Here is a 54269-nt window from a genome sequence, read left to right as displayed (position 1 = left end):
GCCGCGTCACTCGAGCGGCAGACGCACGCGGAAGGTCGAGCCGCGCCGCAGCTCGCTGGTGACGCTGATCGTGCCGCCGAGCAGGTCGCACAGGCGCCGGCTGATGGCGAGGCCGAGGCCGGTGCCGCCGAAGCGGCGGGTCGCGGTGTCGTCGACCTGCGTGAAGGCGTCGAAGATCGTCTCGAGCTTGTCGGGGGGGATGCCGATGCCGGTGTCGGCGACGACGATGTCGACGAACAGGCGCCCGCGCTCGCGGTGCTCGCCGGCCGACAGGGTGATCCGGCCGTCGACGGTGAACTTGTTGGCGTTGCCGAGGATGTTGAGGAGGATCTGCTGCAGCCGCAGCGGGTCGGTGTGGAGCAGCGGGCGCGGCAGGTCGACGTGCATGTCGAGCACGTTGCCCGCCTCCTTGACCGAGGGCGCCATGGTGGTCTGCAGCTCGTGCAGGAGCACGTGCAGGTCGACCGGCTCGGGCCGCACGTCGACGCGGCCGGCCTCGATGCGCGCGAGGTCGAGGACGTCCTGGATGAGGTTGAGCAGGTGGCGCGAGGCGACCTGCAGGCGGTCGACGTCGATGGTCAGCGCGTCCTGGCCGGCGTCGACCAGGTCCTCGCGGATGATCTCGGCGTAGCCGATGATCGCGTTGAGCGGCGTGCGCAGCTCGTGGCTGATGTTGGCCAAAAAGGCGCTCTTGGCCCGGCTGGCCGCCAGCGCCTCGTCGCGGGCGGCGACCAGGGCCTTCATCGTGTGCGACAGCTCCTCGCCCATCATGTTGAGGCCGATCGCCATCGCGTTGATGATCTCGTCGTTGTCGTCGTGGACCGGGACGCGCCGGTCGTAGTCGAGCGCGGCGTACGAGATCACGGTGTTGAACAGCTCCTCCATCTGCCGCTCGGTCCGCTCGCGGTAGGCGCGGAGGGCCGCCAGCTCGGCCGCGACCACCTGCAGCGCCGTCTCGGCGGCGGCCCGGGGATCGCTGGCGAACGCGCCGGCGTCGGGCGCCAGCGCGGCGACGTCGCGCAGCAGGGCGGCGATCCGCGGGTCGCTCGGGTCCCTGGCCGCGTCGCGGGCGGGCCGATTGCCTGACGAGTTCGCCGTCACACGACCTGCTCTTTGAGCCAGACGACCGCGTCGCTCTCGCGGTCGAACAGGCGCAGCGGGAAGGGGGGCCGGTGCACGTTGGTGTAGAAGTTGCCGAAGATCCGCCCGACCTGCGAGTCGATCAGCATGGCCAGCGCGCTCAGCCGGTTGGCGGCCTCGGGGCGGACGTAGTAGAGCCGGGCGTCGCGGTCGATGCCGCGGGAGTCGCGGGTGTCGAGCAGCATCGGCAACCTGCGCCCGCCGGCCAGCACGTCGACGGCGCGGGAGTTCTCGTGGGCGTCGTTCAGCGTGTGCGTCGCGGTCGGCAGCACGACGCAGCGCACGATCCCGTCTTCGAGCCAGATCCGCTCGGTGCGGGTCACGATCTCTCGCAGCTCCATGGTGGGCTCGTCGTCTCGGTTACTTCGGGGCGGCGACGATGAAGCTGCGCAGCCAGGCGATCGCCTCGTCGACGTCGGCGAACATGCGGAACGGGAAGCGGGTCTTGTTGAGGCCGATGAAGAAGTTGCCGATCACGCGGCTGACGTTGGAGCGCACCAGCATCGCCACCGCGAGGTTGACGCGCTGGGCGTCGGAGCCGGCGTAGTAGTCGCGGCACTCGCGGGTGGCCGAGCTCGCGTGCGCCCGCATGTCGAGCAGCAGCGGCCGCGGCTTGCCGGCGGCCAGCTCGGCGACGGCGGCGACGTTGGCGATCGCGTCATCGAGGTCGGCGACGAGGCCCGGCCGCACCTCGGCGATGACGTAGCCGTCAGGGTGGAGCCACAAGCGTTCGGTGCGGGTGTCGATGACGCCACGCGCGTCCTTGGGGATGAACGACTCGCTCATGCGCGGCCCCAGGATAGCGGACGCGTCGCGCGCTGGGTGCACGACGCGAGCGCGCGCGGGCGAGGCCGCGCGCGGCGCCGAGTTCGCACTCACCACGGGAAGATGCCCTGGCCGGGAGTCAGGGTGTTCGTGGGATCGAAGATCAGCTTGCGAGCGAGGAACTGCGGCCAGCGAGCGCCGTAGTGGAGGAGCCAGTCGCCGAAGTCGAGCTCGACGCTGCCGATCGAGTAGCGCTTGCCGCCGATCTCACGCACGCCCTCGTACACGGCGCGGTTCTTGGCCACGAGGTCCGCGGCGACCGCCGGGTCGGCCGACGGGGCCCAGCGCAGCAGGGAGAACAGCACGGTCACCGGCTCGCTCGGCAGCGGGATGAACGGCGCGGTCACCTTGGCCCGCGGGAACGGGTAGATGAGCACCGGGCCGTAGCCGATGTCGACGGCGGGGGTCTCGGCGAGGGTCGACTCGATGAAGTCGGCGGCCTCGGACAGCGGCAGGAAGAAGTCGGTGAGCGGGTGGGGCAGGTACCACTCGCCGGTGATCTTGGTGAAGGCGACGATCGGCGCCAGGCGGTCGAAGAAGTCGTAGAGCGGCAGGGTGTCGACCGCCTCGGTGCCGGGGATGAAGTTGAGGCCGGCGAGCATCGCCGCGTCGTCGGGCGGCGCGCCGGCGTCGAAGTACTTGACGGCCTCGATCGTGAGCACGTAGCTGTTGTCGGGCTGCGGGAAGCCGAGGCCCTCCACGTAGTCGAAGCGGCCCTCGTTCATCAGCGCGACCTGGTCGGCGAGCAGCGTGGCCGCGTCGGTGTAGACGGCGGTGTAGTGGCGCGCGAGCGGCTTGACGGCGATCAGCTTGACGCGGGCCTTGACGATGACGCCGAACTGACCGAGGCCGCCGCGCACGCTGTTGAACAGGGTCGCCTTGTGCGTGGGCGAACAGACCTCGAGGTCGCCGTCGCCGGTGACGACCCACAGCTCGAGCGCGTTGTCGGCCTGCAGCCCGTGCTGCGGGGTCTGACCGCCGATGCCGCCGACCGACAGCGTGCCGCCGATGCTGAGGTCGATGTGGTCGGTGAGCACCGGCGGGCTCTTGCCGAGCGGCAAGGTCTGCTGCAGCAGCTCGAACCACCGCACGCCGGCGTCGACGACCGCGTCGCCGGCGTTGATCGCGTGGATCTCCGACAGGCCCGACATGTCGATCACGAGCCCGCATTTGGCCTGCGACTGGCCCTGCGTGCTGTGGCTGTTGCCGACCATGCTCATCGGCCCGACCTTGATGCAGTGCTTGCGGCAGAACTTGACGGCCTTGCGGATGTCGTCGACCGAGGCCGGCACGAGCACCGCGAGCGGCATCTCGCTGACGATGTGGCCCCAGTCGTCGGCCGCGGCGGCGCGGTCGGCCGGGGCGGTGAGGAGCTCGCCGTCGAGGTCGGGGATCTCGATCGCGTCGGCGGCCGCGTCGGAGCACGACAGCCAGGCGTGGGCCGAAGGGCTGAAGGCCAGGACTGGGACCGCGGCGGCGCCGCTGCGCAGGAAGGCTCGACGGGTGTTACGAATCGTCATATCAAAGGCTCCTCGATCGCTGATGAGTACAATGCGGCGCGTACGTCGCAGCCGCTCAGAACACGGTAACAGAGCCGCCACGGCCGTCCCAGCGCGCTGTCCGCGGCATTCGTGTGTGCCGCTGTCTCATGCGAACGCCGCGGGTGAGCGCCGCGCTGACAGGCGTGCCCGCGGGGACATGGCTCAAAGGACATGTCTCAAAATCCACGGTCATCTGTCCGCACCCGGGTGCGCCCGGCCCCGTCGACGACCGCGGACGCGGGCGTCGGTGCACATGCACGAGCGCTCGTGCGCGTCGGCGTGCGATTGCCGGCAGGTCGTCGACTCTGGTACCTCCAGGGGCGATGACCGACGACGCCCGCCCGACCCAGTCGCCCGATCCCGCGGAGGCCGAGCGCCTCGCCGTCGGCGGGCTGTTTCAGCCGTTCTCGCCCGTGTATCAGGAGGACCCCGCGCGCAGCTTCTACGTCGAGGCCCACGCGCGCGCGCCGGTGGCCTACAGCCCGCAGTTCTTCGCCTACCTGGTGACGAGTCACGCCGACGTGATGCACGTGCTGCGCGACCCGGCGCTGTTCTCGTCGGCGCGCCTGCTCGAGCCGATGGTGCCGTTCGCGCCCGAGCTGCTGGCGCGCCTGCAGCAGGGCACGTTTCCGCTGCCGCCGGGGCTGTTCAACAACGACCCGCCGTCGCACACGCGCGCGCGCCTGTTGTTCTCGAAGGCGTTCACGCCGACGCGCGTGGCCGCGATGGAGCCGCAGATCCGCCGCTTCGCCGGCGAGCTGGCGGCCGAGCTCGCCGCCGGCCCGCCCGAGCTCGAGCTGATGCGCGACTTCACGTTCAAGCTGCCGATGAAGGTGATCGCGGCGCTGGTCGGCGTGCCCTACGAGGACATGCCGCAGCTCAAGGCCTGGCAGGACGACTGGTTCCGGCTCTACGACCCGACGGTCGACGCGGCGGGCAAGCTGGCCGCGGCCGACGGGTTCGTCGCCTACCAGCGCTACTACGCCGAGCTGATCGGCAAGCGCCGGGCTCAGCCGGCCGACGATCTGATCTCGGCGCTGCTGCGCGCGCGCGAGGGCGAGGACTCGCTCACGACCGAAGAGATGATCTCGCACCTGGTGGTGCTGCTGTTCGCCGGCTACGAGACGTCGGCCAGCCTGATGGGCTCGCTGCTGTTCGCGCTGCTCGGCGAGCCCGAGCTGTGGCGCCGCGTCGGCGAGGACGCGGCCCTGCTGCAGGCCGCCACCGAGGAGACGCTGCGCATGCACGCGTCGGTGCAGATGGAGCCGCGCCACACGACCCGCGCGACGGCGATCGGCGGCGTCGAGATCCCCGCCGGCGCGACCGTGATGACGTTCTTCGGCGCGGCCAACTACGACGCCCGCGTGTTCCCCGACCCGCTGCGCTTCGACCTCGACCGGCCGAACGGCGCCCGCCACCTCGGGTTCGGCTGGGGCATCCACAGCTGCCTGGGGGCGAGCCTGGCCCGCCTCGAGGTGCGCGTCGGCATGCAGGCGCTGCGCGCCGCGCTGCCCGACCTGCGCCTCGCCGAGGGCGCCCGCCGCAGCTACCTGCCGAGCCTGTTCTTCCGCACGCCGGCGGCGGTGCCGGCGGTGCGCGGGTGAATGCGAGGACATGCTCGAAGGGGCATGTCCTTGGCGACATTTCCGTTCAGGCAGGCTCCTGCGCGGTGAGGTGGCTGAAGGAGTGTGTTCGGAGAGACACGCCCGATCGATGCCTTGAAGGACATGTCCTGAAGGATGTTCGCTGAGGCGACGCCCGCCGCGCTGGCGCGCGGCGCGGCGACGCTGCACCCGCCGGGGCGAGGTCGAGGCGGGGCGGTCGAAGCCGCGGCCGCGACGGCCGAGGCCACGGCGGGCCGCGGCGTTGCCGGGGTGGTGACGGCTCGTACCTTCGGGCGATGGACCACGACATCGATCTGTCGACGGCGCTGTTCTCGCCGGAGGTGGCGAACAATCCGCACCCGCTGCTCCGGCGCCTGCGCGAGGCAGGGCCGGTGCACCGCCTGGAGCGCTACGGCTGGTGGGCCGTCACGCGCCACGCCGACGTGACGCAGATCCTCCGGCGACCCGACGTGTTCTCCTCGGACACGGGCCTCGACCGGCTCCGGCCGCCGTACGTCGAGGACCGGGCGTGGCAGGAGATCGAGCGCAGCCGCGGCCCCAGCATGGTGAACTCGGACCCGCCGGCGCACACGCGGTTGCGCCGGCTGATCGCCGGGGCGTTCGCGCCGCGGGCGATGGCGCGGATCGAGGCGCGAGTCCACGAGATCACGGCCGACCTGCTCGACCGGATCGTCGGCTGCGAGCGCTTCGACGTGGTCGACGACCTGGCGATCCCGCTGCCCGTGACGGTGATCGCGGAGATGCTCGGGGTCGACACCAGGGACAAGGCCGACTTCAAGCGCTGGAGCGACGAGCTGCTGGAGTTCGGCCAGCTGACGCGCGAGCAGCGGATGTCGCCGGCCGCGTCGGCGCGGCTGGTGAAGAGCCGATGCGAGCTGATCGCGTACCTCGAGGCGTGCGTCGAGGCGCGCCGCGAGGCGCCGCGGGACGACCTGATCAGCGAGCTCGTGCGCGCCGAGAGCGAGGAGGGGAAGCTGACGGCGAACGAGGTGCTCGGGATGCTGGTGCTGCTGCTCATCGCCGGCAACGAGACGACGACCAACCTGATCGCCACGGGGACGCACCTGCTGCTCGAGCACCCGGAGGCGCTGGCCGAGCTGCGCGCGGACCCGTCGCTGGTGCCCAACTTCCTCGAGGAGGTGCTGCGCTACGACGGGCCGGTGACGATGCTGTTCCGCCGGACCACCGAGGCGGTCGAGGTCGCCGGGACGACGATCCCGCGCGGGGCGCTGGTGCTGCCGCTGGTGGCCGCGGCCAACCGCGACCCGGACCAGTTCTCCGCCCCGGATCGCTTCGACATCCGCCGCGACACCCGCGGGCACCTCGGCTTCGGCCACGGCATTCACTTCTGCGTCGGCGCGCCGCTGTCGCGCCTCGAGGGGCGGATCGCGTTCACCGAGCTGCTGCGGCGGCTGCCTCCGTTCGCCCGCGTGGACACGCGGCCGAGCTGGCGCGACAACTCGACGTTCCGCGCGCTGCAGTCGCTGCGGCTCCGCTTCGAGCGCCGCGCGGCGTGAGCGGGCGCCTGGGACGCGCCCGCGGATGGCTCTGAGAGCATGTCCATCGGGACATGCTCTCTGCGACATGTCCGAAGATCAGCCGCCGGGGCGCGGCGCGCGGAGGGCGTCGATCCGCCAGGTGAACTCCTCGACGAGCTGCTCGGTCGCCGCGTCCTTGGTGAAGACGACGGCGCCGCCGCGGTCGACGAACAGGGTCGTCGGCAGGGTGTTGTAGCCGTTGTCCATGGCGTAGCGTTCGCCGAGCGCGACCTCGAGGCGGAGGTCGCGCTCGCGGAGCCACGCGGGCAGGTGGTCGGCCGCGTCGTCGAGGTTGATGGTGGTGACGACGACGTCGCGGCTGCCGGCGAACGCGTCGGCGAGCTGCTGCAGGTCCGGCATCTCGGCGACGCACGGGCGGCAGGTGGTCGCCCACAGGTTGATGACGGCGACGCGGCCGAGCAGGGCGTCGCTGCGCAGCTCGCCGCCGCCGAGCTTCGGCAAGGCGAACGGGGGCAGGGGCTTGGGCTCGGCGATCGCGGTGGCGAGCACCTGCTGGCGACGCACCTCGCGGATGCCGGCCTCGAGCTGTTCGCGGTGGCGGTCGTAGCCGCGCTCGCTGCCGTGCCGGCGCACGTAGAGCGCGCGCAGGGCCGTGTCGCAGACCTCGCGGCCGCGCCACGCCGCGGAGCCCTCGATCAGGAACTTTTCGGCGTCGGCGATGCGCCCCTCGGCCTCGGCGAGCGCGGCCAGCCTGACGAACAGCTCCGGCCGCTCGCGCGTCAGCGAGTAGGCCTTCTCGAGCGCCTCGCGGGCCTCGGGGTGCCGGCGCTGCGCGAGCAGGGCGACGCCGAGCGCCTCGTAGGCCGGCGCGAGGTAGAAGGCCGAGCTGCGCGCGAACTCGGCGGCGTCGCTCACCCGCGGGCGGATGCGCGCCACCAGGGCCTCGGCCCGCTCGATGCAGGTGCGGGCGATCGCCTCGGCCTCGGCAGTGTACGGCGTGCGCTCGGCGAGTTCGGCGGCGGCGGCGGCCACGGCGAACAGGTACACCTCGTCGTGCGGGGCCCACTCCTGCAACGCGGCCAGCACCGCCGCGGGCGTGGCGTCGGGGTCGTCGCGCACGAGGGTGTAGCGGAACCGGTAGGCGTCGGCGAGCTGGCGCGCGCTGGGCGGCGGACCGGCGAGGAACTCGTCCAGCGCCTGGCGGAGCCGCGCGTCCTTGGCCGGATCGGGGGCGTGCTGCCGCTGGCGCTCGTCGTGGGCGTAGGCCAGCCCCGCGAGCCGGGCGTGGCGCATCGAGCTGGCCGCCGGGCTGGCAGGGAAGCGGGCCAGGAGGTCGGCGGCCAATCGTTTGTGTGTCTCTGGGGACATGTCCCTGTAGACATTCGCGGCGGCTTCGAGGGCGCTCGGGTCGTCGCCGCGGCTCTGGAGGAGCAGCGCCACGTCGGCGTCGATCGCCGCGCGCAGCTCGCTCGCGGCGAGGCCGGGGGTGAGCTTGAGAGCGCGCCACAGCTCGGCGTGCAGCGCGGGCGCGTGGGGCGACAGCTCGAGCGCGCGGGCCAGGAGCGGCGCGGCCTCGGCGGGGCGGCGGCGCTCCAGCAGCCACTGCGCCGGCAGGAGCTCGGCGTCGACGCAGCGCGGGTCGGCGGCGCGAGCCCGGGCCGCGAGCTCGAACACCTGCTGCTCGTCGCTGTCCCTGGCCGAGCTCGCGCGCGCGAGCTCGAGCGCGAGCACGTCGGCCAGCGCCGGTTGCGGCTGTTCGGCGAAGAAGGCGGTGGTTTCGGCGTGGCCGCCGTGGCGCACGAGCCCGCGCCCGAGCTGCCACACCGCGTCGGGGTGGCCGGGCATGGCCGCGAGCGCCTCGCGGGCCGCCGGGACGCCCTCCGCGCCGCGCTCGGGGTGATCGATGAGCGCGCCGGCGCGGGCGAACAGGGCCCACGGATCGCCTGGCCGTTCGGACAGCATGGCGTCGGCCTGCGCGAGGGCGTCGCCGCCGGAGCGGGAGACGCACTGGATCGTCCAGGCCTGCAGCGGCGCGCTGTCGGGGTGGAGCAGGCGGAGGGCGGCACCGTCGCGGGCGCAGCCCCACCAGTCGTGCCCGAGGTAGCCGCGTCGCACCAACTCGGTAGCCCCGACGGCGGCCTCGTCGGGCGTGGCGGCGAGGTGCAATCGTGTGAGTTCAGGCGCCGCCTCGGAGCGGCAGGCCGCCAGGAGCAGCGAGAGGGTCAGCCCGTGACAGGAGACGAACGGGGAGAGGACGCGACGCGTGCTGGACATGTCTGCTCCGGCGGCTCAACGCTCGAGCCGCGGCCCGGGTCCATCGAGTGCAGGTCGAGCCCGCATGTCGTCGAGCGAAAGGTGACACGCCGGTCCGGCATCTTGCGCATCGTGAGCGAGCTGCGCGTCCATCCTTGCGAAGAGCCGCTCGGTGTTCATGGGGGCGACGATCGCAGGTGCGGCGGCGACTGTCGAGTCGGCGAGGGTCGACGCGGCGGGAATGCAGCCCCGGAGAGCAGGGTCCTTCACGCGATGTCGTGGACGCGGCGCCTGATGATCTTCGCGACGATCGCCGCGGCAAGTTGCGTCCGGCGTCCTGCATCCTCCGAGGTCACGACGGCCGCATCCTTCTCGCTGGCCGAGCTGCGCGCGGAGGTCGACAGGTACGTGTGCGCCGTCTGGACGCCCGAGGTCCAGCAGTGGGGCGTCGACATGCTCAGCGAGGCGTGTGGGGCGGAGCGAGATCCCACGCTCGGAGAATTGGTGCGCGCGGCGGTCTTGCGGAGCAAGACGATCGTGCCGCTGGCGACGGCCGCGTACGACGCCTTCGACGCCGGGGCCTCCGGGCTCGACCAGGCCTCGGCGGACGCGCTCGCGCGGCGATCGATGTGGAGCGACCCGCTCCTGAGTCGTGCGATCCTGCTGCAGCTCCGGGGCGCGATCGATGCGATGCACGCGCGCTGCGATGATTGTCCGCGGCTCGCGGTCGCGCCGGTCGAGGTCGAGTGGGAGGACTTCTCGCCGTACCTGCAGGCCTATTTCTGGCCCGTGCAGGCGACTCCGGGCGGGCCAGTGGAGATCTTCGTCTGCTCGGGGACCCACGGGGCGGGCGAGCTGCCGGCGAACGAGCCGCTGCGGCAGGCCGGGTTTCTGGTGGCGGTGCAGTTCGTCGACGATGCCGAGACGGAAGCGCAGATCGAGCAGCTCCATGCCCGGCACAACGGCGACGCGTCTCGCTCGGCGCACGGGATGGCGCGAGAGATCGACGCGTTGATTCAGTCGCCCACGGGACGGGCGCGCACGTGTCGAGCGCTCCGCGAGGTCGAGTGGTTCACGGGCGTCGTCGTCCGCGCGTGCGAGGCTTCGCCGCGCGGCTGAAGTTCAGCCGCGCGGCGGCGAGGCGAGCTGGCGCAGGCGGGCGATCCGGCGCTCGACGCGGCCGTAGACGGTGCGCTCGGGGTAGCGGAAGGCGGCGGCCTCGTCTTCGGGCTCGGTCGGCGTGCCGGCGGGCTCGCCGAGGATGAGCTCGACGCCCTCCTCGACGGTGCTGATCGGCCAGATGAAGAAGCGGCCCTGGGCGATCGCCTCGAGCACGTCCTCGCCGAGCACGAGGTTGCGGACGTTGCTCTCGGGGATGACGACGCCCTGCGTGCCGGTCAGCGCGTGGGCGCGGCAGACCTCGAAGAAGCCCTCGATCTTCTCGTTGATCCCGCCGACCGGGAGGACGCGGCCGCGCTGGTCGACGCTGCCGGTGATGCCGATGTCCTGGCGCGCGGGCACGCCCGACAGGCTCGAGAGGATCGCGAACAGCTCGGCGGTGGAGGCCGAGTCGCCCTCGATCGGGGTGTAGGTCTGCTCGAACACCACCGAGGCGCCGAAGCTGAGCGGGAAGTCGCGGGCGAAGCGGTCGTGCAGGTAGCCGCTCAGGATCAGCACGCCCTTGCTGTGGATCGGGCCCGACATCTCGACCTCGCGCTCGATGTTGAGCGGGCCGTGGCTGCCGGCGTAGGTGACGGCGGTGACGCGGCTGGGGCGGCCGACCGACTGGAAGCCGTCGGACACGACGGCGAGGCCGTTGATCTGGCCGACGCTCTGGCCCGAGACCTCGACGCGGATCAGGCCGTAGCGGTGGAGGTCGAGCAGGCGGTCGCGCATCTGACCCTGACGGTCGCGGATCAGGCGCAGCGCGGCGCGCAGGTGCTCCTCGGTCATCTCGTCGGCGTCGCGCGCCAGCGAGGTCGCCTCGGTGATGAGGTCGCTGAGCAGGCCGAGGTTGGTGGTGAGGCGGTGCTGGTCCTCGGCCAGGCGCGCGCCGTACTGCATCAGGAAGGCGACGGCGCTGCGCGAGCAGCGGGACAGGCCGCGGTTCGAGGCCAGCCAGGCGGCCACGCCGGGGTACACGCGCAGACCTTCCTCGAAGGACATGTCGTCCTCGAAGTCGGCCCTGATCTTGAAGAGGCGGCTGAACTCGGGGTCGAGCTCCTGCAGCTGATGGATGAGGTCGGGGTCGGCGACGAGCACGACCTTGACGTCGAGCTCGACCGGCTGGATCCGCAAGCTCGGGCCCTCGTCCTCCTCGTGCGGCTGGATCGCCCGCGCGAGCAGGCAGGCCTTGAGGTGCTCGTAGACGGCCTCGCGCTTGACCAGCGCCTCGGCGTCGATGATGAGAAAGCCGCCGTTGGCGCGGTGCAGGTCGCCGGCGAGGATCGTGCCGGGCTCGGGGTAGCGGCTGTCGTTCGAGCCGGCGACGACGCGGCCGAACAGGCCCGAGAGGGTGACGTTCTGCGCGTGGATGATCGGCGCGACGTCGTCGGGGCGGCTGGTGACGAGCAGGGTCGGCACGACCAGACCGGCCGGCAGCGGCACGCTGGTCAGCGGCAGGTGGTGGCCCTCCTCGAGGTGGTAGACCTGCTGCAGGTGCTCGTGCAGCCGCTGGCTGTACTTTCGCACCTGTTCCGTGGGCAAGGCGCGCTCGGGCACCTGGGCGAAGCAGCCGGCGATGTTGTTGCGCAGGGCGGCGCGCTGGCGCTGCAGCAGCGAGGCCAGGATCTCGGCCTCGAGCAGGGCGAGCTGGCGCTGGGTCTCCTCGACGTGCGGCCGCACGGCCTCGATCGCGTCGAGGACCTGGCGGTTGAGCCGGGCCTCGGCCTCGCCGGCCTCGGCGGGATCGGCCGCGGGGTCGCTCGCCGCGGGAGCAGCGGCGTCCGCGGCGGCGTCGTCGTCGTCGTCGTCGAGCGGGACGAAGTCGAAGCCGTCGTCGCCGGCGACCAGGCCGAGGCCGTGCTCGGCGGCTGGTCGTGGATCTTGCGCTCGGCGGCGCTCTGCTCGCGGTGGATCTCGACCTGCAGCCGGTGGCGGACGCGGCCCTCGAACACCTCGTGGACGGCGGCCTCGAGGCGGGCGTGCAGCTCCTCCATGGCGCGGACGAAGGCCGGACCTGCCCCTGCGGGCAGGAACGCCGGGACAGGTTCCAAAGGCCAGCGAGGATTGACGAGCAGGACCAGGTCGCGCGGCGCCGGGCGGCGGGCGGCCTCCTCGCGGGCGAGGGCGACCGCGGTGAAGGTGCGGCCGGTGCCGCGGCGGCCGACCACGGCGACGTTGAAGCCGGGGGCGCGCTCGGCCAGGCCGCGGCGCAGGGCCATGGCGGCGCGGTGCTGCGGGGCGATCCGCAGGTCGAGCACGAGCTCGGAGGGGCCCTCGGGCAGGGCGTCCTCGCGGACGCTGACGGTGCACTGCTCGGGGCCGAGCGGCGAGACCTGGCCGGGGCGCCGGCCGGCGGCCTCGACGGCGACGGGAGGCGCCTCGGCCTCCGCGTCGGCGGCCAGGCGAGTGGTGACCGACGGCGACGCGACCGGCTCCGGGGCGCCCCGGGGGGCGCGGCCGGAGCCGGTGCGGGGCGATTTGGGGCTCGGACGGGAGCGCGAGGGCATCTCAGCTCGCCGGCGCCGGCTCGGGCACCTCGTCAGCGACGGGCGTGTCGCCGCCGATCGCGGTGATCGTGCGGGCGATGTTCTGCCGCTGGTCGGCGTCGGTCTCGGGGTGCTCGCTGAGCTCGCGGAGGATCTGCAGCATCAGGGTGCGGGTGTCGGCCGGCCCGGCGTTGATGAGCTGCTCGAACGTGGCGGTGCAGTCGTCCTCGTCGCCGCGGGTGCGCAGGATGCGGATCACGCAGGTGTAGGCCCACTCCGGCGCGCGGTGGTAGAGCGACGGGAGGCCCCCGAGGAGCACGCCGAGGTAGGCGTCGAACTTCTCGAGGACATAGAGGATGTTCCAGTAGACGCCGTGCGGGTCGTTGTCCTCGAGCAGGTCGAGCAGGCGCGGCAGCACGGCCGGGTCCTCGATCTGCTCGAGCAGCTCGACCAGCGGCGGCAGCTCCTCGCGGATCTCCGTCTCGCTGCCGAACTGCGCCAGGTGGTGGATCCGCTGCAGCAGCCCGCTCAGGTTGTCCAGGCTCGGCGGCGGCGGCTCGTCGTCGAACTCGTCGTCCTCCTCGGCGATCTCCAGGACGCTCTTCTTGCGCTCGGCGGGCGGCGGCGGGGCGACGGGCTGGAGCACCAGCGGGGACAGCGGCGGCGCAGCAGGCGCGGCGCGCGGCGGCAGCTCGAGCTCGCTGTCCTCGTCGCCCTCGTCGGCCGTCACCTCGTCGAGCTCGCCGGCGTCATCGACGTCGTCGATCGCCTCGACCTCGTCGAGCTCCTCGGTGTCGTCCTCGAACTCGGGCTCGGGGGCCTTGGCCGGCTTGCGCGCGGGCTTGGCGGCCTCGGTCTTGGCGGGCGCCTTGGCCTTCTTGGGCTCGGCGGCCGGCTTGGACTTGGCGGCCTTGGCCGGCTTGGCCGCGGGCTCGGCCTTGGCCGGCTTGGCGGCGGTCTTGGCCTTCTTCGGCTCCTCGGCGGCCGGCTTGGCCGGCTTGGCTGCCTTGGCCGTCTTGGCGACGGCGGGCTTGGCGGCGGCGACCTTCTTGGCCGCGGCGGGGGCCTTCTTGGTCGCGGCTGCCTTGGCGCTGACCTTGGCCTTGGCGCTCACCTTGGCCTTGGTGGGCTTGGCGGCCGGGGCCTTGCTGGTGGCCTTTTTGGCGGGTTTGGATCGCGTCGACGCTGCCACGCGGCTTTTCTACGCGATCGTACGCGGGGATGGCAAGCCCTCGAGCGAGAGGGGGTAGACTCCGGGCCGTCATGGCGTCGCGAACAGTGGTGGATTCGGTCGTCTGCGTGGAAGCTCCTCCGGCGGGCGCCGCGGCGGCCGAGGCCCGCGCCAGCGCGCTGCGGGCCCGCTTCCCGGGGGCCATTGTCGAGCGCTATCTCGACCGCGCGCCGGAGGTGGGTGAGCGCGTCCGCGTCGCTGCGGGGGCGGCGGTGATCGGGGACGTGCTGCTCGCCGACGACGTGAGCGTCTGGTACGGCTGCGTCGTGCGCGGCGATGTCAACCGCGTCGAGATCCGCGAGCGCAGCAATGTGCAGGACGGCACAGTGATCCACCTCGGCGATCGCGATCCGACCTTCGTCGCCGAGGAGGTCGTGATCGGCCACCGGGCGGTCGTGCACGGGTGCCGGATCGGCGGCGGGACGCTGGTCGGGATCCAGGCGACGATCCTCGACGGCGCGGTGATCGGCGAGGGCTCGATCGTCGGCGCCGGCGCGCTGGTCACCGCCGGCACCGTGGTGCCGCCGCACTCGCTGGTGCTCGGCGCGCCCGGCAAAGTGATTCGCACGCTGACCGCCGCCGACGAGGCGATGCACCGCGGGCTGGCCCACAAGTACGTGCGCCTGGCCCACAACTACCGGATCGGCTGAAGCGCCGGACGCGCCACCGGGCTCAGCCGGACGTCGAGGTGCCGGTGGTCGTGGTGGTCGAGGTGCCGGTGGTCGTGGTGGTGCCGTCGTCGCTGTCGGTCGAGGTCGAGGTCGAAGTCGAGCTTGTGGTGGTGGTGTCGCCGTCGCCGTCGGTCGAGGTCGCGCCGGTGCTGACCCCGAGGTCAGGTGGCTCGCAGACGCCGTCGGCGGTGCGACAGCGCAGGTCGCCGCAGCACGACTGATGGTCGAAGCACCAGCGCCCGAGGTCGAGCGCGCCGATGCAGGCGCTGTCCTCGACGCACTCGGCCGGGCCTCGCTCACCGCCGAGCTCGCCGGTGGTCGGGCCGTAGGCGGCGACACAGATCGCGTCGGTGTCGCAGTCGCCGCTCCGCATGCAGCCGGTGGTGCCGGTGGTGCTCGCCGCCGAGGTGGGGGGCTGGCCTCCGCCGGCGCTGTCGGTCACCGCCGGGAGCGACGGCGAGGGGCAGGCGGCGAGGACGAGGAGGACGGCGAGGCGGCGCACGCAGGCGACGATAGCAGGCCGCGGCTCAGGGCTCGAACACGCAGCGGACGCGGAACGGCTTGCGATTGCGCGGGATGGTGGTCTCCTGGCCCGACTTCGGGTCGACGATCCAGGCCTGCGCGGCGTCCTCGGCGAAGGCGGTGCGGGTCCAGTGGAAGCCCTCGGCCTGCTCGAGGCCGGCGATCTCGCCGAGGCGCTTGACCTCGTCGCGGTCGGGCAGGCGCCAGTGCTCGAAGCCGCCGAGCTCGAGGTCGCGGCAGTGCGTCTCGCCCGCAGGCTGCAGCAGGTCGGGGCAGGGGTGGCCGGGATCGCAGCGCTGGACGTAGATCGGCTTCTTGCGGTCGGGCAGCAGCGCGGCGCCGTCCGGCGGCGGCGGCGGGTTCAACCTGGGCTCGGCGAACGGCTCGCTCCTGGCCGGCGGCGGGGTCGCGGGCTCGGCCGGCGGAGCAGGAGCCGCCGCGGGGGCGGTCTTGGCCGCCTCGGAGCCGCAGGCGCACAGGAGAGCGAGGGCGAGGAGCGGGCGCGCGTGCACGGGGAGAGGGTAAACAGGTCGCGCAGGACCCGCCAGCGCGGTGACGGCGCGAAACTGCGCGGGCTGTCGGAGCGCGGCGGGGCGGATTCGGGTCGTGGCGGCAGGGCGAGTGAGCCGGCGCCGCGGGGGGTCGCGCTGCGGTATGGTGGCGGCGATGGGCGCCGGGACGATCGCGCTGCTGTGGGCGCTGGCGGGTGAGCCGGCGGGCGCGGGTGTGCAACTGGCGAGCAGCGACGCCGCGGGGCCGATCGAGGCCGAGCGGGCGGCGGTCTCCGGCGACTACTCGGCGGCGCCGGGGGTCGAGGTGCCGCCGGCGATCGAGCCGCGCCTGGCCGAGCTGGCGGCGGCGTTCCGCCGCGCGACGGGCAAGCCGCTGGTGATCACCGACGGCACGCGGCGGCCCGAGGTGCAGGCGGAGCTGATGCTCCGCAACCTCGAGCGCGGCGACGACGTGGTCCGCAACTACGCCAACAAGTCGGCGGCCCGGGCGGTCGCGGAGGCGTACGCGCAGGCGCGCGCGGGCGGACGCGCGGCGGCGCTGGCGGCCCTGACGACGGTGATCCGCGCGCAGGTGGCCGCCGGCGACTACGTGTCGAAGCACCTGCGCGAGGGCGCGGTCGACGTGCGCTGCACGGGGCTCGACAAGCGCGAGCGGGCGGCGCTCAAGCGGTTGGCGAAGGCCCGCGGGATCGCGGTGGTCGACGAGAGCCGCACCAGCACGCCGCACTACCACCTGAACTTCGTGCGCTGAGCGGGCCGGGGTCGCGTCTCCGGGACCTGTCCCGAGAGGCAGGTGCGATCGCCGGCGAGCGGCAGGCGCTTGCGCGGGGGGTCGGCGGCGGGTAGCCTGGGGGCGGCCGAAAAAGGTGGACCGGTTCGGTGAGCCCCGGTCAGCCCGCGCTCCTGCGGGTCGATGTCCCCCCGCGAGGGTGAGTTCCCACGGCCGTTTCAGGGCGCTCCGCGCCCGGGAGGCTCACCATGCAATTGAATCACCTCGACCTTCAGGTCACCGACGTCGCGCAGAGCGTCGAATTCTTCGAGCAGATCTTCGGCCTCGTGCTGCAGTCGAACCGGCGCTCCCCGGCGATCGCGATCCTCGGCGACGGCGCCGGCTTCGTGCTGGTCCTCCAGCGGCGCGACGCGGTCGCGTACCCCGAGGGCTTCCACCTCGGCTTCCTCGTCGAGGACGTCGCGCTCGTGTACGCCGCGCACGCGCGCGCGAGCGCGGCCGGCCTGGCGGTCACGCCCGTCGAGACCGACAACCGCAGCACCCGGATCTACTGCCGCGCGCCCGACGGCTACGCGGTCGAGGTCGGCTGCCCGCGCCGCCGCGACGGGTGAGGGAGACATGCCCTGACGGACATGTCCGTGGGGGCATAAACGATGAGGCATGTCCGATTGGACATGCCTCGAGGTGCACGTCAGCCGGCGGCCCGAGGGGCGAAGGCGCGGTCGACCAGGGCGGCGAGGGCGGCGGCGTCGTGCTCGCCGGGGACGCGGCCGAGGGTGCGCTCCATGTCGCGGATGACGGGCGGGAGGGCGCGGCGGCGCTTGCCGCCGACGTCGGCCTCGGCGGCGAGGCGGGCCGGCCGGGGGCGGACGGGCCAGCCCGGCAGGTCGAGGAGGCCGGCCAGCTCGTCGCGCTGCTCGGGCGTGACCTCGGCGAGGGCGCGCAGGGCCAGCTCGCTCAGGACCTCGCCGGCCAGCTCCAGCTTGTCGCGCATGTACGCGTGGACCTCGTCGGGGCTCATGTCGCGGGTGAGGTCGAGGTAGAGGTTGGCGAGCATCGACGGGATCACCGGCAGGAGCACGTGGGCCTCGCGCGGGACATTGTCGGCGCGGCGGGCCCACTCGGCGAGCAGCTTCTGGGCGCGGAACTGCAGGGCGGCGAACTCGCGGCCGAGGACCTCGAAGCGCTCGTGCTGGTCGCCGGGCAGGCGGTAGAGGCCGCGGAAGAAGTACTGGCAGACGAACGACCAGTAGACGAAGTCGTCCCAGTAGACCTTGGCCGGCAGCACGCGCGGGCTGCCGTAGACCGGGGCGGCCTTGCGGTAGGTCTCGCAGGTGGTGTCGAAGAACTGCAGGTAGACGCGGTCGAAGCGCTCGGCGACGGCGGCATGATCGCCGCCGCGCAGGTAGGCCTTGACGATCTCGACGGTGAACGAGTTGGCGAGGGCGATGAAGTCGGAGCCCGGCGAGTAGAACGGGTCGGAGAAGGCGCCCGCGTCGCCGACCAGCGACCACCGCTGCGGCGAGAACATGCGCGCGGTGGCGTGGCTGTAGTGCTTGAGGCACAGGAAGTCGACCAGCGGCAGGTCCTTGATCTGCGCGTGGCAGCGCGGCTCGTGCTTCTCGACCCACGCGAGCGCGCGCTCGCGGGTGCGGATGGTGTCGAACGGGTGCAGCTCGTCGTGGACGACGATGCCGATCGAGGTGTGGGCCTGGCCGTCGTCGCCGGGGGCGAGCGGGATGTACCAGAGCCAGTAGCCGGGGCCCATGAAGTGGACGGTCGAGAACCAGCGGATGTGCTCGGGGTCGCGCTGGTGCCACGCGGTGGCGCTCGCCGGCACGAGGTCGGCGACGTCGACGCGGCCGGGGACGCGCCACCAGGCGGCGTTGGCGAGGTGGCCGCTCGGGCGGGTGAGGCCGAGCTTGGCGCGCAGCAGGCCGCGGCGGCCGCTGGCGTCGACGAACCAGCCGCAGCGCAGCGTGCGGGGGTCGCCGCCGCCGTGGGACTCGACGTGGACGAGGTGGTCGCCGTCGCCCTCGGCGAGCGCGACGTCCTTGACCACGCAGCCCTCGATCAGGGTGACGCCTGCCTCTTCGTTCATGTCCCGAAGATCTTGCTCGAGGCGGCCGCGGTCGAGCTGGAACGAGGGCACCTTGGCGCGCTCGGGCGGGCCGATCTCGGTGCGGTGCTCGAGCGCGTGGGTGGTGCCGCCGCCGGGGTAGAAGCGCAGGCCGTTCTTGAGGTAATGCTTCTCGCGCAGGTAGCCGTCGAGGCCGAGGACGACGCTGAAGTAGTGCGAGCCCAGCTCGACCGAGGACTCGCCGACCTTGTGCGCGGCGACGGGCAGCGGCCGGCGCTGGCGCTCGATCACGGCGACCGTCGCCTCGGGGACCTCGCGGCGGAGGTGGCGGGCCAGGGTGAGACCGGCGAGGCCGCCTCCGCCGATCACGATGTCGAAGCGGGGGGCTGGCGACGAATCAGGGCGTTCTTGGGACATGAGCGCGAGCGGGGGGAGGATAGCGGAGCGCGCCGGCGATGGTGCGTGCGTTCTCGCGCCCGCGGGGCCGCGCACGGGCGCTCGAGCGCAGCAGGAAGACGCCCGCGTTCGGTCCCGGCGGCCGGGATATCCTCGGCCCCGTGATGTCCCGCGGCTGGTTGTTCGTGTCCGTCCTGTTCCTCTCACCCGCGTGCGGCGAAACCGGCGGCGAGACCGCGACCCTCGGGACGACGTCGACGACGACGGGCGCCACGGCGACGACGACCCCGGCGACGACGACGACGAGCACGGGGGTGCCGACGACCAGCGGCACGACCGAGGGCACGGCGGCCGAGAGCCCGACGACGTCGACCACCGAACCGGCGACGACGATGACCGGCACGAGCGAGCCGGGGACGACCGGGACGACGACGACGGGGACGACGACGACGACGACGGGGACGACGACGACGACGACGACGACGACGACGGGCGAGCCGGGGACGACAAGCACGGGCGGCAGCTCGACGACGACCGGCAGCGGCGTGGAGCCGCCGCCGCCGGACATGCTGGCCGGCTGTCAGACCTGCGATTGCTGCGATCCGTGGTGGATCTCGTGGGACGAGGTGCCGGGCGCGACCTACTATCAGGTGCGCTGGAAGTGCTCGATCAACCCCGAGCAGGTCCACGACGTCGGGGCGGTGACGATGATCGCCGACGTGTGCAACGACATCGACATGTGCAACGGCATGTGCGCGTTCACGGTCGCCTACATCCGCGTCGAGGCGTGCAACGAGGACGGCTGCTCGGCGCCGGTCGACATCCCGACGGCCGGGACGCCGCTCACGTGCGGCGGCGGCTGCTGCTGCTGAGCGGGTGCACGAGAGGACATGCGCTTCGGGGCATGTCCTGGGCGCCATGTCGATGTCGACCTGCCCTCAGGTGCGCCAGCACTCGACGCGGTCGATCGTCTTGTGGCTGGAGGGATCGACCGCGCTCCAGTAGACGATGCAGCGCTTGCCGGTGATGAATGCGGCCTGGATCAGCTCGCGCAGCTCGGTGTAGAGCGGGTTGTTGCGCCACAGGCAGGCCCAGGCCGACTTGCCGGGGATCGACGGCTTCATCTGCAGGCACGGACCGCGGCCCTGGTGGCCGCTGTCGAGGTGGATGAGGTCGATGCGGCCGTAGTTGTTGCCGCTGTAGTCGTCGTCGTCGGCGCGCGCGCGCTCGGGGACGACCAGGACGGCGAGGACGGCGAGGGTGCGGACGAGGTGGTTCACGCGGGGCTTTCTGGGCGACAGGTCCGGGGCATCCCACCGCCGATCGGACCGGCGGCTGCGGGCGCGGGCGCGCGAGGCGGGCGATCATGCGGGCGTGCACGGCGATTCACGGGGCGTGTGATCGTGGCGACAGGGGGCCTGCGGGGGCCGGGGCCGGCGGCGTGCGGGTCTGCGGCGGGCCCGGCGTCGGCGGCCGCGACTCGGGTAGGATCGCGGCGATGTCCGTCTCGCGTCGCGCCGCCTCGCTCGTGCTCTCGCTGTCGTTCGCCTGTCAGGGTCAGGTCGAGGAGCCGACCGAGACCGCGGCGCCGATGTCGACTTCGACCTCGACGTCGACCGGCGACACCGGCTCGACGGGCCCGACGACCGGGGCGACGACGACCGCGGGGCCGATGACGATGCCCACCGCCGACGAGTGTGACAGCCACGCGATCGGCGACTGGGCCAAGTGCCAGGACGGCAACCTGATCGACAACACGGCCTGCGGCTGGCAGGAGAGCGGCGCGGCCGGGATGCTGCTGTGCCTGGCGCCGACCAGCGGCGCGCTCAATGTCTGCGGGATCCGCGACTGCGTCGACGTGTGCGACTGCTTCGCGCCGCCGGCCACCGGCACCGCCGTGCCGGTGTGCGCGCCGATCTTCGGCGGCGGCGGCAACGGTTGCGCGCTGTACTGCGCCGGCGGGCAGATCTGTCCCGACGGGATGGTGTGCCAGTCGGGCTATTGCTACTGGGAGAACTGAGCTGTCCTGCGGGACAGGTCGCGACGAGGCGCGGCGGCTACGGGCGCGGGGCGAGCTGGGCGGCGCGGCGGACCACGACGTCCTGCAGGGCGTGGCGCATGTCGCGGAGGATCCGCAGGCCGCCGAGGTTCAGGTCGAGGTCGACGAAGGTGCGGGCGAGGTCGGGGCGCACGCCGCTGAGAGTGCACTCGGCGCCGAGGAGGCGGACGGCGCGGGCCATGACGCCGATGGCGGCGGCGGTCTGCTCGTCGCAGTCGTCGAGGCCGGTGAGGTCGAGGATGACGTGGCGGGCGCGGGTGCGGGCGAGCTCCCCGAGCAGGCGCTCGGTCATCTGGGCGCTGCGCTCCTCGCCGAGGATGCCGATGATCGGCAGGGCGAGGACGTCGCTCCAGACCTCGAGGACAGGTGTGGACAATCGCTCGACGGAGCGGCGCAGGCGGGTGATGAGGGCCCGATTCTCGCGGTCGAGCTGCTCGAGCGCGGCCTTGGCGTGGGCCAGGCCGTCCTCGACGCGGCGGCGGCCTTCGGCGTCGAGGGCGCGGGCGACGGCGTCGGCGACGGCGGCGGCGAACATCTGCTCGTCGCGCGAGAACCGGCGCGCGGGGCCGACGTACTCGTTGCACAGCACGCCGACGAGGCGGCCGCGGCGGCGGATCGGCGCCTCGAGCAGCGCGCCGATGCCGTGCGGGGCGAGGTAGGTCGCGGCGAGCTCGCGGGTGGCCGGGTCGTTGGCGGCGTCGGTCGCGGCGATCGTGCGCGACTCGGCGAGCGCCCGGAAATAGGCCGGATAGTCGCGCGCTTGCAGCAATTCGCCGGCGGTGTGCGCGTGCGGGCCGCGGCAGTAGAGGTCCTGGCACTCGATGGCGATCTGGTCCTTGGTGTAGAGCCAGACCGAGCTCCGCTCGCAGGCGAGGCCCTCGGCGGCGACCTCGGTGAGCAGCGGCAGCGCGCGGTCGAGGTCGCCGCCGTCGATCGCATCACTCCTGCTCAGGCGCAGCAACAGCTCGTCGTGCCGCTGCAGCACGGCCTCGCGCTCCAAGGCGAGGTCCTGTCGCGTCTCGTCCACCATCGTCCACCCCCTCTATCACACCGGGGCGAAGCGGCGGAAATGTCGGCGGTGCACCGATACGAGCGCTAGCGCTCATTCGGTGTACCAATGATACAGGGAGACGTCGCCGATGTCGTAGGCGCCGCGGCCGTCGAGCACGACGGTGACCGGGTCGAAGCGGACAGTCGTTCCGCCCGGCTCGCGCGGGCCCTTGTCGTTGCCGGGCGCCACCGCGATGGCCCCACGCGTGACGCCGCGGGCCGTGAAGCGGCCGTTGGCGTCGCTGCGGACCCGTTTCTCGCCGATTCGCACGCTGACGCCGGAGACGCGGCTCCGTGACACGCCGTCGGGGACGAGCCGACCCCGTACGGTGTACGGCTCGGGAGCGGACGGTTGTTCGGCGCGGCCGAGCAGCCACGTGTGCGAGAAGTTGCCGCGAGCGAACAGCAGCGGGCCGCGCGGACCACCGCCGGCGAGCAGGCTGAGAGAGACCTCCCCGGCCAGCGAGATCTCGGTCTGCGGGACGCCCGTGGCCGCGTCGAGGGCGACCAGCACCTCGCCGGCCCGCGTGACGTAGACAGCGTCGTGGTCGGCGAGCAGCACGTACGGGTCGAGGCCGTCGCGCCGCCACAGCTCGCGACCGCTGACGACATCGCGCGCCCGCAGGGTGACCTGACCGCGTCTGTCGGGGGCGTCGAAGGCGAGCAGGCGGCTGTCCTCGAGGACAGCCGATGCGACGCTGCCCTCGGAAAGGGCGGCGCGCCACAGGCAGCGCGCGTTGCCGTGGGCGATCCGCCCGAGCTCGGCGCCGCTGCTCGGGTCGAGCCGGTGGTGACCGTCGCCGCCGAGGTCCTCGACGATCAGCGCGCCGCTGCCCGTGGCGACGCCGCAGCCGTCGGCGACGGGGACGCCGGACCAGAGGATCACGCCGGTGACGGGATCGAAGGCGAGCAGGCCGCGGTCGCCGAGCACGTAGCCGCGCTCGCCGTCGGTCCACAGCTTGCTGGCGCGGGTGAACTTCTCCTGCTCGCCGCCGGTGAGCCGCCACAGCTCGCGGCCGTCCTCGAGGCCGAAGCCGACGATCGCGTCGGCCTGCTGGCCGTAGATCTCGGCGACGAAGGTGCGCGGGGCGACGAACTGCTCGTAGGTGCTCCCGTAGTTGGAAAACGGGATCTGCCAGTCGATCTTGTAGGTGGCCCGGTCGACCGCGACGAAGCGGTGGTTGCTGCCCCAGCCGCCCTGCATGAGCAGGGCGTCGTCGCCGAGCAGGCGCACGGGGACGAATTCCCGCAGCCCCTCGGGGAAGGCGTGGCGCTCGATGGCGCCGGTCAGGCCGAGGTCGGGCGTGCCGTCGGTGCCGACCAGCCAGTCGTCGCCGAGCGGCCACCAGCGCCGCGCCTCGTGGTTGCCCTCGCCGTGGTGGATGAGGGCGAGGTTGGCGAGCGGTCGCTCCGGCGGGTGGCGCGGGGCCGGGGGGGCGAGGATCGCCAGCGAATGGGCGCCGGGGCTGTGCACGTCCCAGTTGTCGACGTCGGGGATGAAGACGTCGGAGAAGGGGGCGGCGACGCAGCGGATGCCGCTGGTCGGGGAGGGGGCGGGCGGCGGAGGTTGGACGGAGTCGAGCGGCGGGTCGTCGCGCCAGCTGCCGTCGCGCAGCCGGCTGCCGTCGCCGGCCACTGTCCACTCGGCGACGTTGCCGACGAGGTCGAACACGCCGCCGGCGTCGGCCGGAAACTGGCCCACGGGACAGGTGAACGGATCGCCGTCGCGGACGCAGGCGCGGGTCGGGTCCGGCGGCGTGGCGACCCCGCGCCAGCCGCCGGCGCGGGCGGCCCGCGACCACTCGACGTCGGTCGGCAGGCGCTTGCCGACCCAGTTGCAATAGGCGCGGGCCTGCTCGAGGTCGACGCAATTGATCGGGTGGTCACCGCGGTCGGCCCGGGTGAGGTTGCAGGCCTTGCCGTCGCCGAGGCTCGCCGGGGTGCAGGCGCCGTTCTTGACGCACGCGCCGTAGGTGGCGGTGATGACCTCGGCGGTGTCGATGCAGAAGCGGTCGCCCGCGGGGGCGCCGGCGGGGTCGGCCTCGATCAGGGCCATGCCGGGCGGACACGGGCTCTGCGGCTCGCGCGGGTGCTCGTGCGGGGTGCATGCGAGGAGCACGAGCAGGCCGATCCAGCGCGAGGTCATGCGCCGACGCTATCACGGGCGGCCGGCGTGCGCGGGCGCGGGCGCGGCCCGAAGGTCACGCCGGCGGCGGGAATGCGCGGAGTCCCCGATGCGTCGCGGGGCAGGGCCGTGAGACACTGGCGGAGCGACAGGTCATGCCGACGCTGATTCCACGCGCCGAGGCGCTGCGGCAGATCGAGGCCGAGGGCGGGACGCCCGAGTGCCTGATGTGCGCGATCGTGCGGCGCGAGGTCGGGGCGACCTATGCGATCGCCGAGGACGCGACGATGCTGGTGATGCTGCCCCGCTACGTGCGGCGCTGGGGCCATGTGATGGTGGTCCCGAAGCCGCACGTGACGTCGTTCGCGGAGGTCGACCCGGCGCTGTGGGCCCGCGCCAATCAGCTGGCCCACCAGGCGGCGCGCATGGTCGAGCGGGTGATGCGGCCGCGTCGCTGCTACGTGGCGTCGACGGGCAGCAGCGCGGGCGAGTTGACGCAGACGTCGCGCCACTTGCATGTGCACGTGATCCCGCTGTACGAGGCCGACGACCGCCCGAGCGACGTGTTCTCGTGGGCCGAGGGGATCTACGTCGGGACGCCGGAGGAGTGGGAGGCGCTGCGCGCCAGCTACTGCGCGGCGTGGGACGCCAGCTGATCGGCGGGGAAGGCGACGGCGGGCCGGTGCACGAGCGGGGCGCCGGCGGGATCGTAGCCGCGCAGGGCCTCGGCGACCGCGGCGAGGTTGCTCGGGGTCGGCCGGTAACGCTCGTTGTCGAAGGCGAGGATGGCGTGCCAGCGGTCGAGCGGGGTCGGGCGCGGGGCGGCGCTGGCCCAGCTCGCGGCCGCGGGGGCGCGCACGGCCTCGGCCGGCAAGTGGGCCAGGTCGCCGCGGCGCAGCGACTCGAGCAGGTCGATGTCGGCGTCGACGCGGGCGCGGATCGCCGGGGTGGCGACCGACCACTCGGCGATCTTCGACTCGTTGCAGACGATGTACTCGCGGAAGGCCACGGGGTCGTCGGGGCCGTCGCGGACGTGGTAGACGGCGCCGATCCGCCCGGGGTCGGCGACGGCGACGGACAGATCGACTGGCCTTCCGGACATGTCCACGAGGACAAACGGCTCGGCGGCCCGCGGGCGCACGGCGACGATCAGCGCGTCGGGGGCGAGGTCGATGCGGACGAGGGCGTCGCCGTAGCGGCGCGCGCCGAGGCCGAGAGTGGTGGCGAGCGGGCTGGTCCAGGCGTAGCGGCGGCGGCGATGCCGGGGGTGATCGCGCAGGACGGCGGCGAGCGGGTGGCCGGCGCCGACGAGGACGTCGAGGGCCCGCAGGTACGGGGAGCGCTCGCCGACGTCGCCGTCGGCGACGAGCAGGCGATGCGAGGCGCGGAGAGCGTCGATCTGCTCGCGGGTGGTCCAGGTGTAGAGGACGGAGCGCGCGAAGTCGTCGTGATGCACGGCCGGGTCGTCGCGCGGGGTATCGATTGCCGAGAGAACGGTGTTCTGCGGCGATTCCTGGGCGGGGGGCGAATCGCCGGAGGGGCGTGGCGGTGCGTCCGGGACGACAGGGGCGCCGCACGCGAGCGAGAGGACGAGCGAGGCGGTCGCGCCCAGGCGGGCCGGCGCGGGCAGGGCTGCGGGTGCGGCGAGGCGCACGCGGGCAGGATAACCGCATGCGCGGGCGGATCGAAAGGGGCCGGGCGGGGCGGGCGCGCCGCCAGTCGGGGCTGCGAGTCGGCGAAGCGGAGTGCCGGTGAGTGGGGACATTCGTCGGGCGCGGACAGGCGCGAAAGGGGATTGAGCAATGCGCGAGGGCCGAGAGTTCGCCGGGAGAGGCCGGCGAATGCCGCTCGACGGAGCCGTGCCTACATTGTGCGGCGGCCGGCGCGGCGAGCGGCGAATGGCGTCGCAATCGCGGACGCCCGGGCTCGCGACCCCGGCGCGGCGACGCGCGCACAAATGATCCGCGCCACGGAGGTCCCCGACGGTATAAACATAGGCCCTCCATGGTCGACAACCCCAGGATCAACATCGGCTTCGACATCGAGTGGGACCTGCGACGCGGCCTGAACCTGTGGGCCGGAGTGCCGACGCTGAGCATGTGGATCTCGACGTCGGTGGCGGGCCTGATGTCGGGCCTGTGCACGATGGTCGGGGTGGAGCGCTTCAACCTGTGCCTGCAGCTCGGCGGGCAGCAGAGCGTCGACGGCGATTGGGGCGTCGTCAGCAGCGCGCCGACGTTCGAGGAGGGGCTCAAGCGGATGGAGAGCATCGCCTGGCCGGCGGGCTGGGGCCGCTGGGAGCTGCTGCGGCTCGACCGCGCGGGCCAGGAGGCCTACTACCGCGTGACCAACGGATGGGAGGCGCTGTACCAGCGGGCGCTGGGGGTCAACTGGGGCTGCGCGATGGTGGCCGGCAAGCTGGCCGGGCTGACCGCGCGGCTGTTCGAGACGCCGTGCTGGGCCGAACAGACCAGCTTCGCGGCGACGGGCGCCGACTACGATGAATTCGTGGTGCGGCCGACCGACACGCCGCTCGAGGCGCGCATGCAACAATTGCTCGCGGCCGGGCAGGCGACGAGCGCCGACCTGGCGGTGGCGCTGCAGCGGGTCAAGACGGAGGTCGAGGAGCGGGCGCGCTCGGAGCAGCAGCTGCGCGAGAAGCTGCTGCTGATCCAGGAGCAGGAGCAGGCGCTGCGCACGTTGTCGGCGCCGATCCTGCAGGTGTGGAGCGGGGTGCTGGCAGTGCCGGTGATGGGCAGCCTCGACGAGAGCAGCGCGGCGGCGCTGATGGACCGCCTGCTGCACGCGATCGAGGGCAGCGCGACACAGCACGTGATCCTCGACCTGACGGCGGTCGACCTGGTCGACACGACGACGGCCGAGCAATTGCTCCGCATCGTCCGCGCGGTCGGGCTGCTCGGGGCGAAGGTGGTGGTGACGGGGATCCGCCCTGCGGTGTCGCAAACGCTCGTGTCGCTCGGCGTCGACCTCGGCAGGCTGACGACCCTGCGCAACCTCGAAGAGGGGCTCCGCGCGTGCCTCGGGGCGTCGGCAGGGCCGAACGTGGCGGCGAGACGCGGGTAGCGGCGGCGCTCACCGGGGGCGAGAAGGCCCAGGCGCGCGGCTGCGCGGGCTTGCGGCCGGCGGTGGTGAGGGCCAAGATGGTAGGCTCTCGCGGCGTCCCGAACGGCAATGCCGCGGACGGCGCCCAAAGTGGTAGGGCGGACCTCCTTCGCGTGCTCCGATTCCCGATTGACGCCACACGGTCCACGCCGCCGGGTCGCCGCGAGAGCGATCAGCGGCGAGGCTCGGCGGTGCGGTGATTCAGCGATTCGTGCGATGAATGGAGCGTCTGACGATTCTTGACACTCGCGCGCGGCCCCGATTCGTCGAGCGCGGCGGTCCGATCATTGCGGCGACGGGCCGCGCGTGCGCACGAGCAGGGCGAGCAGGGCCCAGGCGAGCAGGCCGGCGCCGGCGCCGAACCATCCGGCGCCGGCGGGGGCGAGCACGGCGTCGGCGACGATGGCCCCGAGCAGGCCGCCGAGGCACTGGGCGATCGTGTGGCCCATGAGGTCGATGGCGGCGAGACGGCCGAGGAGGGCGTTGGGGGTGAGCAGCTGAATGCGCGTGGTGGAGGTGACCCAGGTGGCGCCCATGCCGAGGCCCCACAGGACGGAGGCGAGGATGAGGAGGGCGGGGGCGTCGACGACGGTGAACAGGGCGACGGCCGCGAGGGTGACGCCGGTGGCGAGGTGGAGGCCGAAGACGGTGCCGCGCAGGCGCGTGAAGCGAGCCCACAGCAGCGGGCCGACGCCGGAGCCGAGGCCGCGCACGCCGTGCATGAGGCCGAGCGTGACGGCGACGTCGGCGGCGCTCTCGGTGGCGGCGACGGCGTGCAGCAGGACCCACGCGCCGCCGTTGGCGAGGGCGACGGGGATCTTGGCGAGGGCGGCCTGCAGGGCCGGCGGGTCGCGCCAGGTGCGACGCCAGGCGGCGAGGAAGTCCGGCGCGACGACCGAGGCCGAGGCGTCGCCGCTGGTGGTGCGCTCGCCCGGGCGCAGGCGCGGCAAGCTGGCGAACAGCAGGGCGGCGACGACGAAGGTGGCGGCGTCGATCGCGAGGGCGCCGCGCGGGCCGACGAAGGCGGTGACGAGGCCGCCGGCGGCGACGCCGAGCGCGAAGATGGCGCTCCAGGTGGCGCCGAGGAGGGCGTTGGCGGCCCCGAGCTGGGCGGGCGGGACGAGCTGCGGCAGCGCGGCGCTGGCGGCCGGATCGGTGAAGGCCGACAGGGCCATGCGCACGAACACGAGGCCGGCGAGGACGGTCGCGCCGGTGCCTTCGCCGCCGACGACGGCGATCATGACGAGGACGACGAGCGCGCGCAGGAGGCTGCCGGCGACGAGGATCGATCGGCGATCGCGGCCGTCGACGAGCCGGCCGGCGAACGGGGCCAGCAGGGCCCGCGGCAAGGTGTGGGCGACGAGCACGGCGGCGACGCCGTAGAGACCTGTACTTTCGGACAGGGCGAGGGTGCCGACGGCGACGTAGGTGAACCAGTCGCCGAACAACGAGACGGCGAGGGCGAGCCACAGGCGCCGGAATTCTCGGTTGGCGAGCAGGCCCGGCGCGGACATCGGGCGATGATACGCGAGCGTGGCAGCCCGGGGGCGCGAAGCGACAGCCGGGGCGCGTGCGCTGGGCCGCATGCGCGCGGCGAAACACGGGCGCGGCCGCGAGTCACGGCGAGGTCGGCGCGAGCGGCGAGGGCGCGGAGAGCGGGTCGCGCGGCCGAGTCGGCGTGGCCCAGCGCCGCGCCGGGCGAGGTCGCCCAGGCGTAGATCCAGCTCGCGGGTGGAGATGGACCGCCGAGGAGGCGCTGTGCCTGGGGGAGGGGTGGGCGATCGGACATGTCATGACGAGCATGACTGAAAGGGCATGGCCGATCGGGCATGCCCTTTCGGTCCTGTCGCCCGTGCCGGGGCTCGGGCGCTTGCGCGCTCCTCAGCCGCACGGCCTCGCCGCGCGCGCTGTTTTGCACGTCGGATGCGCCTCGAGCGGCCGCGATCGGGAACGGGTAGACTCCGGGAATGCACTACTACATTCGCCTGAATTTTGTGCTCCTCGGCGCCCTCGCGGCCGCGTGCGGCGAGAAGGGTGTCGACACCGACGGCACCGTGACCGACACGACGTCCCCCGATCCGCCCGGCACGGACGGCGGACCCACCACCGGCACCACGACGGATACGGACGGCACCACCGCGCCGACCACCGGCGAGTCCGCCTGCGTCGATCCTTCGGTCACCGACATCGGGCCGGCGGTCGACGTCACCCTGCGCAACAACGGCGCCACGCGGCTGTTCATCAACCTCGACCTCAACTGCTCGCCCATCCTGCCGTTCGGGCTGCGCGACGCGAACGACGTCGCGGTCAGGATCGACAAGGACGTCTGCGAGAACAGCTGCGACGAGATCCTGTCCGGCGGGTGCGGTTGCCCGTCCGGCTGCGGCCCCAGCGACGTGCTCCAGCTCGAGCCCGGCGGCACCTTCGCCAGCAAGTGGAGCGGACGCGTCTGGACCGACGTCACCTTGCCGGCCGAGTGCCCGGAGGGCGGCTGCGCCCCGGAGTGCGCCGCCGCGACCCAGGCCCCGGCGGGCACGTACACGGTGGTCGCGCGTGCCCACGATGCGGTGGTCGACTGCGAACCGTGCACTTGCGTCCCGGGACCCGAAGGCAGCTGCGTGATCGACGGCGGCACGGCCATGGGCAACGAGGTCGTCGGCGAGCAAGCGCTGGCGTACCCGATGCAGACCGGGCTCGAGGTCGTGTTCGAGTGAGCGCGGCGCTGTATTACTTGATGCCGACGATCTCGACCGGGCCGCGACGGCCGATGATGTGGATGCCGACGTCTTCGGGGTGGCGGTGGAGGGCGAGGTCGACGGTGCCGGCGCCGACGCGGAGGTTGCGGATCGAGATCCGCTCGAGCGCGGGCGGGAGCGCCGAGCGGAGGAAGCGGACGCGGCCCTCGGCGCCCTCGACGGTCATGCCGAGGGCCGCCTGCAGCAACAGCAGCGGAGTGGTGGCGGCCCACGCCTGCGGCGAGCAGGCGACCGGGTAGTTGGTCGGGCCGGCGCCGGGGCGGCGGGTGAAGCCGCAGAACAGCTCGGGCAGGCGGCTGAGCTCGGAGTGCTGGGTGGCCTCGAACAGCCCCTGCATGACGCGCAGGACGTGGTCGGTGAGGTTGTAGCGCGACAGGCCGAGGGCGATAAGGCCGTTGTCGTGGGGCCAGATCGAGCCGTTGTGGTAGGACATCGGGTTGTAGCGCCGCTCGCGGGTGCTGACGGTGCGGATGCCCCAGCCGGAGAACATGTCCTCGGCGAGCAGGCGGTCGGCGAGCCGGCGCGCGCGCTCGGGCAGGACGATGCCGCTGAACAGGCACTGGCCGGCGTTCGAGGTGCGCACGCGACACGGCCGCTTGGCGCCGTCGAGCGCGAGCGCGTAGCCCTCGAGCTCCTCGCACCAGAACGCCTCGTCGAAGCGGGCGCGCAGGCGTTCGGCGCGGGCGCGCAAGATCCGGGCGCGGCCGTCGTCGCCGAGCAGCTCGGCCAGGCGCGCCCCGCCCTCGCAGGCGGCGTAGACGTAGCCCTGGACCTCGCACAGCGCGATCGGGCCCTCGGCCGGGCTGCCGTCGGCGTGAAAGATCGCGTCGTGCGAGTCCTTCCAGCCCTGGTGCAGCAGGCCGTGCTCGGACCTGCGGCCGTACTCGACGAACCCGTCGCCGTCGAGGTCGCCGTAGCGCTCGATCCACATCAGGGCGCGCTCGATCTGCGGCCACAGCTCGGCGATCGTGGCGCCGTCGCCGGTGTGCTCGTGGTACGCGGCGGCGAGGACGACGAACAGCGGGGTCGAGTCGACGCTGCCGTAGTAGCGGCGGAACGGGATCTCGCCGAGCGCGGCCATCTCGCCGCTGCGGATCTCGTGGATGATCTTGCCGGGCTCGGCGTCGGCGGCCGGGTCCATGCGGTCGGCCTGGGTGGCGGCGAGGAAGCGCAGGACGCCGCGCGCGAGGTCGGGGCTGACCCACAAGGCGGCGAGGGCGGTGATGATCGCGTCGCGCCCGAACGGGGTCGAGAACCACGGCACGCCGGCGTATGGATAGAGGCCCGAGGGGGTGCGCGTGATCATCATGCGCAGGTCGGCGAGCGAGCGGCAGATCCAGTCGTCGAACTGCTCGCTCGAGCTGTCGACGGTGCAGTCGTGGACGGCGAACCCGCGCAGCACCCCGACCGCCTCGGCGCGGGCGGCGTCGAAGCTCGGGGGCACGGCGGGCGCGTCGTCGCCGACCTCGCAGGCGACGGTCAGGTGGATCTCGCGGGTGGCCATGGAAGCGAGGTGCAGGCGGTAGAGCACGCGGTCGGGCGCGCAGACCTGGGGCGCGGGGTCGAAGGCCAGCCGGGTGCGTCGCTCGAGCCCGTCGAGGCCGGTGTAGGCGAGGACGACGGAGCTGTCTGAAAGTTCAGGTGACTTAATGGTGCCGCGCCGGTCTCGCCGGGTGCCGCGGACCTCGAACACGTCGGCGAAGTCGGCGGCGAAGGCGACCTCGAGGTCGATCTCGACGGCGGACGGCCCGTAGTTGGTGATCTGGATCCGCTCGTGGCAGGCGGCCTGCCACAAGAACTTCTCGCGCGCGACGTGCAGCGTGCCGTGGTGGACGAGCAGCTCGCCGCCGGGCGGGAGGTCGGGGTTCATCATGTCGACGACGAACACGATGTTGTCGTCGCCGACGGTCGAGCTCAGCAGCGGCAGCGGCTGACCCTCGAGGCGCAGGCGCAGCGCGGACAGGAAGCGGGCGCCGTCGTGGTAGAGGCCCTGCGCGCCGAGGACGCCCCACGGGCGGATGTCGCCGAAGCGGTCGAACACGGCGAAGGTGTCGCCCTGCTTGAGCACGCGCGCGCCGCTCAAGGTGAGCGAGGCGGTTGCGAGGATCTGGAACCGATCCTCTTCGTCTTCCGCGGGTCTGGTCATTGCTCAGGCGGCCACGGGACCGCGGTCCTCCGCGAGCGCACCATAGAGGCGCAGGTACTCGCGGGCCATGCGCTCGGCGCTGAAGCGTCGTTCGAACCGCTCGCGGCAGCGTCGACGATCGAGCTCCGCCGCGCGCGCCGTCGCCGCCACGGCGGCCTCGACCGAGTCGACGCAATAGCCGGTGACGCCCTCGTCGACGACCTCGGGCACGGAGCCGCAGCGGAATGCGACGACCGGCGTGCCGCACGCCATGGCCTCGATCATCGCCAGGCCGAACGGCTCGGGCCAGTCGACGGGGAACAGCAGACAGCGGGCCTTGCCGAGGAAGGCGCCCTTGTCGGCCTCGCCGATCTCGCCGACGTACTCGACCAGCGGATCGGCGAACAGATCGGCGATCTCGCGCTCGTAGTAGGCGCGCTCGGGGCGGTCGATCTTGGCGGCGACCCGCAGGCGCATGCCGAGCCGGCGGGCGATCGCCACCGCCCGGTCGACCCGCTTCTCCGGCGAGACCCGGCCGATGAACGCGAGGTAGTCGTCGGGCTCGGGCTCGAAGCGGTAGAGGTCGAGCGGGAGGCCGTGGTAGACGTTGCCGACGAACTGCGCCTGCGGCAGCGGGCGGCGCTGGGCCAGCGAGATCGAGACCACCGGCATGTCGGCGAACTCGTCGTAGACGGCCTGATATTCGCGGATGTCGAGGCGGCCGTGCAGCGTGGTCAGCTGCCTCAGGCCGAGCGCCCGGCACAGCGGGAAATGCAGGTAGTCGATGTGGAAGTGGACGACGTCGAACTCGCGGGCGCGCCGGGCGACGCGCTCGAGCAGCCGCATGGTCGGGGCCCGCGGGTCCGGGCGACGCGGGTCGAGCCGCAGGGCCCGCTCGCAGATCGGGTCGAGCTCGGCGCGCGTGCACGAGTCGCCGGAGGCGAACAGCGTGACATCGGCCCCCGCGCGCACGAGCTCCTCGGTCAGATAGGAGACGACCCGCTCGGTGCCGCCGTACTTGTGGGGCGGCACGCTCTCCTGCAGCGGTGCCACTTGCGCGATGCGCATGCGCGACCTCCGAACCCCGCGACGACGGGGCGGGGGCAGGCTAGCGCGATTCGTCGCTCCGGCAACCGGCGCGGGCGTCGGCGGCAGAGCGGGCTGAACGGACGCGCCGGCGCTCCGCGTCACGCGAGTGACGGGGCGGGTTGCCGTCGCCGCAAGACGTCGCATATGCCCGCCATGCGAGCCGTCGTGTTCCGAGACGTGGGTGACATCCGACTCGAGGATGTCGCCGAACCAAAGCTGCGCGAGCCGACCGATGCGATCGTCCGCCTGACCGCCAGCGCGATCTGCGGCACCGATCTTCACATGATCCGCGGCAGCATGCCCGGCATGAAGAAGGGGACGATCCTCGGCCACGAGGGCGTCGGCGTGATCGAGGCGCTCGGCAAGGAGGTCCGCAACTTCAAGGTCGGCGACCGGGTGGTGATCCCGTCGACGATCGCCTGCGGCTATTGCTCGTACTGCCGCGCGGGGTACTTCGCCCAGTGCGACAGCGCCAATCCCCACGGGCCGCAGGCGGGCACCGCGTTCTTCGGCGGACCGGCGGAGACGGGGCCGTTCCAGGGCCTGCAGGCCGAGATGGCCCGGATCCCGTTCGCGGCGGTCAACCTGGTGAAGCTGCCCCAGCAGGTCACCGACGACCAGGCGCTGCTGCTGTCGGACATCTTCCCGACCGGCTACATGGCCGCCGAATACGCCGAGATCAAGGACGGCGACACGGTGGTGGTGTTCGGCTGCGGGCCGGTCGGTCAGTTCGCGATCCTCAGCGCCAAGCTGATGGGCGCGGGCCGGATCTTCGCGGTCGACAACGAGCCGTCGCGCCTGGCGATGGCGCAGTCGCAAGGCGCCGAGATCATCAACTTCGACGTCGACCACCCGGTCCAGACGCTGCGCACGCTGACCGGCGGGATCGGCCCCGACCGCGCGATCGATGCCGTCGGCGTCGACGCCTGCCACGCGCACCGCGGGGCCGCCCGCGCCGAGGCCGAGCGCAAGTACGACCAACACTCCCGCGAGATCGAGGAGGTCGCGCCGCACGCGAAGCCCGACGGCGAGCACTGGCACCCGGGCGACGCGCCGTCGCAGGCGCTCGAGTGGGCGGTCGAGGCGCTGGCGAAGGCCGGGACGCTGTCGATCGTCGGCGTGTACCCGCAGACCGCCCGCTTCTTCCCGATCGGCCAGGCGATGAACAAGAACCTGACGGTGAAGATGGGCAATTGCCACCACCGCAAGTACATCCCCAAATTGCTCGACCTGGTCCGCAGCGGCACCGTCGACCCGCTGCAATTCATCACCCGCGTCGAGCCGCTCAGCGACGTGATCGCGGCCTACAAGGCGTTCGACCTGCGCCAGCCCGGCTGGCTCAAGGTCGAGCTGCGGCCTGCCGGCTGAGGGATCGAGGTGAGGGGCATGCGGCGCTGCGCGCTGGCTGTCGGTGTGGCCGCTTGGCTGGCGCCGGACGTGGCGATCGCCGCGCCGCCCTCCGAGCAGGAGATGGTGCGCCCCGACAGCGAGGGGCCGCCGCCTCCGACCGCGCCGACGCCGATGGTCGCGGTGACGCCGCCCGACCTGCTGCCGCCGGTGGTCCCCGAGCACGTGTGGCGAGCGCAGCGGCGCAAGACGAAGATCCAGGCCGGGGTGGCGTGGACGTTCGCCGGCCTCGGGCTGGTCGGCACGGCGATCCCGCTGGTGGTGCTCGGGACCTGCGGCGACACGCACTCCGGCAGCTACGTGCGCGACTGCCCCGAGCGCCGCGCCTCGCTGATCGCGGCGCCGATCTTCGCCGCGCTCGCGGTGGCGGCGCTCATCCCGGCGGCGATCTACACCGACCGGTTGATGTATCAGCGCCGGCCGGAGCGGGCGCCGCAGCTCGGCCTGGGGCCCGGCGGGCTGGTGCTGCGATTCTGAGGTGCGATGATTCGCCGCGCTATTCGACGATGACTTCGTCGATGAGCTCGTCGCAGAACACGGCGTCGAAGGGGCCGGCGATCGCGCCCTCCAACTTGCCGAGGAGGCGCGGGGGGTCGGCGGGGTCGAACTCGTCCCAGTTGCCGGCGAGCGCCTCGATGACGACGGAGTCGGGGCGCGTGGCGGAGACGTGCTGGTTCTTGTCGGAGATCTGGAGGGACGCCCCCCAGGTGCCGATCCAGCCGCCCTCGTTGAACGGGTCGGTGCTCACGCCGCCGTGGAGAATCGCGCCGGTGCCGCCGATCGTCACCTCGACCTCGACGGCAGGGTCGGCCTCGGGCGAGACGAACAGGAGCCGCGGCTCGAAGGCGGCGCCGCTGAAGCCGATCCACCCGAAATAGGCCCGCTGGGCGGTGAAGGGGCCGAGCTGGGAGGTGCCGCTCACCATCGTGCCGGGCGGGGCGTCGAGGACGCAGCCGTGGAGGTCGGGGCCGCCGGGCACGAACATGTCGAGCTTCATGCCGGTGGTGCCCGGCTCGACGGTGGTGCCGGCCGAGTCGTCGCCGCCGGTCGTGGTCCCCGTGGTGGGCAGCGGCGGCGCGTCGGTGGTCGGCTCGACGGTGGTGGGCACGGGGGTGGTGGTCGGCTCGCTCGTGGTGGGCACGGCGGTGGTGCCCGGGCTGGTGGTGGTGCCCGGGCTGGCGGTGGTGCCGGGGCTGGCGGTGGTGCCGGGTGGTGCGTCGCTGGTGCTCGGACTGGTGCTGTCGGTCTCGGTGTCGCCGAGCGGACGATCGGTGCAGGCGGTGAGGACGAGGGAAATGATGAGTCGTGGGTAGCGTGCGCGCATGAATCCTCGATCAGTCGGGGATAAGGCTCAGGAAGATGTCGTCGCAGTAGACTGCGTCGAAGGTGCCGTGGATGTCGCCGACGAGGGTGCCGACGAGCCGCGGGGGATCGGCGGGATCGTAGTCGTGCCAGGTGCCGGCGAACTCGCTGAGGGTGACGGTGGGCGGGAGCTGCGAAGCGGCGGCCATGCCGTCGGCATAGACGCCGCCTTCGAGCGTCCACGTGCCGAGCCAGCCGTCCTTCGTGGGGCCGCTGGCGAGCTCTCCGTAGAAGATTGGGCCGCTCCGCCCGTCGTGGTGCTCGATCTCGACGACCGCGTCGGCCTCCGGCGAGAGGAACAGCAGGAGCACGCGCCCGCCCTGACTCCGATCGAAGTAGGCGCGCCGGGCGACGAAGGGGCCGAGCTCGCTGTTGCCGACGACCAGGGTGCCCGGCGGGGGCGCGTCGGGGCGGCAAAAGCGAATGCTCAGCGGATCGGTCGGCGGCAGGTCGAACTTCGGGGGGCGCGGATCTTCGGTGGTCGTGCCGGTGGTCGTGGTCGGGGCGGGGAGCGTGGTCGCGGGGGCGGGCACGTCGAGCGCCGCCGAGGTGTCGCTGCCGTCGCTGCCGCCATACGGGGCCGGCGTGCACGCGAGGGCGAGCGGGAGGGGCAGCAGCGCGCGCGGAAGGGACATGCTCTCGAGCCTGGCACAAGAAGACGGTGGCCGGCGACCGGGCGAGCCGTCGGCTCGCCCGGGGAAGTCGCGGAATTTGTTAGGGTCGAACCAATGACGACGACGGCGAGGCGGGCCCGGGCGCGAGCGATCGTGTTCGTCGTGGTCGCGGCGTTGCTGTTCCTGATGCCGGCGTACCGCCAGGTGTTCGGGCTGCGCAGCCGCTTCGTGCGCGACTGGGAGCTGTTCAACGAGGTCGGCGTCGGGCTGGTGGTCGCGGAGTTCGCGGTCCGCGGCGCCGACGGGCGCGAGGCGGCGATCGATCGCTACGCGGCCCTGGGGCGCCCCGATCGCGCCGCGGCGCCGCGGTGGGTGCGCTCGATGCAGGGCGAGGCGGGGCTCGTGCGCGTGGCCGGCGAGCTGTGCAAGCGCCTCGGGCCGGTCGACCTGCGGGCGCGGGCCAGCATCGCCACGATGGCCGGCTGGGTGCCGCTGCACGCCGGCGAACACGACCTGTGCCAGCCGCTGCCCCCACGACCGCCGGTGGCGGGGGCGCGACCGCGAGGCCATGAAGACCGGTGACGCGCAGCCGCTGCGGGCGATCGATCGCCTGGTCGCGTGGGCCGCCGCCGAGGGCTCGACGGTGCCGATGGCGCTGATCCGGATCGGCCTCGCGCTGCTGCTGTGGGCCCGCTGGGGCGCGGACATGGTGTTCGTCCACGCCACCGGGGCGCCCGCGCTGGCGCTGTCGGCGGGCTTCTTCGCGGCGACGGGGCTGATGCTGGTCGGGCTGTGGACGCGCGCGGCGACGGCGACGGCGGCGCTGGTGGTGGCGACGATGTACTTCGCGCTCGGGGCGGCAGGCGGCCGCACGGAGTGGATCCACCACCACCACTTCTTGCTGATGTCGGCGACGGTGCTGTGCGCGCTGACGCCGTGCGGGCGGTCGCTGTCGGTCGATCGCCGGCGGGCGCTGAGGCGGGCGCAGCGGTGCAGGACGCCGGCGCCGGCCGAGCGCGGGCCGCTGCTGGGGCTGCGGCTGATGACGGCGCAGCTGTCGGCGGTCTACCTGTGGAGCGCGATCGACAAGTGCGAGCCGGGGTTCCTCGGCGGGGCACGGCTCGAGCAGATCGCCGGCTTCTACTACTTCGGATCGGACCTGCCTCTCGGGACAGCTCTGACGATCGCCTCGGCGACGGCGGCGGTGACCGTGGTCGCGCTCGAGTTCGGGCTGGCGATCGGGGTATGGCGACCCCGCTGGCACCGGCGCCTGCTCCCGCTCGGGGTGGCGTTCCACGCCGGGCTGTACGTGCTGCTGCCGGTGGCGACGTTCTCGGCGACGATGGTGCTGCTGTACCTGGCGGCGATCGAGCCGGCGGCGGTGCACCGGGTGGTCGCCCGACTCGCCCCGGGGGCGGACGAATGATGTGTTCGATCGGTCATGCTCGAACGGGCATGTTTGCACGGACATGTCCGGGGCGAGGGACGTCGCAAGTCCTGCACGGCGGACGCGGGCGTGGCGACGGTTTTGCCGGCGTTGACGGCCCGGGCGGCGCCTGATAAAGGATCTGCGCGGTGCTCGAGGTCCTCCTTCTCTGCGTCGGGTTCGGCTGGCTGGCCAACATCAGCATCAGCGTCTACGCCCACCGCGCGCTGGCGCACCGGGCCGTGGCGCTGCATCCGGCGCCGGCGCACGTGTTCCGCTTCCTCATCTTCCTGACCACGGGCACGCGGGTGCGCGCGTGGGTGGCGGTCCATCGCAAGCACCACGCGCACGTCGACCGCGAGGGCGACCCGCACTCGCCGGTGGTCCACGGGATCGCGGCGATCTTCTTCGCCGGGTACCGCTATTACTTCCGCGAGAGCACGAACCCGTCCACGCTGCAGCGGTTCGGCCACGATTGCCCGGACGACTGGATCGAGCGCAACCTCTACGAGGGCCGCAGCAACCTCGGGCTGGCGCTGCTGGCCGCGATCTACGTCGGGCTGCTGGGCCCGGGGCTGGGGCTGCTCGGGTTCGTGCTGCAGCTGATGTGGATGCCGCTGTGCGCCGGGGTGATCAACGGGCTCGGGCACCACGCGGGCTACCGCAATCACGAGACCCGCGACTCGAGCCGCAACGTGACGCCGCTGGCGCTGGTGATCGCGGGCGAGGAGCTGCACAACAACCACCACCGGTTCCCGCGCTCGGCCAAGTTCTCGACCCGCTGGTGGGAGTTCGACGTCGGCTGGGCGCTCATCCGCACGCTGGCGGCGTTCGGGCTGGCGCGCGAGCTGTACGTGTACGACCGCAAGTGGCGGCCGGGGGCGCCGCTGCCGGCGGTGCGACCGGTCGAGGCGGCGTCGCTGGAGGTCGCGGGGGGCTGAGGCGGGGATGCACACGGGGCACACCAAGGGCTCGCTGCCGCTGTCGCAGCTGTCGTGGTCGGCGGCGGTGTTCTACCTGCTGGTGCACGCGCTGTGCCTCGGGGTGGTGTGGACGGGGCTGTCGTGGTCGACGTTCGCGCTGTTCGCCGGCTGCTTCGCGGCGCGGATGTTCGCCCTGACGGTCGGGTTCCACCGCTACTTCGCCCACCGGGCGTTCAAGACGTCGCGGTGGTTCCAGCTGGCGCTGGCGCTGCTCGGCAGCACGACGCTGCAGGGCGGGGTGATCTGGTGGGCCGAGACGCACCGCCGCCACCACCGCAACGCCGACACCAGCCGCGACCTGCACTCGCCGCATTTCCAGGGCTTCTTCTATTCACATTACCTGTGGTTCCTCGATCGCCGCAATCGCGTGACCCACCACGAGGCGATCCCCGACCTGGCGCGCTACCCCGAATTGCGCTGGCTCGACACCTGGCACTTCGTGCCGTTCGCGGCGCTCTGCGCCGGGCTGTGGTGGTTCCGCGGGTGGGAGGGCGTGCTGTGGGGCGGGCTGCTGCCGACGGTGCTGATCTGGGAGATCACGCACTGGGTGCAGTCGTTCAGCCACGCGTGGGGCGGCTACCGCCGCTACGAATGCGCCGACCTGAGCCGCAACCACTGGCCGCTCGGGGTGCTGGCGCTCGGGGAGTTCCACAACAATCACCACCGCTTCTCGTCGTCGGCCCGCCAGGGCCACGTGTGGTGGGAGCTCGACGTCGGCTGGTACGTGCTGCGGCTGTGGGCCGCGCTCGGGCTGGTGTGGGACCTGAAGACGCCGGCCAACCTGTCGCAAGGGACATCCGGCGCGAGCGACGAGCACGGGGAGTCGATCCTATGAAGTGGAGCGTGGAACGCAGCGAGGGCGCCGTGGTCGTGACGATGCGCTCGAACCCGGTCAACCGCATGAACCCGGCGTTCTTCGACGACCTGCACGAGGCGTTCGACGTCGTCGAGCGCGACCACCCGGCGCTGCCGCTGGTGCTGACGGCCGAGGGCAAGACGTTCTCGGCCGGGCTCGACTTCGAGGACGTGTTCCCGCGGTTCGCCCGCAACGACATGGACGAGCTGCAGGGCTGGTTCGACCGCTTCCGCGGCAGCCTGCTGCGGGTGTTCGCGCTGCCGCGGCGCACGGTCGCGGCGCTCAACGGCAACGCGTTCGCGGGCGGGCTGATCCTGGCGCTCGCGTGCGACGTGCGGCTCGGGACGCTCGGGCGAGCGCGCTTCGCCATCAACGAGGTGCCGGTCGGGATCCCGATGCCGTGGACGTATATCGAGATGGTGCGCTACGCGATCGGCACGCCGGCGACCGCCGAGATGACGCTGTCGGGCCAGGTCTACGACGTCCCGGCGGCGCAGCGGCTGGGGATCCTCCACCGCGTGGTCGCGCCGGAGCACCTGCTGGGCGAGGCGCTGGTCGAGGCGCGGCGGATCGGGGTCGACAGCGCGTCGGCCTACGCGGCCAGCAAGCAGGCGCTGCAGCAGCCGACGATCGCGGCGATCGCCGCCCACCCGGAGCTCGACCGCATGGCGATGCAGGTGGTGATGAACCCCGACAGCGTGCGCGCCCAGGCGGCCGCGCTGGCGGCGCTGAAGAGGCGAGACTGACGGCGTGGGCAGCCTCGACAGCGCGGCGCAGCGGGCGGTCGTGCGGGCGCTGGGGCGCGCCGGGGCGCGCGTGGGCGGACCTGACCCATGGGACATCCACGTGCACGACCCGCGGTTCTGGCGGCGCGTGGCGCTCGGCGGCTCGCTGGCGCTCGGCGACAGCTACATGGACGGCTGGTGGGACTGCGCGGCGATCGACGAATTGACGGCGCGGGTGCTGGCGACCAGCGGCGACGAGCAGGTGCTCGACTGGCGCACGGCGGCGCTGGCGACGGCGTCGCGGCTGCTCAACCTGCAGACGATCGGGCGCTCGAGCCAGGTGGCCGAGGTCCACTACGACCTCGACACCGAGCTGTTCGCGGCGATGCTCGGGCCGACGATGGCGTACTCGTGCGCCTACTGGAAGGCGGCCGCCGACCTCGACGCGGCCCAGCGGGCCAAGTTCGAGCTGGTGTGCGCCAAGCTGTACCTCGGGACAGGTGAGAAGCTGCTCGACATCGGCTGCGGCTGGGGCGGGCTGGTGCGCCACGCGATCGCCACGCGAGGGGCGCGGGCGGTCGGGATCACGGTGTCGGCGCCGCAGCGCGACTGGGCGGCCGAACACGACGAGGGCCACGGCGGCGACTACCACACGCTCGACTGGCGCGACCGCAGGGTCGCGGCGCTGGGGCCGTTCGACAAGATCGCCAGCGTGGGGATGTTCGAGCACGTCGGCCACCGCAACTACCGCGCGTTCTTCGCGACGGCCCACCGCCTGCTGCGCGACGACGGCCTGCTCCTCCTGCACACGATCGGCAACGAGCACGGCCGCACCGACGCGTGGCTCAATCGCCACATCTTCCCCAACGGGGCGCTGCCGGCCACGGCCGACATCAGCGAGGCGGTGCGCGGGCTGTTCGTGATCGAGGACTGGCACAACCTCCGCGCCGACTACGACCCGACGATCATGGCCTGGCACGCGAACTTCATGCGCCACGCCGAGTCGCGCGGGTCGGCGATGCCGACGCGGTTCCGCCGGATGTGGAGCTATTACCTGCAGACGATGGCCGGCTCGTTCCGCGCCGGCTGTCGCAATCAGTTGTGGCAGATCGCGCTGTCGAAGCGGGGGGTCCGCGGCGGGTATCGATCGATCCGCTGAGGACTCCGCGTCGAGGGCGTTTTCCGCCGAACCGAAGGGCGCCGCGGGTCAGGCGATCAGGGCGAAGTTTCGCAGGACGTAGCGGCGCATCAGCGGCTGGACGATGCGGCTCGCCTCGGGGTCGAGCTTGAGCGGGCCGGGTCCCTCGATGTTCTGGGGCGAGCGCAGGACGATCCACGTGACGTACTCCTCGTTGTCGCCGGTGGTCCGCGAGCCCTCGTAGCGGAAGTAGGCGCGCTCGGTGGGCAGGTAGATCGAGGGGTCGACCTCGTAGGTCTGGCGGGCCCCGCCGGCCCTGGCGTCGAAGTGATGGCGCAGCCACGGGCCCAGGGCCTGCGCCGGGGCGGCCTTGGCGGCCTTGGGCGTGAGCATGACGGCGACGATCAGGTAGGCCGAGGGGTACTCGTCGGGGTACTCGGGGATCTCGTGCACGAGGTGCAGCTCGAGGTCGGCGGTCACGCCGTCGATGCGGTGCTCGCCGGGGGCGTGGTAGTGGAGCTTGCGCAGCGGGCACTCCATGCCGTCGAACACGACGCGGCAGCCGGGGCCCGCGCGGTCGAGCACGAACTCCTCGCCCTCGAGCACGCCGCTGACCTTGGTGTATTGAAAATCGATCGGCTTGAGCTCGGGCGCGTAATAGCTCTTCAGGGTCTGGAGTTTGATCGGCGACTGCTGGGTGCGCTGCGGAGTGACGACGGGTGCTGGCATGACCGGTCCGGATAGCGCGCCTCGGCGGCTCGGCAAGCGCCGCGTGCGAGGCCACGAGGCAGGCCGCGTGCGCCGGGGGACGGCCGCGGGCGGGAACGGAACAGGGCGAACTCGAGCGGGCCGGAGCGGGGTGAGGAACGGTGATTGGCTGCACCGGGGCGCGGCGCCCTGTGAGCAATCAATGTCGTGACCCTGCTTCGTCGTATTCGTCACGGTAGAGCGCGGCGGACCGCCAGGGCGATATCGCCCGCGCGCGAACGATGCCGCGTACCCCCATGCAGACCGTGCGCGATCGCGGCGACGCCCTCGTGATAGAAGCGGGATGTGAAGGAAACCATCTCGCCGTCGGCTCTGGAAGGGACGCTCCTCGGGCAGATGGTGACGCGCTGGAGCGGCGGCTCGGCGGAGATGCTGTCGGACGCGGAGGAGACGACGATCCTCCACGGGGCCGGCGAGAAGCCGGGGTTCTTGCCGCTGGCGAAGAAGGGCGACCGCATGGGCGGCGACGACGGGCAGCGCTTCGAGCTGCTCGAGCGCCTCGGGGCCGGCGGGATGGGCGTGGTCTACCTGGCGCGCGACACGCTGCTCGACCGGCCGGTGGCGATCAAGTTCATCCTGCAGGCGCCGACCGACGAGAACGGGCACGAGCTGGTCGAACGCTTCCGCGCCGAGGCCCGGGCGAGCGCGCGGCTCAGCCACGAGAATATCGTCCGCGTGTTCGACCTCGGCAGCGCCAGCGGGGTGCCGTTCCTGGTGATGGAGTACCTCGAGGGCCGACCGCTCGACGCGGTGCTGGCCGAGGGGCCGCTCGACGCGGCTCGCGTGGTCCAGGTGCTCATCGACATCGCCCGCGGGCTGTCGCACGCGCACCGGGCCAACATCGTGCACCGCGACCTCAAGCCGGCCAACGTGTTCGTGACGCGCGACGGGCGGGCGAAGATCGTCGACTTCGGGCTCGCCAGCGTGGTCGCCGGCCGCGACGACAGCCAGACGTCGCCGCTGTCGGGCACGCCGCGCTACATGTCGCCGGAGCAGTGGCGCGGCGAGGACCAGGACGGGCGCACGGACCTGTGGGCGGTCGGCGTGATGCTGTTCGAGATGCTCAGCGGACGCTCGCCGTTCTGGCGCGACCACCTGTCGGAGGTGCGCGCGAACGTGCTGGCGGACACGCCGGCGCCGCCGCTGCGCTCGTTCCGCCCGGAGCTGCCGGAGCTGGCGGAGGACGTGGCCGCGCGCGCGCTGGCGAAGGACCTGGCGCGGCGCTTCGGCACGGCGGAGGAGCTGCTCGACGCGCTGGTCGGGCTCGAGCTGGCGCTGGCGCGGCCGCTGCGGGCCGGCGACGAGCCGGCCGAGCGACCCCGGGCCCGCCGCGCGGTCGAGCGCCGCCAGGTGACGCTGATGTCGTGCTCGCTGGTCGACGTGCTGGCGCTGGCCGAGCAGGTCGACGCCGACGGCTACGCCGATCTGCTGGACGGCTTCCTGGACATCTGCGCGACGGTGGCCCGCCAGCTCGACGGCGCGGTGGTGACGGCCCACGGCGGGCACGCGCTGGTGTGCTTCGGCTGGCCCGCGGCCCACGAAGACGACGCGGAGCGGGCGCTGCGGGCCGGGTTCCTCATCGTCGACTCGACCCGCGGGCTGACCGGCAAGGACGGGGCGGGCCTGGCGGCGCGGATCGGGATCTGCAGCGGATCGGTGGTCGCGGACAAGCGCGAGCACGAGGCGGCGCCGCGGCTGCTCGGCGAGTTGCCGCACGTCGCGACATGGCTCGAAGGACAGGCGGCACCGCACGAGATCCTGATCAGCGGGCGGGCGCGGGCGCTGGTCCGCGGGACGATCGAGGTCGAGCCGCGCGGGGAGCGGCGACCGGCGGGCGGCGGGCGGCCGGTCGAGGTGCTGCGGGCGCTGCGGCCGAGCCGCACGGTCAGCCGCTTCGACCGCGCGGCGCAGGCGCTCACGCCGCTGGTCGGGCGCGAGGCCGAGATCGACGCGCTGCGCGGGCTGTGGGCCCAGGTCCGCGAGGGCCGCGGGCAGTTCGTGAAGCTGGCGGGCGAGGCGGGCATCGGCAAGTCGCGGCTGGTGCAGACGCTGCGCGCGTACACGGCCGGCGAGGCCCACCAGCGGCTGGTGTGCCAGTGCTGGCCGCAGTTCCGCAACAGCGCGCTGCACCCGTTGCTCGAGGCGGCGATGCGGTCGATGGACATCGAGCCGGAGACGCCGGCGGCCGATCGCCTGGGGCGCGTGGAGGCGGCGCTGGCCGGGCTGCGCGTGCCGCTGGCGGAGTACGTGCCGCTGTTCGCGGCGGTGCTGTCGATCCCGCTGAACGAGCGCTACGCGGCGCCGCAGCTCAGCCCCGACCTGCTGAAGAACCGGGTGCAGGAGGCGTTGATCCGCACGCTGCTGGCGCTGGCGGCCCAGCGGCCGACGCTGCTGGTGGTCGAGGACCTGCACTGGAGCGACCAGAGCACGCTCGAGCTGCTCGAGCTGCTGGTGGCGCGCATGGCCGAGGCGCCGCTGATGGTGCTGGCGACGGCGCGGCCCGAGTTCGCGCCCAACTGGCCGGCGCGGCCGCACCTGCACCGCCTGGCGCTGCGCCGGCTGTCGCCGGGCCAGACGGCGGAGATGGTGGCGCTGGCGGCCCGCGGGCAGGCGTTGCCGGAGGAGTTGGTGCAGCAGCTGATCGCCCGCGCCGACGGCATCCCGCTGTTCGTCGAGGAGATCACGCAGACGGCGGCGGAGGTGTGGCAGCGCGAGCAGCAGGAGTCGCAGGCCCGGGCGGCCCGGTCGGCGCTGGCGGCGATCCCGGCGACGCTGCAGGAGCTGCTGCTGGCGCGCCTCGATCGCCTGCAGGAGGCCGGCCGCGAGGTGGCGCAGCTCGGGGCGGTGCTCGGGCGCGACTTCCCGTACGCGCTGCTGCGCCACGCGAGCGACCGCGACGACGAGACGCTGCGCACCGGGCTGATGCAGCTGGTCGAGGCCGGCATCGTCCGCGTCGAGGGCAACGAGCAGGCGGCCCGCTACGTGTTCCGCCACGCGCTGATCCAGGAGGCGGCGCTCGGCTCGCTGCTGCGGCCGCGGCGGCAGTACCTGCACCAGCAGGCGACGCGGGCGATCCTCGGTCAATTCCCCGAGCTCGCCGAGCTGCAGCCGGAGCTGCTGGCGCACCACTTCGTCGAGGCCGGCGACCACGAGCGCGCGCTCGAGTGGCTCGAGAAGGCCGGGCAGAAGGCGGTGAAGCGCTCGGCCAACACCGACGCGGTGTCGCACTACTCGCGGGCGATCGCGCTGCTGCGCGCCCGGCCCGAGGGCGACGCGCGCGACCGCAAGGAGCTGGCCCTGCAGCTGGCCCTCGGCGCGCCGATGATGGCGACCCGCGGCTACGCGGCGCCCGAGGTCCACGACACCTACGCCCGCGCGCGCGAGCTGTGCCGCCGCGCCGGCGACGACGCGCAGCTGTTCCCGTCGGTGCTCGGGCTGTGGCAGTTCTACATGGTCGGCGGCGCGGCCGAGATCTCGGCCAACCTCGGGCGCCAGCTGGTGGCGCAGGCCGAGACCACCGACAACCGCACGATGCTGATGCTGGCCTACCGCGCGCTCGGGACCAGCCAGATGCTGCTCGGCGAGATCGCCGGCTGCCGCGAGCTGACCGAGAAGGGCCTCGCGCTGTACGACCGCCAGGAGCACGGGGCGCTGGCCCTGCGCTACGGCCAGGACCCTGGCGTGACCAATGGGCTGTACCTCGCGTGGGTGCTGTGGTTCCTCGGCTACCCCGACCAGGCGGTCCAGCGCGCCCGCGAGGCGCTGCGCCTGGCCCACGAGATCGAGCACCCGCTCAGCATCGCGTTCGCGATGAACTACCTGGCGACGATCCACAACTACCGCGGCGAGTTCGACGTCGCCCGCGACCTGGCCGACCGGGCCGAGCGGGTGGCGACCGAGCACAAGCTGCAGCTGTGGCTGGCGATGTGCCAGATCCAGCGCGGCTGGGCCCAGCTCGGGGTCGGCCTGCGCGACGCCGGGGCGAGCGAGCTCGCCGAGGGCGTGGCCAAGTGGACCCGGACCGGGGCCCAGGCCGGCATCTCGTTCTTCCAGGCGGCGCTGATCTGGGGCCTGTGGCGCGCCGGTCGCCACGACGAGGCGATCCGCAAGGTCGACGAGGTCGAGGAGTTCATGCGCCGCTCGGGCGAGCGCTTCTTCGAGGCCGAGGTGCTGCGCCTGCGCGGCGAGCTGCTGCTGTCGACCGGGATGACGTCGGGCACGCGCACCGCCGAGGACTGCTTCCGCCGCGGCCTCGAGGTCGCCCGCCGCCAGCAGGCGCGCGCGTGGGAGCTGCGCCTGGCGCTCAGCCACGCCCGCCTGCTGATCCTGCGCGGCAGCAACGGCGAGGCCCGCGAGCTGGTCTCGAGCGTGTACGAGTGGTTCACCGAGGGGCTCGAGACCGCCGACCTGCGCGAGGCGCGGGCGCTGCTCGAGCAGCTGGGCTGAGTGATATCGTTAATAGGGGGCATGTCCGGGCGGACATGCCTTCGAGGACATGCCTGCACGGGCATGGCTGTGCAGGCATGTCCTCACGTTCAGGCGCGGCGGGGCCGGCGGCGGATCCACGCCAGCACCGGCACGAGCAGCAGGAGCTGCGGCAGGCGGCCGCTGCGGTCGACGGCGCAGCCCTGGCCGGCGTCGGGGTCGTACTCGACGCTGTGGAAGTTGTAGACCGGCGGGCCGGAGGCGGCGCGCAGGGTGAGGTCGCGGACCTGGTCCTTCTTCAGCTCGGTGCGCAGGCGGGTGAGGTGGAGCGCGTCGGCGCCGATCCGGGCGGCGAGGTCGTCGAGGTATGCGGGGTCGCCCTCGTCGGGGTCGATGCGGCCCCAGGCGAGGCCGTCCTCGTAGGCGTAGCGGAGGTCGTCGAGGTGGATGTCGTTGGCGTAGTCGATGACCCACGTGCCGTCGGGGTCGCTGGCGAGGACCGCGTCCTCGAGCTCGTCGTAGTTGGTCTCGGACTCGGACAGCGCGACGAGCTCGTCGGCGTCGACCGCCTGCGCCGAATAGTTGGCGGTCAGCACCGGGCCGCCGGCGAGGAAGTAGGTGGTGAGCCGCAGCGCCGCGTCGGGCTTCATCGAGTGGGTCGCCAGCGCGAGCGGGATCTCGAACGTCTCCGGCGTGGCCGGCGGGAGGTGGAGCTCGATCGGCGCCAGCACGCCGCTGTCGGCCGCGGGCTTGACCCTGGCGGCGAAGAAGTACCAGTCGTCGGCGACGTAGGGCTCGAGCGCGGCGGCGTAGTCGGCGGGCAGCGGGTAGCCGGCGTCGCTCAGCCAGTCGGCGATCGCGGTGCCGGTGTCGCCGCCGATCACGACGTACTCGTAGGTCGCAGTCTCGCCGCGGTCGATCACCATGACGTCGCCGCCGCCGCCCATGCCGTCGCCGAGGCTGTTGCTGCCGCCGGCCTTGTCGCTGCTGCCGCAGAAGCCCAGGCGGTCGTCGCTCTCCTGGAAGATGCCGATGCGCGGGGCGCTGTGGTGCTCGAGCGCGAGGAACAGCGACGGGTCGCCGTCGAGCACCTCGGCGGGGGCGCTGGCGAGGGGCAGCACGAACGCGAACTCGGGCGCGTCGACGGCCTCGTAGCGGGCGGAGGCGACGAGGATGGTCTTGTCGGCGCCGAACACGACGGCGAGCTCCTGGTCGCTCATGCCGCCGACGCGCTGCTCGTGCTCGGGGAAGACCATGCCGCCGCAGGCGGACGCGGGCGCGGGGCGAGCGAGGGTGGCGGCCAGGGCGGTGAGGATGACCACGGAGGCGCGGGCGGGGGGCCGTAAGGGAAGCGAGGACATGCCGGGAGCATGCCACGAGTCGGCGCGCGCTCGCGCACAAAGGCTGGCGCCAGGCAGCCGGCTGCCGTATAGAGGCGCGTCATGACCACGCGCAAGGCGACCTGGACGATCGGGCTGGTGCAGCAGCAGAACACCGGTGACCGCGAGCACAACCTCCGCACCACGGTGGCCGGCATCCGCGAGGCGGCGGGCCGCGGCGCCGAGCTGGTGCTGCTGCAGGAGCTGCACGCGGGGCTGTACTTCTGCCAGACCGAGGACACGGCGGTGTTCGACCAGGCCGAGGCGATCCCCGGCCCGACGTCGAACGAGCTGGCGGCGCTGGCGAAGGAGCTCGGGGTGGTGATCGTGGCCTCGCTGTTCGAGCGCCGCGCGGTCGGGCTCTACCACAACACCGCGGTCGTGCTCGAGAAGGACGGCAGCATCGCCGGCAAGTACCGCAAGATGCACATCCCCGACGACCCGGCCTACTACGAGAAGTTCTACTTCACGCCCGGCGACCTCGGCTTCGACCCGATCGAGACGTCGGTCGGCAAGCTCGGCGTGCTGGTGTGCTGGGACCAGTGGTACCCCGAAGGCGCGCGCATGATGGCGCTCGCGGGCGCCGAGCTACTGCTCTACCCCACCGCGATCGGCTGGGACATGCGCGACGCCGAGGACGAGCGCATGCGCCAGCGCGAGGCCTGGATCACCGTGCAGCGCGGCCACGCGGTCGCCAACGGCCTGCCGGTGGTGGTGTGCAACCGCGTCGGCCACGAGCCCGACCCGAGCGGCATCAACCCCGGGCTGCAGTTCTGGGGCCACAGCTTCGTCGCCGGGCCGCAGGGCGAGTTCCTGGCCCAGGCCGGCGAGTCGCCCGAGGTCGTGGTCGTCGAGGTCGACCGCGGCCGCAGCGAGCAGGTGCGCCGGATCTGGCCGTTCCTGCGCGACCGCCGGATCGACGCCTACGCCGAGCTGACGCGGCGCTTCCGCGACTGAGGCTGGCTGAACGGTCCTGGCCGAAGGGGCATGTCCGAAAGGGCATGCCCCTTCGGACGTCGGAGCGCCGAGCTCGAGACGTCCGACGAGCCCCGCTGTCCCATGTGCGTGGCGTGTGGCAAGCTCGCGCCGTGCCGAGGGAGCCGGACACGATCGCGCTGAGCGAGCACGAACTGCGGGAGATCGCGGGCTACGCGGCTGATTGTGCGCGCAGGGTGCTGCCGATCTTCGAACAGAGCGTCCCCGCCGACACGCGCCCGCGCGACGCCGTCGAGGCGGCATACGCGTTCGCCGGGGGCGGCCGGCGCACGGGGGCGCTGCGGCAGTGCGGGTTTGCGGCGTTCAAGGCGGCGCGCGAGGCCGCTTCACCCGCCGCGGTCGAGGCGGCACGAGCGGCGAGCCACGCGGCCGGCGCGGCGTACCTCCATCCCCTGGCGAGCGCGCATCAGGTGAAGCACATCCTCGGCGCGGCGGCGCACGCCGCACGAGCCGAGGAGCTGGCAGCCGGAGAGGATCCGTCCGTCGCTGCGGAGACCCTCGAGTGGGCGCGCCGACACGCACCGGCCGCGGTCACCGCGGTGCTCGGCCGGCTGCCCGCCGCACCGGCCGGAGGCGGGCGCGTGGGCGAGTTCATCCGCCGCCTCGACGCGGCTCTCCGCGCCTGAGGCCGAGCGGCACCTCGCCTGATTTTTGGGGCATGCCCGAAGGAGAATGCCCGAAAGGTCATGTCTCCGAGAGCATGTCCGGAAGCGCGGGCGGTCGCTCGGCGCGGAGGGCGGCGAGCTGCTCGGCGTCGAGGCCGAGGTCGAGCAGGGCCTCGTCGGGCTGGGCGAGGGCGGCGGCGAGGGTGCCCCAGCGGGCGAGGACGAGGTCGGCGAGCTCGGGCGGGAGGACCTCGGGGAGGGCCAGCGCGGGCGCGAGCGGGCGCAGGTCGAGCCGGGCCAGGAGCTGGTGGCCGGCGACGTCGACGACGTGCAGGGCGTCGCGGTTGACCAGCAGCAGGCGCTCTCCGCCGGGGTCGAAGGCGGCGCACTCGATCGCGGCCTCGGTGAAGCGGAGCACGACCCGGCCGTCACGGCGCAGCTGGCCGCCGGGGAGCAAGATCCGCCACTCGCCGCCCGCGCGGGCGATGGCGACGGCGCGGCCGACCTGGTCGTCGATCTCGGCGTCCTCGTCCGGATCGGGGCCGGTCAGCGCGAGGGTCGGCACGTCGGCGCCGGCCCGCTCGCACATGTGGCTGATCATGAGGACGGCGACGCCGCGCTCGGTGTCGAGGACGGCGCCGTCGTCCGGGGCCGAGGACATCCAGATGTAGCGGTGGTCGGGGCTGCGCGCCCACTCGTCGGCGCGGTCGCCCGAGCCGTCCTCGGCGCCGGTCGCCCCCCGCTGGCCGCGCCAGTCGGTCAGCCAGGCGTCCTCGGGCTGGTCCTTCTCGACGAAGATCGCCGGCAGGTCCTCGGGGTAAGGTCCTTCGAGCCATGTCCCGGAGTTCAGGTCGAGGGCGTACAGGCCGCGCAGGACGGTCGGGTCGGCGAGGTCGAGCTGGCGCCCGAACTTGTCGCCGAACAGGGCCCAGGCGCCGGCGGCCCCGAGCAGGCGCGCCTCGGTCGCGGGTATGTTCTTAAGGACATGTCCTGTGGGCCAGTGGACGAGGAGCATGGCGTAGCCGAGCTGGACGAGGGCGCGGTCGCCCTCGGCCAGGACGCAGGCGCGCGGGACGTCCGGACGGAGCGGGGCGCGGTGGTAGATGTCGCGCTCGTAGGCGTCGCTGACGGCGGGGGCGCCGGCGAGGCGGAAGGGGTAGGGCGTGCCGGGGACGTGGTCCTCGTCGTCGCCGTGCAGCGGGGCGGGGAGCCAGCCGTCGAGGGGGCCGGGGGCGCGTTCGGGGGCGTCGGCAGGGCGCGCGAGCAGGTCGAGCGCGGCCTCGAAGGCCCGCTGCGCGGCGATGCAGTCGCGGTCGAGGAGGAGCTCCGGGGCGTCGAGCTCGAGCATCCGGACGGCGCGCAGCGCCCGGGCGACGAGCCCCTGAAGGGCACGATTGTCGCTCCCGACCCGCTGCGACCACAAGGCGCGGAACCATCGATCCTCGTCGGGCCACGCCTCATGGTGAAGCGGACGGTCGCCCGGCGGCGGCACGGGCACGCTGGTGAGCACGAGGGCCTCGGCGGACAGACCGGCGGCCGTCAGCTCGGGGTCGACGAGGTCGGCGAGGCGCCGGCGCAGCGCCCTCGGACCTGTCTCGAAGGACACCTGCTCGTCGTCGAGGTCGACGTCCTGGGTGAGGACGAGCCGACCGTCAGGGAGGATGACGGTCTCGCCGTCGGCGACGGCGAGCACCTGCGAGCGCGAGAGGCCGAGCAGGGCGCCGATCCGCGCCGCGAGCACGGGGTGGACGAGGCCGAACGGGGCCTCGATGTGGGCGACCCGCTGTTCACGCAGCGGCTCGTCGGTGCACAGCACGTGGCAGCGCTCGCAGGTCTGGCCGCGGCGCTCAGGGCCGACGAGCCGGCCGCAGCGGCAGCGCAGCGGCTCTGTCGGGCCGAACAGCCGCGGACACCAGGCGCCGCCGTCGACCGGGCGCCCGAAGTCGAGCATCGCCGCGTCCGTGAGGGCGCCGCTCGAGCGCGCGCGCAGCTCGGCGGCGGCGCGCAGCAGCTGGACGGGGAGGGTCTCCGGGCCTGGTCGGAAAAAGGCGTCGAGCAGGGCGCGCAGATCGGGGGGAGCCGGCATCGGCGGCAGGATACGCAGGTGCGCGCGGCCGCGAAAGCGGGCATCCTCGGCCGGAAATGGGTTGGGCCCGCTATCACATCGAGAAGCTCCGCGCCGGCACGACGGTCAAGTTTCGCCCGCACGGCAACTCGATGACGCCGCGGATCAAGTCGGGGCAGCTGTGCACGGTCGAGCCGGTCGAGCCGGACAAGCTCGAGGTCGGCGACGTGGTGCTGTGCACGATCCGCGGCGCCGATTATCTGCACATCGTCAAGGCGATCGCGGACGACGGGCGCTATCAGATCGGAAACAACCACGGGAAGATCAACGGGTGGATCGGCGGGCACGCGATCTTCGGCCGGCTGGTTCGCGTCGATCCGTGACCTCCCGCGGCGGCCGGTCGTGAGCTCGTGTCATGGATCCGTCCTTGAGGACATGGTCGAAGGGGAGATTGCGGGCGGAAGGGCGAGCGTGGCATCATGCACGCGTGCGACTGCGGGTCGGGGCGGCCGTGGCCTCGGTGTCGATCGGCGCGTGCCGGGAGCCCGAGGTGTGCACGCAGAGCGGGTGCGCCCGCGAGCCGTGGATCCGCGTCGTCGACGACGACACGACGGACGGCCGGCTGCGAGCGGGCGACTACGTGTTCCGGATCGATTCGCCGTACGCGGCGGTCGAGTGGTCGTGTGCGGTGGCGAGCGGGGACGTGCCAGATCCGGCGTGCGATCGATCGCGCCTCGAGGCGATGGGCGAGCTCGACGGGGAGCCTGTGCGGTGGGTCGTCGAAGCCAGCCATGGGCGCGACGGTCTCCACGTCGGGATGGTGGAGCTCCGCGACGGAGGCGCGACCTGGGCGGGACCGGACGAGTTCACGATCACGGTGAGCCGCGACGGCGAGGCCGTCGCGACGGCGAAGCATCGGCCCGAGTACGTCGGTGACTGGCCGAACGGCGTCGAGTGCGAATTGTACTGCGCTGCCGCCACGGAGCCGGTCGTGGTCCACGTGCCGCCGTGATACGCCGGGGCCGGTGAATGCTCACTCGCCGGTGAAGCGCGGGGGGCGGCGCTCGAGCATGGCGGCGACGGCCTCGCGGTGGTCGGCGGTGGTCTGGGCGACGCCTTGATAGGTGGCGGCGAGCTCGAGGGCGGCGTCGAGGCCGACGTCGTGGCTGCGGTAGGCGGCGCGCTTGGTCAGGCGGAGGGCGACGGGGGGCAGGGCGGCGAGCTCGGAGGCGAGGGCGCGGGCGGCGGGGAGCAGCTCGTCGGGCTCGACGACGCGGTGGACGAGGCCGATCCGCAGGGCCTCGTCGCAGTCGATGACGCGGGCGGTGAGCATGAGCTCGAGCGCGCGCGAGAAGCCGATCGCGCGGGCGAGGAAGTAGGCGCCGCCGTCGCCGGGGACGAGGCCGACCTTGACGAAGGTCGAGCCGAACTGGGCCCCGCGCGCGGCGATTCGCAGGTCGCACATGCACGCGAGGTCGAGGCCGGCGCCGATCGCCGGGCCGTTGAGGGCGGCCACGATCGGCTTGTCGGCGAGCGCGAGGCGCCGCGAGATCCGCTGAATGCCGTCGATGTAGCGGCGGCGCAGCTCGGCCGCCCCGCCGGCGAACATGCCTTCCTTGCCCAGCATACGCTTGAGGTCGCCGCCGGCGGAGAAGGCCGGGCCGGCGCCGGTGAGGATCACGCAGCGGACGGCGTCGTCGCGCTCGGCGAGGTCGATCGCGTGCACGAGGCCCTCGACCATGGCCTCGCTGTAGGCGTTGCGCGCGGCCGGGCGGTCGAGGGTGACGAGGGCGATGGCACCCTCGAGTTCGTAGCGGACGTCGGTGAGCTCCATGCGCGCGAGGGTAGCCGAGCGCGGCGCCTCAGGGGAACATGAGCTCGATCGCGGTCGCTCCCGGGAATTCGAGCGCGGACGCGGCGACGCTGCTGGCAGCCGAGGGCGCCCGTGAGCTCGGACCAGCCGTCGGCGTTGGCTTCGCACCCCAGCAATCGCCGCACTGCACGCGGCGCTGACGAGGAGCGTGGCCATGCCGTCATGTCCAAGGATGATCGAGAGAGTGTCGGGTGATCGAGACTCTACGGCGACTGGGAGGTTGATAACGCGAGTGCTTCGATGCCAGCGAGCCAGGCGCCGAAACGGGGGCATGCCTGTCTCAACCTGTCGACCGACAACCGTGCACCCAGGCGAGGAGCGTGCGCCGCTGAGCTGCGGCCCTTGACGTAAGTCGGGCACATGGCCTGGATCCGTTTGGACGGCGCGGTGGCCGGTGAGTCGTTGATCTGCTCACAGCCACCAGCGGCCTCCACTATCTCGGCGAAGCGGCTGGCCAAAGCAGGACTTTCAAGTACCTCTGCCAGGGCAGAGGGTTCAGCGAAGTAGAGTGCCTCGAGTTCGTGGAGTTGGACGTACGGGATGAATCGATCGCCGAGCGCTCCAGCTACGTTGCGAACACCCTTGTGGAGCGCGGCCTCGATCGCATCGACCCCACCGCGGGATTTCGCCGGCGGGACGAAGTCC

49 protein-coding genes (1 of these 49 only partly in view) are annotated in these 54269 nt (G+C 72.9%); 24 read left to right on the top strand and 25 right to left on the bottom strand.

What is annotated here, in order from left to right; translation table 11 throughout:
• Nucleotides 1–6: 6 nt before the first annotated feature.
• From K7C98_RS25050 to K7C98_RS25035, 4 genes are all read right to left on the bottom strand, one after another.
• Nucleotides 7–1101, bottom strand: a complete 1095-nt coding sequence (locus K7C98_RS25050; protein WP_224194281.1) for a sensor histidine kinase — start codon at nt 1099–1101, stop codon at nt 7–9.
• Entirely contained in the window at nt 1098–1481 is a 384-nt protein-coding gene (locus K7C98_RS25045; protein WP_224194280.1) for a hypothetical protein, read from the bottom strand. Before K7C98_RS25045 ends, K7C98_RS25050 begins: the two co-directional genes overlap by 4 nt.
• Before the next feature lie 19 nt (nt 1482–1500).
• Nucleotides 1501–1926: a hypothetical protein gene (locus K7C98_RS25040; protein WP_224194279.1), complete on the bottom strand. Its 426-nt coding sequence runs from the start codon at nt 1924–1926 to the stop codon at nt 1501–1503.
• Between the two features lie 89 nt (nt 1927–2015).
• Nucleotides 2016–3485: an FAD-binding protein gene (locus tag K7C98_RS25035; RefSeq protein ID WP_224194278.1), complete on the bottom strand. Its 1470-nt coding sequence runs from the start codon at nt 3483–3485 to the stop codon at nt 2016–2018.
• Between the two features lie 344 nt (nt 3486–3829).
• Between K7C98_RS25035 and K7C98_RS25030 the strand changes: the two genes are divergently transcribed.
• Complete coding sequence (locus K7C98_RS25030; RefSeq protein WP_224194277.1) at nt 3830–5110, top strand: cytochrome P450; 1281 nt, start codon at nt 3830–3832, stop codon at nt 5108–5110.
• A gap of 296 nt (nt 5111–5406) precedes the next feature.
• Nucleotides 5407–6648, top strand: coding sequence for a cytochrome P450 (locus K7C98_RS25025; protein WP_224194276.1), 1242 nt, complete (start codon nt 5407–5409; stop codon nt 6646–6648).
• Between the two features lie 78 nt (nt 6649–6726).
• On the opposite strand, the gene K7C98_RS25020 is transcribed toward K7C98_RS25025, so the two are convergent.
• Nucleotides 6727–8904 (bottom strand): redoxin domain-containing protein, encoded by a 2178-nt coding sequence (locus tag K7C98_RS25020; protein WP_224194275.1) that lies wholly within the window; start codon nt 8902–8904, stop codon nt 6727–6729.
• Nucleotides 8905–9156: 252 nt separating this feature from the next.
• Between K7C98_RS25020 and K7C98_RS25015 the strand changes: the two genes are divergently transcribed.
• A complete protein-coding gene (locus K7C98_RS25015) occupies nt 9157–10002 on the top strand; it encodes a hypothetical protein (protein WP_224194274.1) in 846 nt (281 codons plus the stop codon).
• Nucleotides 10003–10005: 3 nt separating this feature from the next.
• Here the strand turns inward: K7C98_RS25015 and K7C98_RS43885 are convergent, their stop codons facing one another.
• Genes K7C98_RS43885 through K7C98_RS25000 form a run of 3 tightly spaced genes read right to left on the bottom strand, consistent with a single transcriptional unit; the run spans nt 10006 to nt 13725 of the window.
• Nucleotides 10006–11466 (bottom strand): AAA family ATPase, encoded by a 1461-nt coding sequence (locus K7C98_RS43885; protein ID WP_346660299.1) that lies wholly within the window; start codon nt 11464–11466, stop codon nt 10006–10008.
• A 29-nt stretch (nt 11467–11495) separates the two neighbouring features.
• Nucleotides 11496–12554 (bottom strand): hypothetical protein, encoded by a 1059-nt coding sequence (locus tag K7C98_RS44995; protein WP_346660298.1) that lies wholly within the window; start codon nt 12552–12554, stop codon nt 11496–11498.
• A gap of 1 nt (nt 12555) precedes the next feature.
• A complete protein-coding gene (locus tag K7C98_RS25000) occupies nt 12556–13725 on the bottom strand; it encodes a hypothetical protein (protein ID WP_224194273.1) in 1170 nt (389 codons plus the stop codon).
• A gap of 71 nt (nt 13726–13796) precedes the next feature.
• Between K7C98_RS25000 and K7C98_RS24995 the strand changes: the two genes are divergently transcribed.
• The gene (locus K7C98_RS24995; RefSeq protein ID WP_224194272.1) at nt 13797–14414 is read left to right on the top strand and encodes a gamma carbonic anhydrase family protein; all 618 of its coding nucleotides are present in this window, start codon (nt 13797–13799) and stop codon (nt 14412–14414) included.
• A 22-nt stretch (nt 14415–14436) separates the two neighbouring features.
• On the opposite strand, the gene K7C98_RS24990 is transcribed toward K7C98_RS24995, so the two are convergent.
• Nucleotides 14437–14937, bottom strand: a complete 501-nt coding sequence (locus K7C98_RS24990) for a hypothetical protein (protein WP_224194271.1) — start codon at nt 14935–14937, stop codon at nt 14437–14439.
• 25 nt (nt 14938–14962) lie between these two features.
• Nucleotides 14963–15469 carry a DUF1566 domain-containing protein gene (locus tag K7C98_RS24985; protein WP_224194270.1) on the bottom strand — a complete coding sequence of 169 codons (507 nt, stop codon included), beginning with the start codon at nt 15467–15469 and terminating at the stop codon, nt 14963–14965.
• A 154-nt stretch (nt 15470–15623) separates the two neighbouring features.
• On the opposite strand from K7C98_RS24985, the gene K7C98_RS24980 reads away from it, so the two are divergent.
• Both K7C98_RS24980 and K7C98_RS24975 read left to right on the top strand, forming a co-directional pair.
• On the top strand, nt 15624–16220 hold the full coding sequence (locus K7C98_RS24980) for a hypothetical protein (protein WP_224194269.1): 597 nt from the start codon (nt 15624–15626) through the stop codon (nt 16218–16220).
• Nucleotides 16221–16447: 227 nt separating this feature from the next.
• Nucleotides 16448–16810, top strand: coding sequence for a VOC family protein (locus K7C98_RS24975; RefSeq protein WP_224194268.1), 363 nt, complete (start codon nt 16448–16450; stop codon nt 16808–16810).
• Between the two features lie 80 nt (nt 16811–16890).
• Here the strand turns inward: K7C98_RS24975 and K7C98_RS24970 are convergent, their stop codons facing one another.
• A complete protein-coding gene (locus K7C98_RS24970) occupies nt 16891–18696 on the bottom strand; it encodes an NAD(P)/FAD-dependent oxidoreductase (RefSeq protein WP_224194267.1) in 1806 nt (601 codons plus the stop codon).
• Nucleotides 18697–18836: 140 nt separating this feature from the next.
• Here K7C98_RS24970 and K7C98_RS24965 point away from each other — a divergent pair, with 140 nt between their 5' ends.
• Nucleotides 18837–19547, top strand: a complete 711-nt coding sequence (locus K7C98_RS24965; RefSeq protein WP_224194266.1) for a hypothetical protein — start codon at nt 18837–18839, stop codon at nt 19545–19547.
• Nucleotides 19548–19613: 66 nt separating this feature from the next.
• Here K7C98_RS24965 and K7C98_RS24960 read toward each other — a convergent pair whose 3' ends face one another.
• On the bottom strand, nt 19614–19955 hold the full coding sequence (locus K7C98_RS24960; RefSeq protein WP_224194265.1) for a hypothetical protein: 342 nt from the start codon (nt 19953–19955) through the stop codon (nt 19614–19616).
• A gap of 218 nt (nt 19956–20173) precedes the next feature.
• Between K7C98_RS24960 and K7C98_RS24955 the strand changes: the two genes are divergently transcribed.
• The gene (locus tag K7C98_RS24955; RefSeq protein WP_224194264.1) at nt 20174–20695 is read left to right on the top strand and encodes a hypothetical protein; all 522 of its coding nucleotides are present in this window, start codon (nt 20174–20176) and stop codon (nt 20693–20695) included.
• Nucleotides 20696–20732: 37 nt separating this feature from the next.
• On the opposite strand, the gene K7C98_RS24950 is transcribed toward K7C98_RS24955, so the two are convergent.
• Complete coding sequence (locus K7C98_RS24950) at nt 20733–21764, bottom strand: GAF domain-containing protein (RefSeq protein WP_224194263.1); 1032 nt, start codon at nt 21762–21764, stop codon at nt 20733–20735.
• A gap of 72 nt (nt 21765–21836) precedes the next feature.
• A complete protein-coding gene (locus K7C98_RS24945) occupies nt 21837–23930 on the bottom strand; it encodes an SUMF1/EgtB/PvdO family nonheme iron enzyme (RefSeq protein ID WP_224194262.1) in 2094 nt (697 codons plus the stop codon).
• Nucleotides 23931–24064: 134 nt separating this feature from the next.
• Here K7C98_RS24945 and K7C98_RS24940 point away from each other — a divergent pair, with 134 nt between their 5' ends.
• Nucleotides 24065–24565, top strand: coding sequence for an HIT family protein (locus K7C98_RS24940; protein WP_224194261.1), 501 nt, complete (start codon nt 24065–24067; stop codon nt 24563–24565).
• On the opposite strand, the gene K7C98_RS24935 is transcribed toward K7C98_RS24940, so the two are convergent.
• Nucleotides 24538–25563, bottom strand: a complete 1026-nt coding sequence (locus tag K7C98_RS24935) for a hypothetical protein (RefSeq protein WP_224194260.1) — start codon at nt 25561–25563, stop codon at nt 24538–24540. The genes K7C98_RS24940 and K7C98_RS24935 overlap by 28 nt on opposite strands.
• 350 nt (nt 25564–25913) lie before the next feature.
• Between K7C98_RS24935 and K7C98_RS24930 the strand changes: the two genes are divergently transcribed.
• Nucleotides 25914–26993 (top strand): STAS domain-containing protein, encoded by a 1080-nt coding sequence (locus K7C98_RS24930; RefSeq protein ID WP_224194259.1) that lies wholly within the window; start codon nt 25914–25916, stop codon nt 26991–26993.
• A gap of 323 nt (nt 26994–27316) precedes the next feature.
• Here K7C98_RS24930 and K7C98_RS24925 read toward each other — a convergent pair whose 3' ends face one another.
• Nucleotides 27317–28546 carry an MFS transporter gene (locus K7C98_RS24925; protein ID WP_224194258.1) on the bottom strand — a complete coding sequence of 410 codons (1230 nt, stop codon included), beginning with the start codon at nt 28544–28546 and terminating at the stop codon, nt 27317–27319.
• A 453-nt stretch (nt 28547–28999) separates the two neighbouring features.
• On the opposite strand from K7C98_RS24925, the gene K7C98_RS24920 reads away from it, so the two are divergent.
• On the top strand, nt 29000–29746 hold the full coding sequence (locus K7C98_RS24920; protein ID WP_224194257.1) for a hypothetical protein: 747 nt from the start codon (nt 29000–29002) through the stop codon (nt 29744–29746).
• A 13-nt stretch (nt 29747–29759) separates the two neighbouring features.
• On the opposite strand, the gene K7C98_RS24915 is transcribed toward K7C98_RS24920, so the two are convergent.
• The gene (locus tag K7C98_RS24915; protein WP_224194256.1) at nt 29760–31934 is read right to left on the bottom strand and encodes an amylo-alpha-1,6-glucosidase; all 2175 of its coding nucleotides are present in this window, start codon (nt 31932–31934) and stop codon (nt 29760–29762) included.
• A 3-nt stretch (nt 31935–31937) separates the two neighbouring features.
• Nucleotides 31938–32981: a glycosyltransferase family 4 protein gene (locus tag K7C98_RS24910; protein WP_224194255.1), complete on the bottom strand. Its 1044-nt coding sequence runs from the start codon at nt 32979–32981 to the stop codon at nt 31938–31940.
• Nucleotides 32982–33155: 174 nt separating this feature from the next.
• On the opposite strand from K7C98_RS24910, the gene K7C98_RS24905 reads away from it, so the two are divergent.
• Both K7C98_RS24905 and K7C98_RS24900 read left to right on the top strand, forming a co-directional pair.
• Nucleotides 33156–34370 carry a zinc-dependent alcohol dehydrogenase gene (locus tag K7C98_RS24905; RefSeq protein ID WP_224194254.1) on the top strand — a complete coding sequence of 405 codons (1215 nt, stop codon included), beginning with the start codon at nt 33156–33158 and terminating at the stop codon, nt 34368–34370.
• Between the two features lie 45 nt (nt 34371–34415).
• Nucleotides 34416–34886 (top strand): hypothetical protein, encoded by a 471-nt coding sequence (locus K7C98_RS24900; RefSeq protein WP_224194253.1) that lies wholly within the window; start codon nt 34416–34418, stop codon nt 34884–34886.
• Nucleotides 34887–34905: 19 nt separating this feature from the next.
• Here K7C98_RS24900 and K7C98_RS24895 read toward each other — a convergent pair whose 3' ends face one another.
• Complete coding sequence (locus tag K7C98_RS24895) at nt 34906–35733, bottom strand: hypothetical protein (protein WP_224194252.1); 828 nt, start codon at nt 35731–35733, stop codon at nt 34906–34908.
• Nucleotides 35734–35743: 10 nt separating this feature from the next.
• On the bottom strand, nt 35744–36406 hold the full coding sequence (locus K7C98_RS24890) for a hypothetical protein (protein WP_224194251.1): 663 nt from the start codon (nt 36404–36406) through the stop codon (nt 35744–35746).
• Between the two features lie 93 nt (nt 36407–36499).
• Here K7C98_RS24890 and K7C98_RS24885 point away from each other — a divergent pair, with 93 nt between their 5' ends.
• The 6 genes from K7C98_RS24885 to cfa all read left to right on the top strand — a co-directional run bounded on the left by K7C98_RS24885 (nt 36500) and on the right by cfa (nt 41534).
• Nucleotides 36500–36967 carry a hypothetical protein gene (locus K7C98_RS24885; protein WP_224194250.1) on the top strand — a complete coding sequence of 156 codons (468 nt, stop codon included), beginning with the start codon at nt 36500–36502 and terminating at the stop codon, nt 36965–36967.
• A complete protein-coding gene (locus K7C98_RS24880) occupies nt 36954–37811 on the top strand; it encodes an HTTM domain-containing protein (protein ID WP_224194249.1) in 858 nt (285 codons plus the stop codon). The genes K7C98_RS24885 and K7C98_RS24880 overlap by 14 nt, the downstream gene beginning before the upstream one ends.
• Nucleotides 37812–37960: 149 nt before the next feature.
• Nucleotides 37961–38752 carry a fatty acid desaturase gene (locus tag K7C98_RS24875; RefSeq protein WP_224194248.1) on the top strand — a complete coding sequence of 264 codons (792 nt, stop codon included), beginning with the start codon at nt 37961–37963 and terminating at the stop codon, nt 38750–38752.
• Nucleotides 38753–38759: 7 nt separating this feature from the next.
• Nucleotides 38760–39629, top strand: coding sequence for an acyl-CoA desaturase (locus K7C98_RS24870; RefSeq protein WP_224194247.1), 870 nt, complete (start codon nt 38760–38762; stop codon nt 39627–39629).
• Between the two features lie 8 nt (nt 39630–39637).
• Nucleotides 39638–40396 carry an enoyl-CoA hydratase/isomerase family protein gene (locus tag K7C98_RS24865; protein ID WP_224194246.1) on the top strand — a complete coding sequence of 253 codons (759 nt, stop codon included), beginning with the start codon at nt 39638–39640 and terminating at the stop codon, nt 40394–40396.
• A gap of 4 nt (nt 40397–40400) precedes the next feature.
• On the top strand, nt 40401–41534 hold the full coding sequence (gene cfa, locus K7C98_RS24860) for a cyclopropane fatty acyl phospholipid synthase (RefSeq protein ID WP_224194245.1): 1134 nt from the start codon (nt 40401–40403) through the stop codon (nt 41532–41534).
• 48 nt (nt 41535–41582) lie between these two features.
• Here the strand turns inward: cfa and K7C98_RS24855 are convergent, their stop codons facing one another.
• Complete coding sequence (locus K7C98_RS24855) at nt 41583–42242, bottom strand: carbonic anhydrase family protein (RefSeq protein ID WP_224194244.1); 660 nt, start codon at nt 42240–42242, stop codon at nt 41583–41585.
• Between the two features lie 324 nt (nt 42243–42566).
• Between K7C98_RS24855 and K7C98_RS24850 the strand changes: the two genes are divergently transcribed.
• The gene (locus K7C98_RS24850; protein WP_224194243.1) at nt 42567–46727 is read left to right on the top strand and encodes a TOMM system kinase/cyclase fusion protein; all 4161 of its coding nucleotides are present in this window, start codon (nt 42567–42569) and stop codon (nt 46725–46727) included.
• Between the two features lie 89 nt (nt 46728–46816).
• On the opposite strand, the gene K7C98_RS24845 is transcribed toward K7C98_RS24850, so the two are convergent.
• Nucleotides 46817–48067, bottom strand: a complete 1251-nt coding sequence (locus K7C98_RS24845; RefSeq protein WP_224194242.1) for a DUF2330 domain-containing protein — start codon at nt 48065–48067, stop codon at nt 46817–46819.
• Between the two features lie 81 nt (nt 48068–48148).
• On the opposite strand from K7C98_RS24845, the gene K7C98_RS24840 reads away from it, so the two are divergent.
• The gene (locus K7C98_RS24840) at nt 48149–49042 is read left to right on the top strand and encodes a carbon-nitrogen hydrolase (RefSeq protein ID WP_224194241.1); all 894 of its coding nucleotides are present in this window, start codon (nt 48149–48151) and stop codon (nt 49040–49042) included.
• A 131-nt stretch (nt 49043–49173) separates the two neighbouring features.
• Complete coding sequence (locus K7C98_RS24835; RefSeq protein WP_224194240.1) at nt 49174–49707, top strand: putative immunity protein; 534 nt, start codon at nt 49174–49176, stop codon at nt 49705–49707.
• A 58-nt stretch (nt 49708–49765) separates the two neighbouring features.
• Here the strand turns inward: K7C98_RS24835 and K7C98_RS24830 are convergent, their stop codons facing one another.
• Nucleotides 49766–51772, bottom strand: a complete 2007-nt coding sequence (locus tag K7C98_RS24830) for a hypothetical protein (protein WP_224194239.1) — start codon at nt 51770–51772, stop codon at nt 49766–49768.
• A 56-nt stretch (nt 51773–51828) separates the two neighbouring features.
• Between K7C98_RS24830 and K7C98_RS24825 the strand changes: the two genes are divergently transcribed.
• On the top strand, nt 51829–52134 hold the full coding sequence (locus tag K7C98_RS24825) for a S24/S26 family peptidase (RefSeq protein WP_224194238.1): 306 nt from the start codon (nt 51829–51831) through the stop codon (nt 52132–52134).
• A 104-nt stretch (nt 52135–52238) separates the two neighbouring features.
• A complete protein-coding gene (locus K7C98_RS24820; protein WP_224194237.1) occupies nt 52239–52763 on the top strand; it encodes a hypothetical protein in 525 nt (174 codons plus the stop codon).
• A gap of 21 nt (nt 52764–52784) precedes the next feature.
• On the opposite strand, the gene K7C98_RS24815 is transcribed toward K7C98_RS24820, so the two are convergent.
• Both K7C98_RS24815 and K7C98_RS24810 read right to left on the bottom strand, forming a co-directional pair.
• The gene (locus tag K7C98_RS24815; protein ID WP_224194236.1) at nt 52785–53585 is read right to left on the bottom strand and encodes an enoyl-CoA hydratase-related protein; all 801 of its coding nucleotides are present in this window, start codon (nt 53583–53585) and stop codon (nt 52785–52787) included.
• A gap of 242 nt (nt 53586–53827) precedes the next feature.
• Nucleotides 53828–54269, bottom strand: partial view of a DUF4276 family protein gene (locus K7C98_RS24810; RefSeq protein WP_224194235.1) — the 3' portion only. 266 nt of this gene lie beyond the right edge of the window; 442 of the gene's 708 nt are visible here — the last part of the coding sequence; its start codon lies beyond the right edge, outside the window; the stop codon is at nt 53828–53830.

It is taken from the genome of Nannocystis pusilla (assembly GCF_020073745.1).
In the GTDB taxonomy this organism is placed as follows: Bacteria; Myxococcota_A; Polyangia; order Nannocystales; family Nannocystaceae; genus Nannocystis; species Nannocystis radixulma.
Note: the sequence above shows the minus strand (reverse complement) of the source record. Positions and strands in the feature narration are given on the sequence as shown.

Bases quoted from the DNA above. Each gene is read 5' to 3' on its own strand.
- K7C98_RS24870 (WP_224194247.1), top strand. From the start codon at position 38,760: ATGCACACGGGGCACACCAAGGGCTCGCTGCCGCTGTCGCAGCTGTCG.
- K7C98_RS24955 (WP_224194264.1), top strand. From the start codon at position 20,174: ATGTCCGTCTCGCGTCGCGCCGCCTCGCTCGTGCTCTCGCTGTCGTTC.
- K7C98_RS24855 (WP_224194244.1), bottom strand. From the start codon at position 42,242: ATGCCAGCACCCGTCGTCACTCCGCAGCGCACCCAGCAGTCGCCGATC.
- K7C98_RS25045 (WP_224194280.1), bottom strand. From the start codon at position 1,481: ATGGAGCTGCGAGAGATCGTGACCCGCACCGAGCGGATCTGGCTCGAA.
- K7C98_RS44995 (WP_346660298.1), bottom strand. From the start codon at position 12,554: ATGCCCTCGCGCTCCCGTCCGAGCCCCAAATCGCCCCGCACCGGCTCC.
- K7C98_RS24910 (WP_224194255.1), bottom strand. From the start codon at position 32,981: ATGCGCATCGCGCAAGTGGCACCGCTGCAGGAGAGCGTGCCGCCCCAC.
- K7C98_RS25025 (WP_224194276.1), top strand. From the start codon at position 5,407: ATGGACCACGACATCGATCTGTCGACGGCGCTGTTCTCGCCGGAGGTG.
- K7C98_RS24890 (WP_224194251.1), bottom strand. From the start codon at position 36,406: ATGTCCCTTCCGCGCGCGCTGCTGCCCCTCCCGCTCGCCCTCGCGTGC.
- K7C98_RS24830 (WP_224194239.1), bottom strand. From the start codon at position 51,772: ATGCCGGCTCCCCCCGATCTGCGCGCCCTGCTCGACGCCTTTTTCCGA.
- K7C98_RS25040 (WP_224194279.1), bottom strand. From the start codon at position 1,926: ATGAGCGAGTCGTTCATCCCCAAGGACGCGCGTGGCGTCATCGACACC.
- K7C98_RS24940 (WP_224194261.1), top strand. From the start codon at position 24,065: ATGCCGACGCTGATTCCACGCGCCGAGGCGCTGCGGCAGATCGAGGCC.
- K7C98_RS24995 (WP_224194272.1), top strand. From the start codon at position 13,797: ATGGCGTCGCGAACAGTGGTGGATTCGGTCGTCTGCGTGGAAGCTCCT.
- K7C98_RS24980 (WP_224194269.1), top strand. From the start codon at position 15,624: ATGGGCGCCGGGACGATCGCGCTGCTGTGGGCGCTGGCGGGTGAGCCG.
- K7C98_RS25020 (WP_224194275.1), bottom strand. From the start codon at position 8,904: ATGTCCAGCACGCGTCGCGTCCTCTCCCCGTTCGTCTCCTGTCACGGG.
- K7C98_RS24915 (WP_224194256.1), bottom strand. From the start codon at position 31,934: ATGACCAGACCCGCGGAAGACGAAGAGGATCGGTTCCAGATCCTCGCA.
- K7C98_RS24950 (WP_224194263.1), bottom strand. From the start codon at position 21,764: ATGGTGGACGAGACGCGACAGGACCTCGCCTTGGAGCGCGAGGCCGTG.
- K7C98_RS25015 (WP_224194274.1), top strand. From the start codon at position 9,157: ATGTCGTGGACGCGGCGCCTGATGATCTTCGCGACGATCGCCGCGGCA.
- K7C98_RS24840 (WP_224194241.1), top strand. From the start codon at position 48,149: ATGACCACGCGCAAGGCGACCTGGACGATCGGGCTGGTGCAGCAGCAG.
- K7C98_RS24970 (WP_224194267.1), bottom strand. From the start codon at position 18,696: ATGTCCCAAGAACGCCCTGATTCGTCGCCAGCCCCCCGCTTCGACATC.
- K7C98_RS24975 (WP_224194268.1), top strand. From the start codon at position 16,448: ATGCAATTGAATCACCTCGACCTTCAGGTCACCGACGTCGCGCAGAGC.
- K7C98_RS24815 (WP_224194236.1), bottom strand. From the start codon at position 53,585: ATGGAGCTCACCGACGTCCGCTACGAACTCGAGGGTGCCATCGCCCTC.
- K7C98_RS25035 (WP_224194278.1), bottom strand. From the start codon at position 3,485: ATGACGATTCGTAACACCCGTCGAGCCTTCCTGCGCAGCGGCGCCGCC.
- K7C98_RS24920 (WP_224194257.1), top strand. From the start codon at position 29,000: ATGCACTACTACATTCGCCTGAATTTTGTGCTCCTCGGCGCCCTCGCG.
- K7C98_RS24845 (WP_224194242.1), bottom strand. From the start codon at position 48,067: ATGTCCTCGCTTCCCTTACGGCCCCCCGCCCGCGCCTCCGTGGTCATC.
- K7C98_RS24905 (WP_224194254.1), top strand. From the start codon at position 33,156: ATGCGAGCCGTCGTGTTCCGAGACGTGGGTGACATCCGACTCGAGGAT.
- K7C98_RS24825 (WP_224194238.1), top strand. From the start codon at position 51,829: ATGGGTTGGGCCCGCTATCACATCGAGAAGCTCCGCGCCGGCACGACG.
- K7C98_RS24925 (WP_224194258.1), bottom strand. From the start codon at position 28,546: ATGTCCGCGCCGGGCCTGCTCGCCAACCGAGAATTCCGGCGCCTGTGG.
- K7C98_RS24880 (WP_224194249.1), top strand. From the start codon at position 36,954: ATGAAGACCGGTGACGCGCAGCCGCTGCGGGCGATCGATCGCCTGGTC.
- K7C98_RS24930 (WP_224194259.1), top strand. From the start codon at position 25,914: ATGGTCGACAACCCCAGGATCAACATCGGCTTCGACATCGAGTGGGAC.
- K7C98_RS24885 (WP_224194250.1), top strand. From the start codon at position 36,500: ATGACGACGACGGCGAGGCGGGCCCGGGCGCGAGCGATCGTGTTCGTC.
- K7C98_RS24945 (WP_224194262.1), bottom strand. From the start codon at position 23,930: ATGACCTCGCGCTGGATCGGCCTGCTCGTGCTCCTCGCATGCACCCCG.
- K7C98_RS25030 (WP_224194277.1), top strand. From the start codon at position 3,830: ATGACCGACGACGCCCGCCCGACCCAGTCGCCCGATCCCGCGGAGGCC.
- K7C98_RS24895 (WP_224194252.1), bottom strand. From the start codon at position 35,733: ATGCGCGCACGCTACCCACGACTCATCATTTCCCTCGTCCTCACCGCC.